Origin of the sequence: Streptococcus infantis, from assembly GCF_047465525.1 — a bacterium.
In the GTDB taxonomy this organism is placed as follows: Bacteria; Bacillota; Bacilli; order Lactobacillales; family Streptococcaceae; genus Streptococcus; species Streptococcus infantis_R.
Map to the genome: position 1 here is coordinate 57,672 of NZ_JASGZS010000002.1, position 56,944 is coordinate 114,615.

Consider the following 56,944-nt stretch of genomic DNA (forward strand, 5'->3'; position numbering starts at 1 on the left):
AGTGCCAAGATGGGGATTCTTCTCAAAAATGGTACAGTTTTACAGGAAATCCAAAAAGTCCAAACGGTTGTTTTTGATAAGACAGGAACCTTGACCGAAGGGAAGCCAGTAGTGACTGATGTTATTGGTGATGAAAGAGAAGTGCTAAGTTTGGCTGCTTCACTGGAAGATGTATCTCAACACCCGCTAGCTCAAGCTATTGTTAATCGTGCATCTGAACTAGGAATTAGCCTTTACCCAGTGGAAAACTTCCAGGCCTTGCATGGAAAAGGTGTGACTGGGATTATTAATAGTAAACAAGTCTTGCTTGGGAATGCCAAACTCTTAGATGATCTTGCTATTCCACATGATTATCAAGAACGATTTGATTTGCTTGAGAAAGAAGCGAAAACAGTTGTCTTCCTATCCGTAGATGGTGAACTAAAAGGCTTAATTGCCTTGCAGGATGTCCCTAAGGAAAATGCCAAAGAAGCTATTGCTAAATTGAAAAAACGTGGCCTTAGAACGGTCATGCTTACTGGAGATAATGCTGGAGTAGCCCATGCGATTGCAGAGCAAATTGGAATCGAAGAAGTGATCGCAAATGTCTTGCCAGAGGAAAAGGCTCATGAAATTCACAAGCTTCAAAAGAATGGCAAATTGGCCTTTGTTGGAGATGGTATCAATGATGCGCCGGCCCTCAGTGTAGCCGATGTCGGAATTGCCATGGGCTCTGGGACAGATATTGCCATTGAATCAGCTGATCTTGTCCTTACAACCAACAATTTACTAGGATTGGCACGTGCTTTTGATATGAGTAAGAAGACCTTTAATCGTATTCTACTCAATCTTTTCTGGGCTTCTATCTATAACCTCATTGGTATTCCGATTGCAGCAGGAGTGTTTTCTGGTTTTGGTTTGGTACTCAATCCAGAACTTGCAGGATTAGCCATGGCCTTTAGTTCAGTCTCTGTTCTAATCAGTTCTCTTATGCTTAATTTTACTAAAGTCGATTAATACTCTTCGAAAATCTCTTCAAACCACGTCAGCTTCACCTCGCCGTACTCAAGTACAGCCTGCGGCTAGCTTCCTAGTTTGCTCTTTGATTTTCATTGAGTATAAAAAGGCGGTCTTAACCGCTTTTTTGCTATTCTAAAACAGATTTTCAAAACGTTTTCAATCTGTACTGTAATAGAGAATGAAGTTTTCTGAGCACATTCTTATGAAACTATAAGTAAATGTGATAAATTAGGAGTGTAAATTTACTGAATCGTTTTCAAAAAACATATAAAAGCGCTTTTATTATTCATCAAATTAACTTTTAAGGAGAGTTATCATTATGACTCAAGGGAAAATTACTGCATCTGCAGCAATGCTTAACGTATTGAAAACATGGGGCGTAGATACAATCTACGGTATCCCATCAGGAACACTCAGCTCACTAATGGACGCTTTGGCTGAAGACAAAGATATCCGTTTCTTGCAAGTTCGCCACGAAGAAACAGGTGCTCTTGCAGCGGTTATGCAGGCTAAATTTGGCGGTTCTATCGGTGTTGCAGTTGGTTCAGGTGGTCCAGGTGCGACTCACTTGATCAACGGTGTTTACGATGCAGCTATGGATAACACTCCATTTCTCGCTATCCTTGGATCACGTCCAGTTAACGAATTAAACATGGATGCCTTCCAAGAATTAAACCAAAACCCAATGTACAACGGTATCGCTGTTTACAACAAACGTGTAGCTTACGCAGAGCAATTACCAAAAGTTATCGACGAAGCTTGCCGTGCTGCCGTTTCTAAAAAAGGTCCAGCCGTTGTTGAAATTCCAGTAAACTTTGGTTTCCAAGAAATCGACGAAAACTCATACTACGGTTCAGGTTCTTACGAGCGTTCATTTATCGCTCCTGCTTTGAACGAAGTTGAAATCGACAAAGCTGTTGAAATTTTGAACAACGCTGAACGTCCAGTTATCTACGCTGGTTACGGTGGTGTTAAAGCTGGTGAAGTAATCACTGAATTGTCACGTAAAATCAAAGCACCAATCATCACAACTGGTAAAAACTTCGAAGCTTTCGAATGGAACTACGAAGGTTTGACAGGTTCTGCTTACCGTGTTGGTTGGAAGCCAGCCAACGAAGTGGTCTTTGAAGCAGACACAGTTCTTTTCCTTGGATCAAACTTCCCATTTGCTGAAGTTTACGAAGCCTTCAAGAACACTGAAAAATTCATCCAAGTAGATATCGACCCTTACAAACTTGGTAAACGCCATGCCCTTGACGCTTCAATCCTTGGTGATGCAGGTCAAGCAGCTAAAGCAATCCTTGACAAAGTAAACCCAGTAGAATCTACTCCATGGTGGCGTGCAAACGTTAAGAATAACCAAAACTGGCGTGATTACATGAACAAACTCGAAGGTAAAACTGAAGGTGAATTGCAATTGTATCAAGTTTACAATGCAATCAACAAACATGCTGATCAAGACGCTATCTATTCAATCGACGTAGGTGACACTACTCAAACATCTACTCGTCACCTTCACATGACACCTAAGAACATGTGGCGTACATCTCCACTCTTCGCGACAATGGGTATTGCCCTTCCTGGTGGTATCGCTGCTAAGAAAGACAATCCAGATCGCCAAGTATGGAACATCATGGGTGACGGTGCATTCAACATGTGCTACCCAGACGTTATCACAAACGTTCAATACGACCTTCCAGTTATCAACGTTGTCTTCTCAAATGGTAAATATGCCTTCATCAAGGACAAATACGAAGACACAAACAAACACTTGTTTGGTTGTGACTTCCCTAATGCTGACTATGCGAAAATCGCTGAAGCTCAAGGAGCTATTGGATTTACAGTTGACCGTATCGAAGACATCGACGCAGTCGTTGCTGAAGCTGTTAAATTGAACAAAGAAGGTAAAACTGTTGTTATCGATGCTCACATCACTCCACATCGTCCACTTCCAGTAGAAGTACTTGAATTGGATCCAAAACTTCACTCAGAAGAAGCTATTAAAGCCTTCAAAGAAAAATACGAAGCTGAAGAGCTTGTACCATTCCGTCTCTTCTTGGAAGAAGAAGGGTTACAATCACGCGCAATCAAATAATTCTGCTCGTCGAAAATCAAAAGTAAATATTGTAGATTTTATGCTTTGATTTTCTTAGAGAGTAACTTAAAAGATCGGAGAAATCCGGTCTTTTTATGGAGGATAGTAAATGAATTTAAATCAATTAGATATTATCGTTTCAAATGTTCCCCAGATCTGTTCTGACTTGGAGCGTATCTTGGATAAGAAGGCAGACTATGTTGATGATGGTTTTGCTCAGTTCACGATTGGCAGTCACTGCCTCATGTTATCACAAAATCATTTGATACCTTTGGAAAATTTTCAGTCAGGAATCATTCTACACATTGAAGTTGAAGATTTGGAACAGAATCAAAAGCGTTTGAAAGAATTAGGGATTGAGATTTTACATGGGCCAGTTGTAACTGATTGGGGAACCGAATCCCTGCTAGTAAGTGGCCCTGCAGGTCTAGTGATTGATTTTTATCGTATGAAATAGGACGCTTAGTCATTTGAAGTTAACCATAATGATTCTTAAAAAAGAATGTGCGCTATGAACTATTGAAAGATCGGATTAATCCGGTCTTTTTCTTGTCTTTTCTGTTAAATTTGTTAAAATAGCTTCATAACAATGTTCTAAGGAGAAAAATATGCCAACAACTTTCTTTCTATTAATTGGCTTAATGATGTTAGGCTTTGCTGCCTTCACCTATTTTATGTTTTCCTATTTTATATTTAGTAATTATAGTAATGCCAAGAGATGTACCGAAAGAACGGAAGGAGTTATTATCCGATATTCCTATGCTCTTTATAATGGGATTAGTCTCCCGGTTGTTGAATACACTGTTGACGGGAACCTATACAAGGTCGTAGGGCCTAAATTTCTATCTGCTATTTCAAATACAATCAGTACTCCCTTAGGTTCAATCGTATCTGATGTAAAAACGGATAATTTTGAAAATGGTGAAATTCCACAAGTTTTAAGATACAAAGTTAAGGGGAATAGTTTTTTGTCTTTTACAAAATCTCCTCTTAAGGAACGCTTTCCAATTGGTGGAAAAGTTGCTGTTTATTATGATCCTAAAAAACCAAAACATTCCTATGTAGAAAGACCACTAAGACCTGGGCGATATGCATGGTTGGCAAAATGTTTTATCTATCTTAATGTTTTTATTATGGTTGCTCTAGCTTTCTTTATCATGTTCATTCTTCCAAATCTTCTGAAATAAAGCAGTTTTGTATACAAATTTCAACTACCCTATTTGGCTTCTATGTTCATCGTAGAAGCTTTTTTGTAAAGAAAATGCTTTTCTTAAAACATTTTTGGGGGCTATTTCAGAATTTTTTAAATGTTTGATAGTATAATAGAACTATCAAATCAAGTGAGGTAAAGTGATGACAGATAAATTGCAATTTCCAGAAGGGTTCCTATGGGGTGGTGCAACCGCAGCTAATCAGTGTGAGGGGGCTTATAATTTAGATGGCCGTGGGCTTGCAAACGTTGATGTGGTACCGATTGGCCCAGACCGTGAAGCCATTATCACAGGCCAGAAAAAGATGTTCTCTTTCGAGGAGGGCTATTTTTACCCAGCAAAAGAAGCCATTGACATGTACCATCATTACAAGGAAGATATTGCGCTTTTTGCAGAAATGGGCTTTAAAACTTATCGGCTTTCCATTGCTTGGACTCGGATTTTTCCTAAGGGAGATGAAGCAGAGCCAAATGAAGCTGGCCTAGCTTTTTATGAGGATTTGTTTAAGGAATGCCACAAGTATGGGATCGAACCGCTGGTGACCATCACGCATTTTGATTGTCCGATGCACTTAATTACGGAGTATGGTGGTTGGCGCAACCGTCGTATGTTGGACTTTTACGCAAATCTCTGTCGCACCCTTTTTACCCGTTACAAGGGCTTGGTTAAGTACTGGCTAACGTTCAACGAAATCAATATGATTTTGCATGCCCCCTTTTTAGGAGCAGGAATTTGTTTTGAAGAAGGAGAAAATCAAGAACAAATCAAATACCAAGCAGCTCACCATGAGTTGGTAGCCTCAGCCCTTGCGACTAAAATTGCCCACGAAATTGATCCAGAAAACAAGGTGGGATGCATGTTGGCGGCGGGGCAATACTATCCCAATACAGCTCATCCGAGAGACTACTGGGCAGCCATGGAGGAAGACCGTAAGAGTTACTTCTTCATTGATGTCCAAGCGCGTGGGGAATACCCGAATTACGCCAAGAAGCAGTGGGAACGTGAGGGAATTGAGATTGAAATGACAGCAGAGGATTTGGTCTTGTTGAAGAATCACACTGTTGACTTTGTTTCCTTCTCTTACTATGCGAGCCGAGTGGCCTCAGGGGATCCAGAAGTGACGAATTTGACAGCAGGAAATGTCTTTGCCTCCATCAAAAATCCTTATCTAGAATCCTCAGAATGGGGGTGGCAGATTGACCCATTGGGGCTTCGTATTACCCTCAATGCTATCTGGGATCGTTACCAAAAGCCTATGTTCATCGTAGAAAATGGGCTAGGCGCTATGGATACGCCAGATGAAAATGGCTATGTAGAAGATGACTATAGGATTGATTATCTAGAAGCCCACATCAAGGCTATGCGAGATGCTATTTTCCAAGACGGGGTTGACTTGCTTGGTTATACGACTTGGGGCTGTATTGATTTGGTGTCAGCTGGAACAGGCGAAATGAACAAACGCTATGGATTTATCTATGTGGATCGTGATAATGCTGGTCATGGAAGTCTCAAACGTAGCAGGAAGAAATCCTTCTACTGGTACAAGGATGTCATTGCTAGTAATGGTGCAAGCATTGAGTAGAACTCATTTGTTCACTATTTTTATAAAATCTTCTCCCTACTTTATAAGATAAGAAAAAGAGTTCAATTAGGACTCTTTTTTTGCTATAATGAGGGTGAAAAATTAGACAGGAGATGTAACATGTCAGAACCGTTATTTTTAAATTCCGTAATGCAAGAAAAAATCTGGGGTGGTACTAAACTTCGTGATGAGTTTGGCTACGACATTCCAAGCGAAAAGATTGGTGAGTATTGGGCAATATCAGCTCACCCAAATGGTGTTTCTAAGATAGCTAATGGCCGTTTTGAGGGAACAGACCTAGCTACTTTGTATGCAGAACACCGTGAGTTATTTGGCAACCGTCCAGAGCCAGTATTTCCACTCTTAACTAAAATCCTCGATGCCAATGACTGGCTCAGTGTTCAAGTCCACCCAGACGATGCTTATGGACTAGAGCATGAAGGCGAACTTGGAAAGACAGAGTGCTGGTATATTATCGCAGCAGATGAAGGTTCAGAGATTATTTATGGTCACAATGCCAAGTCAAAAGAAGAACTCCGTCAGCAAATCGAAGATAAAAACTGGGATGCCCTGTTAACAAAAGTTCCTGTAAAAGCTGGAGATTTCTTCTATGTACCAAGTGGAACTATGCACGCTATCGGTGCAGGTATCTTGATCCTTGAAACGCAACAGTCTAGTGATACAACCTACCGTGTCTATGACTTTGACCGTAAGGATGACAATGGCAACTTGCGCGAGCTTCACCTTGAAAAATCCATTGATGTTTTAAATATTGGTGGGCCTGCTAACAGCCGTCCTGTAACTGTTAAAGCAGATGATTTGCGTTCAACTCTCCTTGTATCCAATGAATTCTTCGCAGTTTACAAGTGGGAAATCACTGGAAAAGTTAACTTTGAAAAGACAGCTGACTATAGCTTGTTGAGTGTCTTAGCTGGTCAAGGGAAACTAACTGTGGACGGTAAGGAATATCCAATTCAAAAAGGTAGCCACTTTATCTTACCAAGTGATGTTGAAACTTGGACACTTGAAGGACAAGATTTGGAATTGATTGTTAGCCATCCATAAAAAGAAAGGGCCTGAGTTCATTACTCAAGTCCTTTTTTATATTTACATAAACTGGGCGATAAAGACCACGATGATAATAATTGGGATGATAAAACGAAGAAGGAAGAGCCAGACTTGGAAAAGTCCTTGTTTCCATGGTTTTTCATCAAGATGGAGTTCCTCCATAGCGAGTGCTTTTTTGAAGACATAGCCTGTAAAGAGAGACAAGCAGAGGGCACCAAAGGGCATGAGGAGATTAGAAACCAAGAAGTCCATGGCATCAAAGAAGGTCTTCCCAAAGATTTGAACGTCTGCCATGACACCGTATGATAGGGCTGAAGGGATACCAAATACAAAAGTCAAAACCCCTAAAATCATACTCCACTTAGCACGTTTACGATTGTCTTGGTTGGTGATGTTGCCTACATTGATTTCCAGCATCACGACAGAAGAAGTGACTGTCGCAAAGAGGAAGAGCAAGAGAAAGAGAATATAGAAAATACTTCCAAAAGGCATCTTGTCAAAGAGTTGGGGTAGAACGATAAAGAGGAGACTAGGACCACCTTCAGACTGAATATTGAAGGCTGACATAGCTGGGAAAATAGCTAGTCCTGCCATGATGGATACAGAGATGTTCATGGCAACGATGGACATACCTGATTGGACCAGGTTGGTTTTCTTATCCAAGTAAGAAGCATAGGTCAACATGGCTGTAACCCCGAGGGATAAAGCAAAGAAAGATTGTCCCAGAGCATAGAGGAGTCCGGCGCTTGTCAGTTTTGAAAAGTCAGGTTTGAGGAAATAAACTACACCTTCCATGGCATTTGGCAAGCTGAGAGAGCGCCCGATGATAATGACAAAGATGATAAAGAGCAGGGGCATCATAACTTTCGAAGCTCTTTCAATCCCTTTTTGAACTCCCTTAGATACGATAAAGATGTTGAGGAAGATGAAGAGGGCTTGGGAACCAAGAGCAATCCATGGATTTGAAATAATATCTGTGAAGAGCTGGGCATAATCACTGCTAATCCCAACTTGGAAGGCTTTAGCAATAGCGATACCTAGATAGACTAAAACCCATCCTCCAATAACACTGTAAAAGGATAAGAGAATGAAAAGGGCAAAGGCACCGATCCAACCAATAAAATTGTAGTTCTTGTTATCACCCAATTTTCCAAAGGTTTTGATTGCTGACACGCCAGCGCTCCGCCCAAGGGCAAACTCCGCCAAGAGGAGAGGAAAGCCAATCAATAGTGTCGAGATGAGAAAGACAAGTAAAAATCCACCTCCACCATTGGCTGCAGTCATGTATGGAAACTTCCAAACGGCTCCAAGACCAATAGCGGAACCAGCAGACGCAAGGATGAAGCCCAGTTTCGAGCCCCATTGCGATTTTTCAGACATAGTAAAACTCCGATCTATTTTTTAAAATAAGAAAAGGCTACTTGAGTTGTCAAATAGCCTTCTCTCAATGGCTCTTTATGAGCTTTTTATTTGATTGATAGACTTGATTATCCTATCATGATTTTTGAAGTCTGTCAAGAAAATCAATTTTACGTCTTCATAATTCTTAAAAAAATACTTGACTCTCCCCAAAGGGGAGGGTATATACTAATTATGTGAGGTGGAAATCATGTACCATATCAAAGAAGCTGCGCAGCTTTCAGGTGTCTCTATCAAGACCCTTTACCATTATGATAAGATAGGACTCTTGGTCCCATTAAAGTCAGAAAATGGCTATCGAACCTACAGTCAAGAAGATTTAGAACGACTACAGATTATCCTCTATTACAAGTATCTAGGTTTTTCTTTAGAAAAAATAGCAGAGCTATTGAAGGAAGAAAAGACGGACTTGTTACCACATTTGACGAGACAGTTGGATTACCTGACTCGAGAAAGACAACATCTGGATACCTTAATTTCAACCTTACAAAAAACCATACAAGAACAAAAAGGAGAAATAAAAATGACCATTCAAGAAAAATTCACTGGATTTAGCTATCAAGACAATCAAAAATACCACCAAGAGGCGGTAGAAAAATATGGCCAGGAAGTCATGGACCAGGCTCTCGAGCGTCAAAAAGGACGAGAGGATGAAGCTACAACAGCCTTTAATCAAATCTTTCAAGCCTTGGCACAAAATCTACAATCTGGTCTGCCGATAACAGCATCTGAAAACCAAGAGGAAGCAGCCAAACTCTTGCAAGCTATTCGTATATATGGATTTGACTGCTCTATGGAAGTCTTCGGTCATATCGGAAAAGGCTATGTCTATAATCCAGAGTTTAAGGAAAACATTGATAAGTTTGGACAGGGAACAGCCCAGTACACATCAGATGTTATTGCCCACTATGTTCGAACTCAGACAAAATAAAGATCGGCGGAGAGACCTCTGCCGATTTACTGTTATTTGAGTTGGTAAGACCAGTCTTCACCATCCTTGTAGTAAAAGAACTCACTGAGATCTTCTTCAAGAAAAACACGAAGCATATCAGACATATCCTCAGTAGCTAGTTTAAGATGAGATAGATTTTCAAAATCCTCCCACCAGACTTTTCCTTCGTCTGAAGATTGGAGCTCACCAGCAAAGTGTTCAGTTTTGTAAAAGAGGACAACATAACGATAATCTGCATCATCATACCAATCTTTGATACCGCAGAGTTGGGGTTTAGAAATGGTCAGACCAGTTTCTTCTTTCACTTCACGAATGACAGCATCGACAAAGGATTCGCCACGTTCAACATGGCCACCAGGAAAAGTAATGCCAGGCCAGTTAGGACTAACTCGATCTTGAACCAAAACCTTGTCCCCATTTTTAATCAAGCACATGTTGACAAATTCGACTGATTCTCTTCTATCCATCTTATTTGTCCTATTTTGTTAGTAATTTTTCTACCACGTTTAACTTTCGCATGGTCAGATCAACGCCGAACAGCTTTTCGAGATAGTTGGTATTAAGCTTTTTTCGTTTTGCAGTTCTAGGGAGATAGAGGTAAAGACAATGGTTGCCGATACAAATTTCTTCTTCACCATAGTCAATATTCAATTTTTCTAATGGTAGACTTTGGATAGCATTCTGGAAAAGAATTATATGTATACGGTCATAAAGATAGTGTTCTCCAAACGGATTTTCTTGGACAATTTTTGTAAAATCACTCTTATTTTTAATGACCATTTTCAAGTCGGCTCCGATTTTTTCTTTTATTAGAGTATGGACTTGTTCTCGTATTTCTTCTATGGCTAAGTCGCTTTCAAGAATAATATTTCCACTTTGAATATAAGTTCGAACGTGTTGGAAACCAGCCTCTGTTAAGATATCTACCAGATAAGACATTTTAGGGATAGCATTTTGTCCATTCGGTGTAACACCTCTCAGTAAAATAATATGTTCCAAAATAGCTCCTTTCTTATCCAATATCTTTAGATACTATATCATTTATAGTTCTAGTTTGAGCCTGCCACCCAGCCGGTGCAGAGGGCGGAAGTGATGTTAAATCCCCCCGTATGGGCATTGATATCTAGTACTTCGCCAGCAAAGTGGAGTCCAGGCACTAGCTTACTTTCCAGCGTTTTAGGATTGATTTCCTTGAGACTAACGCCACCTTTAGTTACAAAGGATTTAGCTAATGACATTTTGTCAGTTACAGGGATTTTAAGAGCCTTGATGGACTGGACAAGTTGGTCGCGTTCCTTTTCTGTTAGTTGTTTGACTTTTTCAGGATATCCTTGGACAAAAAATTCTGCCAATCGTTCAGGGAGCAAGGTTTTTAAGGCATTTTTCAAGGATTTTTCACGGTTCTCTTCTAAAAAGTCAACTAATTCTCTCTCAGAAAGTTGTGGCAAGACATCTAGTGAAAGGACTTCCCCACCCTTGACAAAGCTAGACATGCGTAGTGCAGCAGGTCCTGACAAACCAAAGTGGGTAAAGAGCAGGTCATGGGTGATGACGTGCTTGCCATAGCTTAGGGTTACATCGTCTAGGGAAATTCCCTGCAAGGCCTTATGCGGGAAATCAGTCAACAATGGACTTTCAGCAGCTTCGAGTTCGGTAATAGTATGTTTGAAATGGCGGGCGATTTCATGACCAAAACCAGTAGAGCCAGTAGAAGGATAGGATTTTCCACCTGTTGTGACAATGAGTTTATCACAAGTAAAGATTTGATCTGCAGACTTCAGGACAAACTGGTCGTCAATCTTTTTAACAGAAACAATCTCTGTTTGAGTGGCAACTTGCCCACCTAGCTCCATGATTTTCTTTTCCAGTGCTTCGATAATGGTCCGAGATTTGTCGCTGGCTGGAAAGACACGCCCGTGGTCTTCGACCTTGAGTTTTACGCCATTTTCAGTAAAAAAGTTGATGATATCATGGTTATCAAACTGGGAAAAGACACTGTATAGAAAGCGGCCATTTCCAGGGATGCCAGCTAATAGGTCATCTAGAGTTCCATTGTTGGTCACATTGCAGCGACCACCACCAGTACCCGCTAATTTTTTTCCAAGTTTTCGATTTTTTTCAATGAGGAGGGTTTTCTGCCCATAAAAGCTACTGGAAATGGTAGCCATCATACCAGCCGGGCCTCCCCCAATTACAATAGTGTCAAAATGTTTCATAAAAGTATTGTACCATAAAAAAGACGGAGGGACAGAAATCGGTAGATCAAGTTTTGCATGATAGTACCTAGTCCCGTGAATCTTTATCAAACCCGTGGCTTCTTCAAACTTATGTATTGACAAGATGAAATTGTCAGTACAAAAGTCTACTCTGCTACAGTAGAAAAGATAATTGCTGATAAAAATTGAGGTCGGGACATTGAATCCCGACCTCTGTCTTATATAAATTAGTCAATTTCATATCCCATGAGGAGTCCACCTTCTTCTGCATAAAAACTGCAGAGTCCAGAGGTTGGGATAATCTTGATTTCAGCTTGTGGGAATGTTTCACGCACACGTTCAGAGAGCTGTTGGCAGAATTTATCATTACTGCGGTGAGCCATGACGATACGTCCACCAGCATAGCCAGCTTTAATTAATTCTTCATAGGCAGCTTGAAGAGATTTTTTAGCACCACGAGCCTTTTGGAGGAGTTCCAAGGTTCCAGTTTCACTTGCTTCCCCGACCATACGAATATTAAGGAGCCCAACAACTGTACCGATCAGCTTACTCAAGCGACCATTCTTAACGAGGTTATCAACCTTAGCGAGGACGAATAGTAACTTAGTTTTTTCTTGGTAGGCAGTAATAGCTTTAACCACTTCTTCAAAAGAAAGTCCTTGGTCAATCAAATCATTGATTTTTTCTACGATAAGGTCAACTTCTCCACCAGCAGACAAACTATCAATGACATGAATCTGAGTATCAGGATGTTCTTCGAGATAGAGATTCTTAGCTAATTGAGCGCTGTTTTGACTACCAGAAAGAGTTCCGGTAATGGTCACTACAAAAATATGTTTTGCACCCTCGAATGCTCGCAAGTAATCATCAGGGCTAGGACAAGCTGATTTTGAAGCTTCAGAAGTTGCATACATGGTTTCCATCATTTTGTCAATATCAAGACTAGCATCGTCAATAAAGACTTGATCAGCCACTTGAATGGTTAAGGGAACACTGATGAATTCAGTATCAATTGCTGGATTTGCCAGTTGACGATAATCACAACCAGAGTCAGCTACAATCTTCCAAGTCATAGAAATTCTCCATCTTTATCACTTATACATTGACAAAGGTTCTGTCTTTTTTTACAATTATATCATGAAAAATCTTAAAACAAAAGTCTCGTCACTCTGTTGTCACAAGTAGAAAGGAAGTGTTATGGCCGAACGAAGAATTTCTGAAAATTCGCTTGAAAATCTCAGAAAATCAAACAAAGAATCCAATTTACTGACCAGAGAAGCTATCGAAACAGCTCTTTTGCAACTTTTGGAGAAAAAGGAGTTGACAAAGATTAGCATTTCCGAATTGGTAAAAAGAGCTGGGGTCTCCCGTGCAGCCTTTTATCGAAACTATGACTCCAAAGAAGAGATTTTAGAAAGCGTCTTTAAACGCAGTGTCCATAATATCATGGAGCAGCTGAGTCATTATGATGTCAAAACGGATCTCTATCTGGTTTGGGTTCATCTCTTTCGTGAAGCCAGAAAAGAAGCCAAGGTTATTCAGCTTGCCCTGGACTATCACTTGGAAAAAATATTTGTGCAAGCTATGCAGGAATTTTTGGAAAAATATTATGGAAAATCAAAGGGTGTTAGCAGTTATCTGCATTCTTTTTGGAGTTCTGCCATCGTATCAGTTTTGCTTAAATGGATCAAGGATGGAATGAAGGTTCCTGCTGAAAAAATTGCAGATTTACGCCTACCATTTTTCAAAAAATAGATCAGGAGGAGAGAAGTTATGACAGAAAAAAGACTGGCTTGGGATGAGTATTTTGCTGCTCAAGCCCTATTGATTGCCAATCGTTCAACCTGTAAACGCGCCAAGGTAGGAGCTGTTTTAGTCAAGGATAATAAGGTTATTTCAACAGGTTATAATGGCTCTGTATCAGGAACGGAGCATTGTATTGACCATGACTGTTTGGTGATTGAGGGCCACTGTGTCCGCACTCTTCATGCTGAGGTTAATGCTATTTTACAAGGAGCCGAACGTGGCGTTCCAAAAGGATTTACAGCTTATGTGACCCATTTTCCTTGTCTTAATTGTACCAAGCAATTACTTCAGGTAGGTTGTGAACGTGTCGTTTATATTAACCAGTATCGTATGGACGACTACGCCCAGTATCTCTATCGTGAAAAAGGGACTGAGTTGACACATTTACAACTTGAGACAGTACAAGCAGCTCTTCAAGAAGCTAACTTGATTTAAAAATTAAAAAAAAAGATGGTTTAGAAGGATTTTTAAACCATTTTTTGATATAATAAGAAGAATAAATTGAAAGAAGGAATTCAGAAAATGGGAAAACTTGAAGTCATTAATCATCCACTCATTCAACACAAATTGTCAATCTTGCGTCGTACAGACACTTCTACAAAAGCTTTTCGTGAATTAGTAGATGAAATTGCTATGTTGATGGGATATGAAGTACTTCGTGATCTTCCGCTTGAAGACGTTGAAATCGAAACACCTATCACAAAAACAGTTCAAAAACAATTGGCTGGTAAAAAATTGGCAATTGTTCCAATCTTGCGTGCAGGTATCGGGATGGTCGATGGGCTATTGAGCTTGGTTCCAGCAGCCAAAGTTGGACATATTGGTATGTACCGTGACGAAGAAACTCTTCAACCAGTAGAATACTTGGTAAAATTACCTGAAGATATCGACCAACGTCAAATTTTTGTGGTTGACCCTATGCTTGCAACAGGTGGTTCTGCAATCTTGGCTGTTGATTCCCTCAAAAAACGTGGAGCATCAAACATCAAATTTGTCTGCCTTGTATCCGCTCCAGAAGGTGTAAAAGCTCTTCAAGAAGCTCACCCAGATGTAGAAATCTTTACAGCAGCTTTGGATGAACGTTTGAACGAACATGGCTATATCGTTCCAGGTCTTGGTGACGCAGGAGACCGCTTGTTCGGTACTAAATAAGATTCTAAGCATAAACTAAAACTGTTCATTGGTTTTAGTCTCGAAAGGAGGTTGAATTTTTGTGTCTGTTTTTAGGATAGAGCAAAGATTTGACCTTTTTTGACCAAAAAGATATAATAGACCTGTATTGAGTCGTTTGACTAAGAAAAATTGAAATCAGAAGGAGAAATGAATGATTCCTGTAGTTATTGAACAAACAAGTCGTGGAGAACGTTCATATGACATTTACTCACGTCTTTTAAAAGATCGTATCATCATGTTGACTGGTCCAGTTGAAGACAATATGGCCAATTCAGTTATCGCCCAATTGCTTTTCTTGGATGCTCAAGACAGCACTAAAGATATCTACCTCTATGTTAATACACCAGGTGGATCAGTTTCAGCTGGTTTAGCAATTGTAGATACTATGAATTTCATTAAAGCAGACGTACAAACGATTGTTATGGGTATGGCTGCCTCAATGGGAACTATTATCGCATCAAGTGGTGCTAAGGGCAAACGCTTCATGCTTCCAAATGCAGAGTACATGATTCACCAACCAATGGGTGGTACAGGTGGTGGTACACAGCAAACAGATATGGCTATTGCTGCTGAGCACTTGCTTAAAACTCGTAAGACTTTGGAGCAAATTCTTGCAGATAATTCTGGTAAATCAGTTGAGCAAATCCATGCAGATGCTGAACGTGATTACTGGATGAGCGCTCAAGAAACACTTGAATATGGTTTCATTGATGAAATCATGGCTAATAATTCTTTGAATTAATCTTTTGAAGCAAACTCGACTGAGTTTGCTTTTTTTGATATAATGGTAAGAAGATTGTTAGAAGGAAGTTGTAATATGTTTCAAAAAGAGAATCGGTCTGGTCTGATTATCTACCTATACTATAATCGTGATGCAAAAAAACTCGATAATTATGGTGATATTTGTTACCACTCTAAAAAACACCGTTATCTGCAACTTTATGTCCCAACAGAAGAAGTGGAAGAACTGGTTAGCCGTTTAGGAAAAGAGAGATTTATCAAAAAAGTGCGACGATGCCATATCCAAGAATTGGAAACTCCCTTTGTTGGTAGTCTCTACAGAAATAACGAAAACGTTATCATGTAAAAATTAAGATAAATGTGTTGACAATTTTCAGATAATTCGGTATATTCTTAACATGCTATTTATTTAAGAAATAAGGAGACAAAAAAGATGAAGAAAAAATTTGCCTTATCACTTGTAGCTCTTGCAAGTGTAGCTGTTTTAGCAGCTTGTGGAGAAGTGAAGACAGGAGCTTCAAATTCAACTGGTAACCCAGTGGATGAGAAAGTCGTAAAAATCGGTTTCAACTTTGAAGAAACTGGTGCTGTAGCATCTTACGGTACATCTGAGCAAAAGGGTGCTCAACTTGCAGTTGATGAAATCAACGCAGCAGGTGGTATCGATGGAAAACAGATCGAAGTAGTCGACAAAGATAACAAATCAGAAACTGCTGAAGCTGCTTCTGTTTCAACAAACCTTGTGACTCAATCTAAAGTAGCAGCTATCGTAGGACCTGCAACTTCAGGTGCAACCGCAGCAGCAGTAGCAAATGCTACACAAGCTGGGGTTCCATTGATTTCTCCAAGTGCTACTCAAGATGGTTTGACAAAAGGTCAAGATTTCCTTTTCATCGGAACATTCCAAGATAGCTTCCAAGGAAAAATTATTTCTAACTATGTTACAAACAAGTTGAACGCTAAGAAAGTTGTCTTGTATACTGATAACTCAAGCGACTATGCTAAAGGAATTGCAAAATCATTCCGTGATTCATTCTCAGGCGAAATCGTAGCAGATGAAACGTTTGTATCAGGTGATACTGACTTCCAAGCAGCTTTGACAAAAATCAAAGATAAAGACTTTGATGCAATCGTATTGCCAGGTTACTACACAGAAGCTGGTAAGATTGTAAACCAAGCTCGTGGTATGGGAATTGATAAACCAATCATTGGTGGTGATGGATTCAACGGTGCAGAGTTTGTTCAACAAGCAACAGCTGAACGCGCATCAAATATCTACTTCATCTCAGGTTTCTCAACTACTGTAGAGGTTTCAGCAAAAGCAAAAGCCTTCCTTGAAGCTTACCGTGCAAAATACAACGAAGATCCTTCAACATTTGCAGCTCTTGCTTATGACTCTGTTTACCTTGTAGCTAATGCAGCAAAAGGTGCAAAAACTTCAGTTGATATCAAGAACAATCTTGCTAAAACACAAAACTTCGAAGGTGTTACAGGTCAAACAAGCTTTGATGCAGATCACAACACTGTGAAAACAGCCTTCATGATGACCATGAATAATGGTAAAGTAGAAGCGGCAGAAGTCGTAAAACCATAATTATAGATACAGGAAATGGGGAATGAGCTTTTACTCACTCCCTGTTTCGGTGTTTATGAAAGGATTATTTTTTTATAAAAATCCTAAAAAATAAAACTTAGAAAGAGTGAACCATATGCTTCAACAACTTGTCAATGGTCTAATCTTGGGGAGTGTCTATGCGCTGCTAGCCCTAGGTTATACTATGGTTTATGGAATTATCAAGCTCATTAACTTTGCCCACGGTGATATTTATATGATGGGTGCTTTCATGGGTTATTTCTTGATTAATTCCTTGCAATTAAATTTCTTTGTAGCCTTGATCTTATCGATGATCGGAACGGCAATTCTCGGTGTTATCATTGAGTTTCTTGCTTATCGTCCATTACGTCATTCAACTCGTATTTCTGTATTGATTACAGCCATCGGGGTTTCCTTCTTACTGGAGTATGGGATGGTCTATCTGGTAGGCGCCAATACACGTGCCTTCCCTCAAGCAATCCAAACAGTTCGTTATGACTTGGGACCAATTAGTCTAACAAATATTCAATTGTTGATTTTGACTGTCTCACTTGTTTTGATGGTTCTTCTACAACTCATCGTGCAAAAAACCAAAATGGGGAAAGCCATGCGTGCCGTTTCTGTAGATAGTGATGCTGCTCAGCTGATGGGGATTAACGTGAACCGTACAATCAGTTTCACCTTTGCATTGGGCTCAGCTCTAGCTGGTGCAGCGGGTGTCTTGATTGCACTTTACTATAACTCTCTTGAGCCATTGATGGGAATGACTCCAGGTATTAAATCATTTGTGGCTGCCGTTCTTGGTGGTATCGGAATCATCCCTGGTGCAGCTCTGGGTGGCTTTGTTATTGGTCTTTTGGAGACATTTGCTACTGCCTTCGGAATGTCAGATTTCCGTGATGCCATCGTGTATGGAATCTTGCTCTTAATCTTGATTGTTCGTCCAGCTGGTATCCTCGGTAAGAATGTGAAAGAGAAGGTGTAAACAATGAAAGAAAATTTAAAAGTTAATATTCTATGGTTATTCCTTTTGTTGCTTGGATATGGTTTGATTAGCCTATTGGTTTCAGTAGGAGTCTTGAACCTTTTCCATATTCAGATTATTGAACAAATCGGTATCAATATTATTCTAGCAGTAGGTCTTAACCTAATCGTTGGGTTCTCTGGTCAGTTTTCACTTGGACATGCTGGATTTATGGCTATTGGTGCCTATGCAGCAGCTATTATTGGTTCTAAATCTCCAACCTATGGTGCATTCTTTGGAGCTATGTTGCTCGGTGCCATTATTGCTGGTTTGGTTGCCTTGGTAGTTGGAATTCCTACCCTACGTTTGAAAGGGGATTATCTCGCGGTTGCGACACTTGGTGTTGCTGAAATTATTCGTATCTTCATTATTAATGGTGGAAGCCTTACAAACGGTGCTGCTGGTATTTTGGGGATTCCTAACTTTACAACTTGGCAAATGGTATACTTCTTTGCCGTGATTACAACGATTGCCACTCTCAATTTCCTTCGCAGTCCTATCGGACGTTTAACCTTATCAGTTCGTGAAGATGAGATTGCTGCTGAGTCAGTAGGGGTAAATACAACAAAAATTAAAATCATTGCTTTTGTTTTTGGTGCTGTTACTGCAAGTATCGCAGGTACTCTTCAGTCAGGATTTATTGGATCAGTCGTACCAAAAGATTATACGTTTATCAACTCTATCAATGTCTTGATTATCGTTGTGTTCGGTGGTTTAGGTTCCATTACAGGGGCAATTGTTGCGGCAATCGTGCTTGGAATCTTGAACATGCTCCTTCAAGACGTGGCTAGCGTTCGTATGATTATCTATGCTTTGGCCTTAGTACTCGTTATGATCTTCAGACCAGGTGGTCTTCTTGGGACATGGGAATTGAGCCTATCACGTCTCTTTAAAAAAGGTAAGAAGGAGGGACAAAACTAATGGCATTACTTGAAGTAAAAAATTTAACCAAACATTTTGGTGGTCTGACAGCCGTTGGGGACGTCACTCTCGAATTGAACGAAGGTGAACTTGTTGGTTTGATTGGACCGAATGGTGCTGGGAAAACAACCCTCTTCAACTTGTTGACAGGTGTTTATGAACCAAGCGAAGGGACAGTAACCTTGGATGGTCACTTGTTAAATGGCAAGCAACCTTATAAAATCGCATCTCTTGGTTTAGGGCGTACCTTCCAAAATATCCGCCTTTTTAAGGACTTGACAGTTTTGGATAACGTTCTAATTGCATTTAGTAATCATCATAAACAACATGTTTTTGCAAGTTTCTTGCGCTTACCAGCTTTTTATAAGAATGAAAAAGAATTGAAGGCTAAAGCCTTAGAATTACTAAAAATCTTTGATTTGGATGGAGATGCTGAAACTCTAGCTAAAAATTTAGCCTATGGTCAACAACGTCGTTTGGAAATTGTTCGTGCTCTTGCTACAGAACCTAAAATCCTTTTCTTGGATGAGCCTGCAGCGGGTATGAATCCACAAGAAACTGCAGAATTGACTGAGTTGATTCGTCGCATCAAGGATGAATTCAACATTACTATTATGCTGATTGAACATGATATGAACTTGGTTATGGAAGTTACTGAGCGTATCTACGTTCTTGAGTACGGTCGTTTGATTGCTCATGGAACACCAGATGAAATCAAGAGTAATAAACGTGTTATCGAAGCTTATCTAGGAGGTGAAGCCTAATGTCTATGTTAAAAGTTGAAAACCTCTCAGTACACTATGGTATGATTCAAGCTGTACGTGATGTGAGCTTTGAAGTAAATGAAGGAGAAGTTGTTTCCCTTATCGGTGCAAACGGTGCTGGTAAAACAACCATCCTTCGTACCTTATCAGGCCTTGTTCGTCCAAGTTCTGGTAAAATTGAATTTTTGGGACAAGAAATCCAAAAGATGCCTGCACAAAAAATTGTGGCATCAGGACTTTCTCAAGTACCAGAAGGACGTCACGTCTTCCCTGGTTTGACAGTTATGGAAAACTTGGAGATGGGAGCCTTTCTTAAGAAAAATCGTGAAGAGAATCAAGCAAATTTGAAGAAAGTCTTTTCACGTTTCCCTCGTCTAGAAGAACGTAAAAACCAAGATGCAGCTACCCTTTCTGGTGGTGAGCAACAGATGCTTGCTATGGGACGCGCGCTTATGTCAACGCCTAAGCTTCTTTTGTTAGATGAACCTTCAATGGGGCTTGCACCAATTTTCATCCAAGAAATTTTTGATATCATCCAAGATATTCAAAAACAAGGTACAACCGTTCTTTTGATTGAGCAAAATGCCAATAAAGCACTAGCCATCGCAGATCGAGGCTATGTTCTTGAAACAGGTAAAATCGTTCTTTCAGGAACAGGTAAAGAACTCGCAGCATCAGACGAAGTTAGAAAAGCATATCTAGGTGGCTAAAAAGGTCCGGGGGACCTTTTTAGTCGGCGGATAAGGATTACGTAGTAATCTTCGCATAGTCTGGGAGACTAGTTTAGGTTGCGAATAAGGATTGCGCAAGCAATCCACATTAGTCCCTAGGACCTTTTTAGTCGGCAGATAGAGATTGCTTGGCAATCATCAGATCCACTGGATTGTTTTAGTCACTGGATAAGGATTACGTACTAATCTTCGTATAGTCTGGGAGACTAGTTTAGGTTGCGAATAAAGACTGCCAAACAAATTACATAATCATAAGATTGAGGGTCCTAATATAGGGCTCTTTTTATAGTATTTCAGAGTTTTCAGAATCTTGAAAAAGAGATGAAAGCGTTTGATTGATTTTCGTAAAAAGTGTATAATAAAGCTATAAACATAAAGGAGAGTTCCTATGGCAGTTAAAGATTTTATGACACGAAAGGTCGTATATATTAGCCCAGATACGACTGTAGCACATGCAGCAGACTTGATGCGCGAACAAGGTTTGCATCGTCTTCCTGTTATTGAAAATGATAAATTAGTTGGTCTAGTAACAGAAGGAACAATTGCTGAAGCCAGTCCATCAAAAGCAACGAGTCTTTCAATCTTTGAGATGAATTACTTGCTCAATAAAACAAAAGTAAAGGACGTCATGATTCGTGATGTTGTAACTGTCTCAGGTTATGCAAGTTTGGAAGATGCAACCTACCTTATGCTGAAAAATAAGATTGGAATCTTGCCAGTTATTGATAATGGACAAGTCTATGGTGTCATTACTGACCGTGATGTATTCAGAGCATTTCTTGAAATTTCTGGTTATGGCGAAGAGGGAATCCGTGTTCGTTTTATCACAGAAAATGAAGTTGGGGTACTTGGTAAGATTGTTTCTTTAATCGTTGAGGAAAATCTAAATATTTCTCATACTGTTAATATTCCACGTAAAGATGGTAAGATTGTTATCGAAGTTCAAATTGAGGGAACGGTTGATCTAGCTACCTTTAAACAGAAATTTGAATCTGAGAATATTCAAGTTGAAGAAATTACACAAACTTTAGCAAAAAAACTGTAAAAAATAAAATAGAAGCAGTTTTTACTTGCTAAAAAAATTTTTTTCTAGTATAATAATTTATTGTGAGCAAACCTCACTTACCCCTTGCAATGTCTTGGGGTCATTAGACCAAAAGGAGGAACATATCAATGGCTAAATACGAAATTCTTTATATCATTCGTCCAAACATTGAAGAAGAAGCGAAAAACGCTTTGGTAGCACGTTTTGACTCTATCTTGACTGACAACGGTGCAACTGTTGTTGAATCAAAAACATGGGAAAAACGTCGTCTTGCATACGAAATCCAAGATTTCCGCGAAGGACTTTACCACATCGTTAACGTTGAAGCAAATGATGATGCAGCTCTTAAAGAGTTTGACCGTCTTTCAAAAATCAACGCTGACATTCTTCGTCACATGATCGTCAAAACTGACGCGTAAGAAGGTAGATTATGATTAACAATGTTGTACTTGTAGGGCGTATGACTCGTGACGCTGAGTTGCGTTATACCCCATCAAATGTAGCAGTTGCGACTTTTACTCTTGCAGTAAACCGTACATTTAAGAGTCAAAATGGCGAACGTGAGGCTGATTTTATCAATGTCGTTATGTGGCGCCAACAGGCTGAGAATCTTGCTAATTGGGCTAAAAAAGGCTCACTTATCGGGGTGACAGGTCGTATTCAGACTCGTAGTTACGATAACCAGCAAGGACAACGTGTCTACGTGACGGAAGTCGTGGCTGAGAATTTCCAAATGTTGGAAAGCCGTAGTGTGCGTGAAGGACATACTGGTGGAGCTTATTCTGCACCAAGTTCAAACTATTCAGTACCTACTCAATCAGTACCTGACTTTTCACGTGATGAAAATCCATTCGGAACAACGAATCCTTTGGATATTTCAGATGATGATTTACCATTCTAATGGACAATTAATACTATAAAGGAGAAAAAAACATGGCTCAACAACGTCGTGGCGGATTCAAACGCCGTAAAAAAGTTGATTACATCGCAGCAAACAAAATTGAATATGTTGATTACAAAGATACTGAGCTTCTTAGCCGTTTCGTTTCAGAACGTGGGAAAATCCTTCCTCGTCGTGTAACAGGAACTTCAGCTAAAAACCAACGTAAAGTAACAACAGCTATCAAACGCGCTCGCGTAATGGCTTTGATGCCTTTCGTAAACGAAGATTAAAGAAAAGACCCCGACGGGTCTTTTTTTCACGAGCATAGAAATGTGAAAGCGAGTTGAGGTCCGAGGGACCTCTTTTTCAGACCCGGGTGGGTCTTTTTTTCAGGTCCAGTGGACCTCTTTTTCAGGCTCTTTGTCAACTGTAGTGGGTTGAAGAAAATCTAAGATCGAGAAAGGACGGATTTCGTCCTTTCTTTTTTGATGTTGAGAGCGATAAAAATCCGTTTTTTGAAGTTTTCAAAGTTCCGAAAACCAAATGCATTTCGTTTGATAAGTTTGATGAGATTATTGGTCGCTTCCAGTTTGGCGTTGGAATAGAGTAGTTGAAGGGCGTTGACAATTTTCTCTTTGTCCTTGAGAAATGTCTTAAAGACAGTCTGAAAAAGAGGATGAACCTGTTTAAGATTGTCTTCAATGAGTCCGAAAAATTTGTCTGGCTCCTTGTTCTGAAAGTGAAAAAGCAAGAGCTGATAGATATTATAGTGGTGTCTCAAGTCTTCTGAATAGCTCAAAAGCTTGTCTAGAATCTCCTTATTTGTTAAGTGCATGCGAAAAGTAGGGCGATAAAAACGTTTATCACTTAGTTTACGACTATCCTGTTGAATGAGCTTCCAGTAGCGCTTGATAGCTTTGTATTCATGGGATTTTCTATCAAATTGATTCATGATTTGAACACGGACACGACTCATAGCACGGCTAAGATGTTGCACAATGTGAAAACGATCTAGAACGATTTTAGCATAAGGAAAAAGCTGTTTAGCCAAGTTATAGTAAGGACTAAACATATCCATAGTAATGATTTTCACCTGACAGCGAACTGCGCTATCGTAGCGCAGAAAGTGATTTCGGATGATAGTTTGGGTTCTACCTTCAAGCACGGTGATAATGTTGAGATTGTCAAAATCTTGTGCAATGAAACTCATCTTTCCCTTGGTAAAGGCATACTCGTCCCAAGACATAATATCAGGAAGTCGGCTAAAGTCATGTTTAAAACGGAAGTCATTGAGCTTGCGAACGACAGTTGAAGTTGAAATGGAAAGCTGATGGGCAATATCAGTCATAGAAGTCTTTTCAATCAATTTTTGCACAATTTTTTGATTGATAATACGAGGAATTTGGTGATTTTTCTTGACGAGAGAGGTTTCGGTTACCATCATTTTCGAGCACTGATAGCACTTGAAACGGCGTTTTCTAAGGAGGATTCTAGTAGGCATACCAGTCGTTTCGAGGTAAGGAATTTTCGACGGTTTTTGGAAGTCATATTTCTTCATTTGACTTCCGCAATCAGGACAAGATGGAGCCTCATAATCCAGTTTAGCGATGATTTCTTTGTGAGTATCCATATTGATGATATCTACAATCTTGATGTTTGGGTCTTTGATATCGAGTAGTTTTGTGATAAAATGTAATTGTTCCATATGAATCTTTCTAATGAGTTGTTTAGTCGCTTTTCATTATAGGTCATATGGGACTTTTTTTCTACAACAAAATAGGCTCCATAAGATCCATAGGGGATTTACCCACTACAAATATTATAGAGCCTGAAAATCAAAGAACAAACTAGGAAGCTAGCTGCAGGTTGCTCAAAGCACAGCTTTGAGGTTGCAGATAAAGATGATGTGGTTTGAAGAGATTTTCGAAGAGTATAAAAACCAGCGACATTAATCACTGGTTGCTAATTTGATTGTTCACTTGAAAGGGATGAAGGATTATCTAGACCTTCTATTTCTACGATAGCCATTTAGTTTTTTATTTTCCCAATAACTGTTAAAGATTTTTTCTTTACTTTCACGATCAATTTCTAGGAAATAAGCATAGAGTAGATCAATTAAGATCAACATAGGAAGTTGGGCAGAAATGCGTTGGATATAGGAAGCCTGACTCTGGCTTGCTACCAGTACAGTTTCTGTAAACTCCTGAGTTTCCTTGCTAGGCGTACTAGTAAAAAGAACAGTTTTAGCCCCCATATCTTGAGCGTCTAGTAAACTGTCAATGATGGATGGAGTTGTTCCTGAAAGGGAAAAGCCAAAAACCAAACATTTTTCATCGATGATACTGGTTGTCCAGGCGAAACCATCTGGATCTGTCAAAGCCTCACAAACGACTCCAAGTCTCATGAAACGCAATTTCATCTCACGCGCAACGAGGCCAGAACTGCCAGTCCCAAAAAAATAGACGCGTTCTGATTGATCAATCATTTGGGCAATGCGCTCCAGTTGGTCATCATCAATCAATTCTTGTGTCATTTCTCGGATGTTTGTATAGCTCCTCAAGACTCTTTGGGTCAAAGGATTCATATCCTGTTGTGGGACGGAAAGGGTATCTTTTTGTTGTTGGTATTTGAAAATAAATTCCCGATAGCCCGTAAAGCCACATTTTTTGGCAAAACGAGTGAGAGCCGCCTGAGAAATATGAAGCTTTTGTGTGACCTGCTGAGAAGACAAGTCATCGTGAATGGTATCTGCCTGCAAAAAATAGCGGGCAATCTCTTGCTCTAAATCGGTCATTTCTTCAAAGTGAAGATCAATAATCGTAGAGATATCTTGCTTGTTCATGGGCCTCCCTTGTAGTTATTGGTTAAAATTTTTATCAATGAAATCTATAAAATAGCGCTTACTTTAATTATACCACAGTTGCTTTGTTTTTTGGATAAAAAGGAAAAGTCTTTTCTTTTTCCATAATTTTCTCTTTAAATTATGGTACAATGAAGAGTAAGATTTTGATTAGAAATGAGACTGCTTTGTATGAGAAAATTTAATAGCCATTCGATACCGACTCGGCTTAATTTATTGTTTGCAATCGTTATTTTGCTCTTCATGACCATCATTGGTCGCTTGCTCTATATGCAATTCGTAAATAAGGATTTCTATGAAGCCAAGTTAGCGTCTGCTAGCCAAACTAGGATAACAACGGGTTCTGCTCGTGGAGAAATCTATGATGCGGCTGGAAAACCCTTGGTAGAAAATACCGTCAAACAAGTCGTGGCTTTCACACGAAGTAATAAGATGACGGCTACAGATTTAAAGGATATTTCTACTAAACTTTTAACGTATGTAACAGTTTCCTCTCCAAATTTGACAGAACGTCAGATGGCTGATTATTATCTAGCGGACCCAGCTGTCTATAAAAAAACGGTAGAGGCTCTTCCAAAAGATAAGCGTTTTGACTCAGATGGTAATCAACTTTCTGAATCGGATCTTTATAACAATGCTGTTGAGAGTGTTGCCTCTAGCCAAACTAATTATACAGAGGATGAAAAAAAGGTAATCTACATCTTTAGTCAGCTCAATGCAGTTGGGAATTTTGCAACAGGCAATATCCAAACGGATCCCTTAAGCGATACTCAGGTCGCTCAAATTGCCTCTGCATCGAAAGAGTTACCTGGGATTAGCATCTCGACTTCGTGGGATCGCAAGGTTCTTGAAACCTCTCTGGCCTCTATCGTAGGAAGTGTTTCAAGTGAAAAATCAGGCCTTCCAGCTGAGGAAGTAGATGCCTATCTTAAAAAAGGTTATTCCCTCAATGACCGTGTTGGAACCTCTTACCTTGAGAAACAATATGAGGAAGTCCTACAAGGTAAACGTACTGTTAAAGAAATCCATCTCGACAAACATGGAGATATGGAGAGTGTAGAAAATATTGAGGAAGGTAGCAAGGGTAAAAACATCAAACTGACCATTGATTTGGCCTTTCAGGATGGTGTGGATAATCTCCTGAAAAGCTATTTTAATTCTGAACTTGCTAACGGTGGAGCAAAATACTCTGAAGGTGTCTATGCGGTTGCCCTCAATCCTAAGACAGGAGCTGTTCTAGCCATGTCAGGGATCAAGCACAATCTGGAATCTGGTGAATTGACTCCAGACTCACTAGGTACAGTGACCAATGTATTTGTTCCAGGTTCTGTTGTTAAGGCTGCAACTATCAGTTCAGGTTGGGAAACTGGTGTTTTATCAGGCAATCAAACTTTAACAGATCAACCAATCGTCTTTCAAGGTTCTGCACCAATCAATTCATGGTACTTGTCTGGTTCTTTCCCAATCACAGCCGTTGAAGCATTAGAGTACTCGTCAAATACCTATATGGTACAAACGGCGCTTGGAATGATGGGTCAAACCTATCAGCCGAATATGACAGTCAAAACTAACCAACTAGAGTCTGCTATGGGCAAATTGCGTTCTACTTTTGGTGAGTACGGTCTGGGTGTTGCTACTGGAATTGATTTGCCAGAGGAATCGCTTGGATTTGTTCCTAAACAATTTGATTTGGCCAACTATCTAAATAATGCCTTTGGACAGTTCGATAACTACACACCGATGCAGTTGGCTCAGTATGTTGCGACCATTGCCAATAATGGTGTTCGCTTAGCTCCTCGTCTCGTAGAAGGAATCTATGATAATAATGAGCAGGGAGGTCTAGGAAATTTGATTCAGCAAACAACTAGCACCGAAATGAATAAAATTAATATTTCCGAATCTGATATGTCCATCCTACAACAAGGATTTTACCAGGTGTCGCACGGGACTAGTGCCCTTACGACAGGACGTGCCTTTTCAAATGGAGCAACAGTCTCTATCAGCGGAAAAACTGGTACAGCCGAAAGTTATGTAGCGGGGGGGCAAAAGGCAACGAATACTAATGCGGTCGCTTATGCACCATCTAATAATCCTCAGATTGCAGTTGCAGTTGTCTTCCCACATAATACCAACCTAACCAACGGTGTCGGACCTTCGATTGCCCGAGATATTATCAATCTATACAACCAACACCATCCAATGAACTAGAAAGGAAGCCATGCTTTACCCAACACCTATTGCTAAGTTGATTGACAGCTATTCTAAACTTCCGGGTATCGGGATTAAGACAGCAACCCGACTGGCCTTTTATACCATTGGGATGTCGGATGATGACGTCAATGAATTTGCCAAAAATCTCCTTGCAGCTAAGCGAGAATTGACCTATTGTTCGATCTGCGGACGTTTAACGGATGATGATCCTTGTTCCATCTGTACCGATCCTAGTCGAGATCAGTCAACGATTCTGGTTCTGGAGGATAGTCGCGATGTCGCTGCTATGGAAAATATCCAAGAATACCACGGACTATACCATGTCTTGCACGGCCTCATTTCACCAATGAATGGGATTAGCCCTGACGATATCAATCTCAAAAGTCTCATGACACGTCTCATGGATAGCGAGGTTTCAGAGGTCATTGTAGCCACCAATGCAACTGCTGATGGTGAGGCGACTTCTATGTATATCTCTCGATTGCTCAAACCTGCAGGGATCAAGGTTACTCGTCTAGCACGAGGTCTAGCAGTCGGAGCTGATATCGAATACGCAGATGAAGTAACGCTCCTAAGAGCTATTGAAAATCGTACCGAACTCTAGTCTGTAAGGTTAAGGATAGATGCAATGAACTAGCAGATAATCATTTAAAAGTATAAAGAGACTGAATCTCATTTTGATTTGGTCTCTTTTCTTGTTTTTTGCTGTACAAGTTTAAAAAAAAGGACAAATGTGATATACTAAAGGACGAGTATTCTATTAGAATTGGAACAAATCATATGAAACAAACAATTATTCTATTATATGGTGGACGCAGTGCAGAACGTGAAGTGTCTGTCTTGTCAGCTGAGAGTGTCATGCGTGCGGTCAACTATGATCGTTTTGCAGTCAAAACCTTCTTTATCAGCCAGTCCGGTGATTTCATCAAAACCCAAGAATTTGCCCAGACTCCTGGACAAGATGAACGTCTCATGACCAATGAAACGATTGATTGGGACAAGAAAATTGCTCCAAGTGCTATCTACGAAGAAGGAGCGGTTGTTTTTCCAGTTCTTCATGGACCTATGGGGGAAGATGGTTCCGTTCAAGGTTTCTTAGAAGTTTTGAAAATGCCTTATATCGGTTGTAACATCCTATCTTCAAGTCTTGCCATGGATAAAATCACAACTAAGCGCGTTTTGGAGTCTGCTGGGATTGCCCAAGTTCCTTACGTAGCGATTGTTGAAGGGGATGACTTGGCTTCTAAGATTGCTGAAGTTGAAGAAAAATTAACCTATCCAGTCTTTACTAAACCATCCAATATGGGTTCTAGTGTAGGGATTTCTAAGTCTGAAACTAAAGAAGAACTCCATCAAGCTTTAGAGCTTGCCTTCAAGTACGATAGTCGTGTCTTGGTAGAACAAGGAGTCAATGCACGTGAAATCGAAGTTGGTCTCTTAGGGAACTATGATGTTAAGAGCACGCTACCTGGTGAAGTTGTCAAAGACGTAGCCTTCTATGACTATGAAGCCAAATATATCGATAACAAGATTACTATGGATATCTCAGCTAAGATTAGCGATGATGTGGTAGCAGTCATGCGTAAAAATGCAGAAACTGCCTTCCGTGCTATTGGTGGACTTGGCTTATCACGTTGCGATTTCTTCTATACAGATAAGGGAGAAGTTTTCCTAAATGAGCTCAACACCATGCCAGGGTTTACCCAATGGTCTATGTATCCCTTGCTTTGGGACAATATGGGGATTAGCTATCCAGAACTAATCGAGCATTTGGTTGACCTTGCTAAAGAAAGCTTTAATAAGCGTGAAGCACACCTATTGTAAAGACAGCTATAAGGGCGGGGCAAAACTCCCTGCCCCTTTTTAAAGGAGTAAATATGAAACTTACGATTCACGAAGTTGCGCGTGTCGTCGGTGCAAAAAATGATGTGACTAGCTATGTGGATAGCCCACTAGTCAAAGCTGAGTTTGATAGTCGTTTGATTGGAGTTGGGGATTTATTTCTGCCACTTAAGGGGGCGCGTGATGGTCATGACTTTATCGAGACAGCTTTTGAAAATGGCGCAGCTCTAACCTTATCAGAAAAGGAAGTAGCAAACCATCCTTATCTTTTGGTAGAGGATGTCTTAACAGCCTTTCAAGCTCTTGCGGCCTATTACCTTCAAAAGACTGGTGTCGATGTCTTTGCTGTCACAGGTTCAAATGGGAAGACTACGACCAAGGATATGTTAGCCCATTTGCTTTCAACAAGCTACAAAACCTACAAAACACAAGGGAACTACAATAATGAGATTGGCCTTCCCTACACGGTTCTCCATATGCCAGATGATACCGAAAAGCTGGTTTTGGAAATGGGGCAGGATCACCTAGGAGATATCCATCTTTTGTCTGAATTGGCTCATCCAAAAGCAGCAATTGTGACCTTGGTTGGAGAAGCTCATTTGGCTTTCTTTAAGGACCGTTCTGAAATTGCAAAAGGGAAATTACAAATCGCTGATGGAATGGAAAAGGGTTCCTTACTTTTGGCACCGGCTGATCCCATTGTAGAGGATTATCTACCTGCTGATCAAAAAGTAGTTCGTTTTGGTCCAGGTGCAGAACTAGAAATTACAGACTTAATAGAGCGTAAGGATAGCTTAACCTTCAAGGCCAATTTCTTAGAGCAGGCTCTTGACTTGCCAGTAACAGGTAAGTACAATGCGACTAATGCTATGATTGCATCTTATGTTGCCCTGCAAGAAGGAGTATCTGAAGAGCAGATTGGTCAAGCCTTCCAAAATCTAGAATTGACCCGCAATCGTACCGAGTGGAAAAAAGCAGCCAACGGTGCGGATATCCTATCAGATGTCTACAATGCAAATCCAACAGCTATGAAGTTGATTTTGGAGACTTTCTCAGCCATCCCAGCCAATGAAGGTGGCAAGAAACTCGCAGTTCTGGCGGACATGAAAGAACTTGGAGACCAGTCTGTTCAACTTCATAATCAGATGATTTTGAGCATTACACCCGATGTCCTTGATACCGTTATTTTCTACGGTGAAGATATCGCTGAATTGGCTCAATTAGCCAGTCAAATGTTCCCAATCGGTCATGTTTACTACTTCAAGAAAACAGTTGAAGAAGACCAGTTTGAAGCCATGGTCAAGCAGGTTAAGGAGAGTCTTGGAGCACATGACCAGATTTTGCTTAAAGGTTCGAATTCTATGAATCTAGCCAAGCTAGTAGAAAGTCTAGAAAATGAGCACAACTGATTTCGCCAAAGCTATTCAGAGAATGTTGGCCATCACTGATACTGGTTTGACCTATACAAAGGATCCTTATGACCGTGAACGTTATGAGGATTTACGTCAGATTTTATGGAGTGTCTTGCAGGATCAAACAGAGCTTGATCAAGAGGAATTGACTGCAATTTTAAAACCAACAGGTAGCTATGCAACTCCCTTGATGGATGTAAGGGCATGGATTGTTCAAAATCAGAAGGTTTGCCTGGTTAGAGGGCAAGGAGAGGATACTTGGGCATTACCTGGTGGTTTTGGCGAGGTAGGATATTCTCCCAAGGAAAATATCCGAAAAGAAGTTCAGGAAGAAACAGGCTTTTCGGCAGAAGTAGGCTCTTTATTAGCGGTTTTTGATACCAATCGCTTTCAACTTCAGAACAAACAGTATGCCAAGTTCGTCTTTGACTGTCAGTTATTGGATGGACAATTTCAAGAAAATCAAGAAATTGCAGAACTTGAATTTTTTGATATCAAGAATCTCCCACCCCTATCTGAAAAACGAATAACCCAAGAACAAATGGAAATTCTATGGCAGGTCTATCAGGGTGAGCGGGAACAATATGTCGATTAGAAGCTTTGTTTTATATTAAGATCGACAGTTTCTTTTACACAAAATTATAAGAAATAAATGTAAGCTAGGCTCTATAAAAATCAGTAAGAGATTGGCTTATATGAAAATGAGGAAAGTTACATGAATTTTTGGGAAGCTTTATTTAGTACGCAGCCGACGGAGCCACCCCAGTTTGACCTTCTTTGGTATGGAAGTCTATTTACCTTATTAGCATTGACTGTGTTTCTTGCCTATCGTTATGGTGAGAAAAAGGCCTGTCAGCGATTTTTCCAGATTTTACAGGCGGTACAGCTAATCCTGCTCTACGGATGGTATTTAGTAAATCAGATGCCTCTAACTGAAAGTCTACCCCTTTATCATTGCCGTTTGGCTATGTTTGTAGTGCTTTTGACCCCGGGTGTCTCTAGAGTCAAACAGTACTTTGCTGTGCTTGGAACCTTTGGGACATTGGCAGCCTTTGTTTATCCAGTGCCAGATCCCTATCCCTTCCCCCACATCGCTATTCTGTCCTTTATTTTCGGACATTTAGCCCTCTTTGGAAATTCCTTGATTTATCTCTTGAAGGATTACGATGCTAGCTTATTGGACTTCAAACGAACCCTAATCATCACATCTTCGCTCAATGCCTTGATTTTCGTGGTTAATTTAGTAACAGGTGGAGATTATGGATTTTTGACAAGACCACCATTGGTTGGAGACCACGGTCGTCTGATCAATTATCTAGTGGTAACGCTATTCTTGACTTGCGCCATTTACTTAGTCTCTAAAATTTTTCAGACAATCCTTCAGGAACAGGGAGAAAAAAGGTTGAGAATCTGGCAGAAATAAAAAAATATTTTCCCAATCTCTTGACTTTTATCTGAGAATTTTGATACAATAGTAGACGGTATTGTTTACCCCATTTGTAAGGCCCCGGAACCTTTCAAATACCCCGCGGACCGGAACATCCGCCCTGTAAACAAAAACGATATTCATATAGGAGAAATCATGAACAAAACTACATTCATGGCTAAACCAGGCCAAGTAGAACGCAAATGGTACGTTGTTGACGCAACTGATGTACCTCTTGGACGCCTTTCAGCAGTTGTTGCTAGCGTACTTCGCGGAAAAAATAAACCAACATTCACACCACACACTGATACAGGTGACTTCGTAATCGTTATCAATGCTGAAAAAGTTAAATTGACTGGTAAAAAAGCATCTGATAAGATCTACTACACTCACTCAAACCACCCAGGTGGATTGAAATCAATCTCTGCTGGTGAACTTCGTTCTAAAAATGCAGTTCGTTTGATCGAGAAATCAGTTAAAGGTATGCTTCCACACAATACTCTTGGCCGCGCTCAAGGTATGAAATTGAAAGTATTCGTTGGAGCTGAGCACACTCACGCTGCACAACAACCAGAAGTTCTTGATATTTCAGGACTTATCTAAGGAAAGGAACAATAAAGTATGTCACAAGCACAATATGCAGGTACTGGACGTCGTAAAAACGCTGTTGCACGCGTTCGCCTTGTTCCAGGAACTGGTAAAATCACTGTTAACAAAAAAGATGTTGAAGAGTACATCCCACACGCTGACCTTCGTCTTGTAATCAACCAACCATTCGCAGTCACTTCAACTGTAGGTTCATACGACGTTTTCGTTAACGTTGTAGGTGGTGGATACGCTGGTCAATCAGGAGCTATCCGTCACGGTATCGCTCGTGCCCTTCTTCAAGTAGACCCAGACTTCCGCGATTCATTGAAACGCGCAGGACTTCTTACACGTGACTCACGTAAAGTTGAACGTAAGAAACCAGGTCTTAAGAAAGCTCGTAAAGCATCACAATTTAGTAAACGTTAATCAATACGATTATATCAACGTTTCAAAGCACTTTGCAAAGATTTTGCAAAGTGCTTTTTTGTCGAATTTTGAGCTAGAATAGCTTTGTGATAACCTTCTGATAACCTCTTCAAAATTTTAAAAATCATAATTCTATTTTGCTTTATTGAGATAATCTGCAAATTTGTCAATAGAGTTTTTCTCCACAGTTTTTGTGGTGTGAGTATAGACATCTAATGTCACCTGACTGCTTGCATGACCGAGACGTTTTGATGTATTAGAAGGATCGATTCCAATTTCAGACATAAGTGTTGCATGTGTATGTCTAAACCCATGTGGGCTAATTGGTTTTAATTTATGCTTTTTAATAATTCGATTCAGTACGTTATTAATGTAATCAGCATGCAAAGGTTCAATTTTGTCATTACTTGATATGTAAGAGAACATATATTCGTTACTAATATTCAGCTTTGTTAGAGGAAACTGAGATTGTTCTTTCAGATAGAAATTTCTCCATTGCTTAATAATATCGATTGTCTCATCATCAAGATAGATTGTTCGAACTGAAGATTCATTCTTTGTGCTCTTTTCAATCGCTTTACCGTCAATTCTTCCTAGACTTTTATCTATGTTCAATAGATTGCTGTTAAAGTTAATATCAGCCCATTTTAAAGCGTATAACTCCCCTTTTCGTAGTCCACTAAATGCAAGCAGTCTAAATAAAGCAAAATGTTTAAATGGCTCAGTTTCTTTCACTATATCAAGGAAATGATGTAATTCCTCCAGAGACCAAAAATTATCTGATCTAGTTTTTTTGATTTTAGGCATGATAACATTCTTCATTGGATTTCGATCAATGTAGTTTATGTTGATTGCAAAATCAAAAATTTTTGAGGTATAGGATTTTATCTGCTTGATATTTTTGAAAGTCTGAGATTTTTGTGTAATAAAATTTTGACAGTCTAAAGAACTGATTTGGTCAACAAATTTATCTCCAAATACTGGTAGAATATGTATTCGATAGATATTCTTTGTTTGGGAAGAAGTTGTTTCTTCAACGGTACCAACATAAGCCTTAAACCATTCTTGATAAAGTTCTTTATAAGTGAATTTTGGGTTAGCTTTGTCGGTATTTACTGTGGGGGCGACGACACCAGCTTCTAAACGAGCTTCGTACAATTTTGCCTCTTTTTTGGTTTTGAACCCTCTCTTTAAGTGCCTTTTTTTCTTTCCATAAGCATCTAAGCCAATGTAAAAGCTGACATAGTATAGGATTCCTTTTTTTGTTTTGTATTTGTGTATAGACATTTTTTCTCCGTATCTAAGTTTTCGGAGCTTATGTAATTGAGAAATGAGTGTCTATCTATTTTTTCTATCTTCTTGGCGGATAGCGTATTCGTCTGTTTTAATCCAGCTCTGCCAAACTTTAGAATCTTTATTTTGGTGATTCATATAATCTATAAACTCAGACATAAAACGTTTGTTTTTCTCAGCTAGGTATTCTGAGAATATATGACGAAATTCATCTGAAAAACTATCATCAAGTGGTAGTGTTAATGCCCTTTCGCCAAATTCGATACTCTTCTTTAACTTCTCCATATCGCTTTTAAAAGGTGTCACAGAACCAATTTTAGATGTTTTGAAACTATCTGTAACAATTTTAAGATTTGATGGAGCGTGTGGGTTGCTATCAAGTCCCATAATGTAAGCGACGGAAACATTAAAGTATTTTGCCAATTTTTCAGCATTATCTTTTTTAGGTTTGCGGATTCCTTGATTGTATCCAGAAAGTGTAGGATAGGCTATATTTGTAGCTTCGCTAATTTCTGTCAATTTTTTTCCGCTATTTTCTATCAGTTTAGTAATATGATTCGTCATAAGAACCTCCTTTTTATCATTATAACACATTTTATTCTTTTTGAATAAAAAAGCTTGACAAAAATTCAAAAAGGATATATAATTCAAAATGAATAACAAATTAAATGGTTTCGGAGCTTATTTAATTTAGAAATGAGGTGTGAATTTATGTCGGAAACTACTTTAGTTGTCCAGCTTCCTAAAGAATTAGAGAAGCAATTACGTGCTCACTATGATGAGATGATTTCAAATGCTGTAGCAAGAGTATTTGAAGATAAAGAACTTTATAAACCTATGGTTCGTATGTCAGGTTTGTCTAGGTGGTTAGATGTATCTACGACAACAATCCAAAAATGGACGAAAGAAGGAATGCCAACCATGGTGATTGATGGAGTGACTTTATACGATAAAAGAGCAGTAACACGATGGTTGAAGCAATATGAAAGATAGGTACTCGTATGAATGGTGTTCAGTGGATCAAGATAACAACAGATATATTTGATGATGAAAAAATTCAGCTAATAGAATCAATGCCAGAAGGAGATACTCTTATTGTAATATGGTTTAAAATTCTGGTACTTGCAGGAAAGCAAAATAATAGTGGCATATTAAGTCTAGGGAACAAGGTTTATTACACAGAAGAGATGCTTTCAACAGTGTTTAGACGAAAGGCTACATCTGTAAAATTAGCTCTCAGTATGTTTGAAGAATTTGGCATGATAGAAATAATAGATGGCGCTATTACCATTCCAAAATGGGAGAAACATCAGAATATAGATGGACTAGAAAAGATTAGGAAACAAACTAGGGAACGTGTTGCTCGTCATAGACAAAAACAAAAAGCACTAATTACAGGCGAGCCACAACTCGTTTTAGACTGTAACGTTACAGTAACGGATGAAAATGATAATGTAACGCAAGAGATTAAGAACAAGAGTAAGAATAAGAAAGAGATTGAGAATATACTGGATAATAGTTCTAGAAAGCCTGAAACTTATATTCCACCCAAATATTATTCTTTGTTAGAATCCATTTCTTATAAGTACAATGATAGATTTTTGTATCCTAACAATTACACTTTAACACATGCTCAGAAGATGAAGATAGGCGAGTATTTGGCTAGTGGGTATGTAACTAGTGATGAAGTCATTAGCATGATTGAACGGATTCCTGAGGATGCGACGTCTCCTTTGGCGTATTTATTTAAGTCTATGGAGAATTTAAAGCAGGAACGTATGCTGGAGTGCAAAGCTATTGCCCATGAAAATGCCCGAAAGAAGTATATGATAAATGAGTAGATATAGGACTGTTCTAAAGAAATGTTACATCACTGAGGAGCAAAATGAAATAGTGAATAACTTGATTGAAATGACAAATCATCTAAGTTTTTCCTCTTATGCCAGAAAAATGTTATTTAAGAGCTCGCCTATTTATCTTCAATTTGATTTTGAATCTTATCATGACTTTATATTTCAAGTTAGAAGAATTATCAATAACTTACGTCAGTTAGAAAGAATAGCAGAACAAAGTGAGGATTTGGATAATGTAAGGATATTTCACTACTGCGTTGAGCTGATGATAGAATATGAAAAGAAGACAAGTAAACAAGTGAAAGAACTTGTAAAACGACTAAATAAGAAAACGAGGTGATAAGATTATGAGGATAAAATCGGTGTTGAAACAGGTGTTTTTGACGGAAGAAGAAAATAAAAAATTAAATGATTGTATGAGGAAAGAAAATATTCATAATTTTTCTGAGTTTGCTAGAAAAAAATTAATACGAACAGATTTGAATATCCAAAAAGTTTCTTTTGAAGGTTTAGTTCCTCTAACAGAAGAGTTGGAACAGGTAGGAAAGAATATTAATTCTATAGCCCGTCTTGCAACTGTAGTGGGCAGAATAAGCTATGAAAACAAAATGGATATGTCTATTTTCATGCAAAAAATAGTTGATGTGATGGAGGAAAAAGATGTTTATTTTCAAAAGTAATATGGATAAGGATTTTGATCAGATATGCGAATACATATTGAAATTAAAGCGAGCAGAATTATTTCTTCATGGAATTAAACAACAAGATAAAACGAAGGCTCGTTTATATCATGCGATGCTGGAATACTATGATGCTAACCATAAAAAAGAAAGATATATGAGGATTTTAAAATAAGGAAACGCTGTTAATTTTGAACTGCCCCCAAGAAGTTAGACAGAAAAAATCTAACTTTTTTGGGGGCAGTACATTTTTGCAGCGTTTTTATATATCTTCTTAAAATATTTGTACACACAAATGACAGCTAAAGTGATTTTTTGGATTATTTTATCGAAGGGGAGAAATTTCTCATATTATGACTTTGCGAGCTCAGAGTCTGTATACACACACTCCCAAAATCACCTCCAAAGTTTGTATACACATAGTGTATGTACTTTTGAGGTGATTTGAATTTTGGGGAATCCCCAAACCCCTATGCATCTTATAGGCTGATTTTTGCAACTTATAGGCAAAAAGCTCACAAAACTTATTAATGAGCTATACTAAATGATGTCAAGTGTGACAAATTTTAAACAAGGAGGAAACTTAAATGAAACCTAGTAAACAAACATTTGCACTTTATGGATTGCTATCTGGTTTAATGTATGGGCTTGTTTTCTTGTTTTGGAAAGGATAAAAAGTTATGGAACAACTAGAAATTTCAGAATTTCAAACACAAGGTTTTGAAGTCAAAAAACTAGATACAGATGATTTCTTATCTAGTGACCAAATGAACTGGAGTATAACATTATGCTGCTGTCCATGTTGCTGTTGTTGTTAGTTTATTAACCTGTCAATAAAGCACTATAGTGATTCATTGCTTTTCAATTGGATTCTATAGTGCTTTTTATCCATAAATTAGGGAGTTGTGAGTATGAGAACAAATATCACTTATTATATGTCGTCAGAGGGAAAAATTTATATCAAGGATGGAACAAATATTTATGAATTGAAAGATTTTCCACAGAAAGAATTTGAATTGTGTTGGAAAAGTTTACAAAACAGAATTCCAGGAGATATTGATAATAGTTTAATTCCTTTAAGGGGAAGTTTAATAAAATTTTTGAATTCTATAGGTGCCTTTAATGTAGTTTGTAGTATTGAAGAACAACTAAATAATGTTGGGTTAAATGGGTCTGGTAAATTTAGTAATTTTACTGTTGGTGTATGTGGTGATCAGGATCTTGTTAAATATTATTGTGAACAGTATAATACGACTTATAATACCATTGAGATAAAAACATTTACAGAAAACTTTGATTTTGGTTTGATTTTATCTAGGGATAGTAATGTAAAACAGTATTTACAATACAATAAAAAATTATATTTTACAGGAAAGGTATTTGATAGCTTATTGTTTTCACAATTCAGTTTTATTATTGGTCCACATACTATTCCGAAATATACTTCTTGTATTGAGTGTATGCGTCTCCATGAAGTTGATAATAATTTTTATGGAAATATTTTAACCGAATTTGATAAGAATGACATTGATAGCCAAGAGTTTGTTCCTGAACTAATGTTGAATTTAGGGATTTCTTTTTATGAAATACAAGTATTGAAACAAATCTTAAGTGATAGAAAAGATGCTGTAGAGGTTGAAAATTCTCAGAAAGTTTTATCTTATCAATTGTTAGAAGGAATTTGGGAAGAGCATAATTTGTTAAAACATCCAAATTGTAGTTGTTGTTTTCCAAGAGAAATGGTAAATAAACAGATTTTTGAGGTGAATGTAAATGGTAATTAGAAAAGCTCACAAATCGATATTTGTAGATGAGAGATATGGTCTAATAAAAAATATTTATAATTTACCAACTTTTGCAGGTTTACCTAGAGTACATGTGAAGATGGCTTTTGGAGGAAATTATTTCACAGCGGGTTTTAATGCCAGTGGAGCTGGTATTACTGAGCGGTCAGCGGAAAATTCTGCAATTGGAGAATATATTGAGAGATATTCTTGTCTACACCCTAGAGCAGAAATAGTCACTTGCGAATCAGATAGAAAAATATTACCATCAGTATTTAATGCAGGAGCTGATGATGTATTAGAAAATTATGATTGGATAAAGGCTATCAATGTTATTGATTCAACTCAAGTTCAAATACCAATTGATTGTGTGTATTTGGCGTATAGAAGCAAAGGAAATTCGTGGATTACGACTTCTACTGGTGCAGCCTGTGGAGAAAGTTTAGAACAGTGTATGTGGAAAGGGATTGCAGAGATTTTTGAAAGGGATGCTTTTCAATACATATGGCGTAGGCAACTTTCTTGTCCTAAAATAGATATTGATGAAAATTATGAATTAAAAGTATTTTTTGATAAATATATAAAATCTCCAAATGTTGAGTTTTCTATTTATAAAATGGAGTTAGACTGGAATGTACCAGCAGTTTTTGGTGTAGCAAAATTTTCTAATGGTGGATGTGTAGTTGGAGCTAGTGTAAGGCGGACGTGGATTGAAGCTTGTAAGAAAACATTAGTAGAACTTTCTCAGAGTGTCATCGGATATGCAGCATTGATTTTTGATCACAAACGTGAAAATATTGTGGATTATTCATTGATTAACGAATATCAAGATCATTCATTATTGTATCTATCAGATGGGATGTCCACACATTTGACTTTTTTAGATAATGGGGAACGATTCTCTTTACCGGATGAATTAATTGTTGAAAATGATAAAGAGATTGCAGAATATTTTATGGATGCGGTAAGACGGATTGGCAAAGAAGCTTATTTTGTAGATGTGACTTCTAAAGAGCTTAGTTCATTCAATTGGTTGGTTGGTAAAACGGTCATACCAGGTATGTTAGATATTGAACCGAATTTTATTAAATATTTAGAAGCTAATCGCTTGGCTGAGATTGATAAGAATCTGATTGATTTAGGATTACGAACAGAAAAAGAACTGGGCAATCCTCAACCAACTGTTCCTCATCCATTTCCGTGATTGGAGGTTAAGATGGACGATTTTAAATTTACGATGATTAGTAACTATCATGCTTGTAAATTATCTGATGATGACTATTTACTGCAATTATTTCATCAGAATACAAAACATGGGAATCAGTACTTGATGAGGAATATGTTCCAATCTAGAACTTTGCTGAATAATAAAAATTTTTTAATGGCTAGCTCTATTAAAGAGAAGCAATACCCCCTCAGTGAAAAAGTTCAACTACAGAATCGAACAAAAGATCTATTGATGGATTGTATGTATAATAGACGCTCACAAGTAAAAGAACCTGTTACAAATTATATTCTGACAGAAGAAATTATTTCGGATATTTTTTGGTCGGGTTATGGATTGAATTATAAACACACAAGGGTAGTTCCTTCTGGAGGAGCGTTATTTCCACTTGAATTATATGGGGTTATTATGCAAGACGTTGGAAAGATAAAAAAAGGATTATATCACTATAGTCCATCTTTTAATGCGTTGGAACTAATTTCCGAAGAGGAAGATGTTTTTGATATCACTTCCTACATTATGATGTTACAAAATCTTGAGAATACTTCTTTAGTTCTATTTACTACTGCTATTTTTAGTAGGATGACTTTTAAATACGATGCAAGAGCATATAGGTATTTGCTATTAGAAGCAGGGGCGATGTTACAAAATATTTCCCTAGTGGCTACTAAATACAAACTAGTTAGCACATGCATTGGTGGAACTGATGATAATAAAGTTGAAGAATTACTAGGAATTGATGGGATTAAGGAGAGTTTAGTTAATTGTTTACTCCTTACTAGAGACGGGAGTTGGCAATAAAATGAATTACTATACTATAAAAAGAGGTGACAAAAGTTCTCACAGTACGATATATATTGTATGTTCTAATTTTGAAAAGGATAGATTTCATATCATGGAACATATGATTATGAGTTTTATCTCAAAAAAAGATATCCAAGATGTAGATGCAGTGACAACAGAAGACTTCATAAAGTTTAAAATTTTTAATCCGTTTATAGACTTACAAGAACTTATTAAAATTATTGATTCTAAATTGTGGTTTTCAGAAGAGTCATATTATTTTGCTTTGTCAGAAATAGAACAAGAGAAGGCTTTAATCAGCTCTAACATCAGTAATTTGTTGAGCAAAATTATTTGTACAAACCATAAACGAGGAGAGAATGTTACGTTTGAAAATTATAAGGAGTGGTTTTTTAAAGTATTATCTTCAATGAGTTGTATGACAATCTCTAATCAAAATAAAAAAAGTAATGATTTGCCTAGAGATTTTGTCGATTTTTCTAAGTTAAAAAGCAGTTCAAATAGTGGTGTCCTTAATTATAATGATGTTGATTTTTTCTACTCATATCTACAATTAGCACTTTTAGATATTCCCAATTTTTCTAGTTTTTATTTCTTACAAAATTTTTCGAATCATATTAATAAAAGTTTGAAGAAGTTGAGGGATTCAGGTATTTATTATGCATTTTGCTTTTGTAAATATCATAGAGAATATGTAGAGTTTTTTATAGTTATTTCAATAAACAAAACAGTTCCAAATTGCTGTGACTATATTATTGACGAACTAGGTTCTATCTATGGAGCTTATGATTATCATGAAAATCAGAATACTGGAGTACAGGACTTTAAGGAAGACCTGTGCGCAATATATTTGACAGATACATTTATTGAGAGTAATGTTCCTGAATGTACTTCTGTTCAAAGAGGTTTTATTAATAAAATAATTTTGATGCTGGGTGGTGGCTAAAGTGAATAATGTTTTTGAAATATCAAATATTACTAAATCATTCAAGAATAAACAAATTTTAAAAGGTGTTGACTTGATTGTGAATAGAGGTGATATCATTGGACTTTTAGGTTTGAATGGTGAAGGAAAGTCCACTTTAATAAAAATAATTTTAGGTATACTTTCTCAAGATTCTGGGGAGGTTAAGAGGAATTTCGAGATTAAATCTGATGTTGGTGTTATGTTACAGGAAATTTCTATGCCTGAGAAGATGAAGGTATACGAATGGCTAGATATGGTGAAATGCTTTTCAACAAACTCTAAATCAGTCGAAAGTGTTTTAGATAGTGTTAACTTAAGAACAGTTAGTAATAAATATTGTGATTCTTTATCAGGTGGACAACAAAGACGAGTTCAATTTGCTACTGCGATTATTAATAATCCTAAAGTATTGATATTGGATGAACCAACAGTAGGTATGGATGTAGTATCAAAAAAAGCATTTTGGGAGACGTTAAACACATTTTCGTTCAGTAAAGATTTGACAATAATCTTAATTAGTCATGATATGGAGGAAGTTGCTGAATTCTGTAACAGATTACTAATTTTGTCAAAGGGGCTGCTAGTTTCAGATAGTAAAATGACTGATGTTCAGGATAGAATCGAAAAAAACTCATCATATTCAATAGATAAGAGTCAAATAACTCAAGAACAATTAGAAGTAGTAACAAAGTTTAGTTTTGAAGAGACTGATTCTGAAATAAAATTTAAGTATCAAATGATAGATGAAGTGGTATCTGTAGGAAAAATTCCTATTTCGATTATAAAAAAGAATCAAAGTAATCTACGTCAATATTTTATGGAGGTATTAGAAAATGAACCAAGTGAGTAGTCTTTTCTTTTTAATATGGCTAGATATAAAAAGGGTTTTCAGGGACACCAAATATGTATTATTTATTATTGCTTTGCCAGTTATTTTTTATATTATATATACAGCGATTTTTCCTGAGAATGCTAATGTTAACGGCGTTCCGTGGTCAGAGTATTGTTTGATTTCTATGATTGCTTTTGGTATTATGGGGAATGCAATCAATCTACTTGGTACTAAAATTGCAGATGAACGAAAAAAAAAATGGTATACTTATTTGAAGGTATCTCCAGTTAATTCTACTTATTATGTAATAAGTCATGTGTTTTCATATTTGTTGATTTCAGTTGCTTTTACGTTTCTTATGTTTGTAGTTGCATACCTCTATAAGGGAATCAATTTAGGAGTACTTGAAATGATTAATATAGGAATTACACTAAATATCGGAAGCATTGTATTTTTAATTATGGCCTTGTTAATCGGTAGATTAGATAGTTTGTCTCAACCAATCGGAACCATAACGTATTTAGTACTTTCTTTCTTGGGTGGTTTATGGATGCCAGTGGCTGCTATGCCTAAATTTCTTTCTCAGCTTGCAACTTTCTTGCCATCATATAACTATGCTCGCCTGGGGTGGCGATTGTTGGAAAATAAAGATATTGATGTTAGATCTTTAGCTATTCTCTTTATTTATATTATATGCTTCTTGGGAATCTATATCCTATTCCAGAGGAAGGAGCAGGCTCATTAGGAGGTTTTTGTGAAAATAAACGAGTACTTTGGAAATATATCTCAATTAGAGAAAATGTTGTCTGATTGGATTGATTTACCAGTCTCTTTACACGTGCGCTTAGCAGGGGTGAAAAATGTAACATTTCTTTTTGAAAATTTTAGTGAGGAAGAGATTGTTAGCTTTTTCAAAGATAATATTCAACATCCTGAACATGCCGTTGTGGGTTATAGACAAGATGATATTTATGGAGATATTTTAGGAAAATGCAACTATCAGGATGTGTTGTATTTTGAAGGTATTGGCGATAAGGTATATGCTTATGCTGATAATCTCACTTTGAGTCTAAAAAATAAGTTATATGAGATTGAAGAGTTCAGTAAATTCTATGTGAGAATTAGTAAATCTTTTATTGTTAATATATTAGTTGTAGAAAAAATTTATCCTTCTCTGAATGGAAAATTTATCATTGAATTAACAGATGGTCAAAACTTAACGGTTTCTCGAAAATATAAAAAACAATTTTTAGAGTACTTGGAGGATTAGTGGTGAAATACTTAAAAAAACTTCTACTCGTGCTTTGCATTGGCGCAATCTATAATCTATATTTTACTCTTATAAATTCAAGTTTAACATCTTGGGTCAATATTATTCTATTCATAATATTCGGATATGCTGAAGTATTTACTTTAGAGTTATTATTTAAATACTCCATTAAATTTCAGAAAAACGTCTATATTCAATTACTTACCATATTTTTAGTATCTAGTATGGTTGAAATAGCATATATGCTAGTCACTGGCTTGAGTTTTACTATAGCAATCCATTTTGTTTTGTTAGGAATACCTATTACAATTATTGGTTTATTGTATTGGAAATATTATGTTGATAAAATTAAAAAATTGTTAAGAGACAAAAAATCTAGTCTATCAAATTGATTTTTATAAGGGCACCTCTAAAACTAAGAATGTTGATTTAGTAAGGTTTCTAGAGTTAAAACTTATCGCATTTTAGAGTTTTTAGAGGTTCCCATAATTAGTATTGTTATTCTGATTTCTCAATTACATAAGCTCCGAAAACTAAAAAGTGATAACCCTTTGATAACCTCTCGATTTTTAAAAGGGTGATATATGTAAAAATTGAGGATTTATCTCTTAAAATTACTTGATTTTAGTGATGATTTACCATAAATATCATGATGTAGAAAAAACCAGGTCTTAAGAAAGCTCGTAAAGCTAGCCAGTTCTCAAAACGTTAAGAATCAGCTACAATACAGCATTTACAACACTTCATGGTTCACACCATGGGGTGTTTTTTTGACGATTTTTAGCAAAATTCACACCATTTTTCACACCAAATTCACACCATTACTTTTTAAGATTGCGATAAGCAATCTCTCCAACAGCCATTGGAATGATATTCGAAGTATTGACATAAGTCTTTGTTGTAATCGTGTCACTATGAGTTAGAGCCTCAGATATAGCTTCAATAGATGTTCCAGCCTGTTTTGCTAATGTTGCCCCTGTATGTCGTAATTTATGAGGTGTAGCATGCTTAAGTTCAGGATGACGACGTTTGACAGATTTCATTTTATTATTAAGATAGTCAGAGTGTAGAGGGCTATTAACATTACCCTTCATATCGATATAAGTAAAGACATACTGTTCATTGGATTGGATAATTCCAAATTTTGCTAGTTCATCTTTTTGCTGTTTTTTCCATTCTTTAAGTAAGTTAGTCAATTCAATGGGAATTCGGAAAGTTGTCTTTTTATTCCCTTTGGTAGACTTTGGATTTTTATATTTATCTAAAGCTTGTACTAACTGAATTTCCTGATCACTTGTATTGATATGCTTCCACTGCAAAGCGTAGCTCTCTGATTTTCTATCTCCTAGGAAGAAGGTAGTATAGAACAAAACATAATCCTTGAAAAGAATCTTTTCAGCCTCTAGATCTTTTTCAAAAGCTGTAAACCATGCTTGAAGTTCTTCTTGAGATAGGTATAAATCTTCATCTTTTTTAGATTCTTGCAACTTGATTTTCTTAGTGGCTTTGATACGACTTATTGTTTTTGATAGTCGGTTCGTCTCGATATATTCCAATTCTTCAGCCCAATCAAAGATAGAATTGACATAGCTTCTAATGACCTTAAAGTTTGCATATTCTTCAGCTTTTTGGGTCAATAGGTTTAAGACGACTTGTTTGTTTTGGTTGAGAAAGTCTATGGAATAATTTCCCAATATAGGTAGGATATGTTTTCTGAAGACAATCTCAGTACCGTCAATAGTAGCTTGTGAAGGTGGTTTAGTAGCAGAAGTAGTCTGACCTGCTTTGTAGAATTCCCACCAAACGTTTTTATAGAAGTCAGAAAAGAGTATAGAACAATTATTTTCTAGTAAGGCTGATTCTCCACTAAGAATTTTGTCAATTTTGTTTTGAAGTTCTAGTTCGTATTTTTTTGCTTCACTCCTTGTTTTGAACCGTTTTTCAATCACTTTCTTATCAACACCTAGTGAAGACTTAACTTCCTCAGGAATGTAGATTCGTAAGCGATAAGTTCCATTTTTAGTTTTTGAAATTGACATAGTATTCTCCTTTTTGAATTGAGCTAGAAAAATACCGTGATTTTATTATAACAAACCACGGTTAGAATGCTACTGATTTTGTAACCAGCGATTGATTTCGGTTTTATCGAATCGAACTGTTTTACCAATACGAATGACAGGGAAACCTTTCTGAATCCAACTATCAAGTGTATTGTTGGAAATTCCTAGATAGTCGCAGGTTTGTTGTTTGTTCAAAAATGGACTTTCAATATTTCTATTATCTTGTAGATTTTCAACTTCTCGTTTGATTAAGTCAGCTATCAAAAGCTGAATTTGATGAATCTGTTCATCTGGCAGAATAACTTGCACTTTGCTTACCTCGCTTGATTATTTAGTAATAGTGTGAGATAATAGCAATAATAGAAGTAGCTATTGCTATTTTTGTTGTTAAAGGAGAGGGTTATCATTGTTAGTTTGGTCGCTGGCATTGATAACCTTTTTTGGTTTTTCCCATTGCATATTTTTGATGACTTTCTTAACCAAAATATCTATCGTTTTATTTTTAGTATATGATTTAGGTTTGGCAAATTCAAAAGAATGGAATTTTCTCTTTTGCCACGTATCTATAAAGTCATCAATCTGGTATGTCGAATGTTGGGGTTGTGATAGGTCATAAGACTTATCTATTGTTACAAGATAATCTATTCTACGAACGAATTGTCCAGAGTCCTCGTTATCATTTTCTTTAGCAGTGTCAAAAAAAGGAATAGGTTTTTTTGTACTCGTGATGATGATAACTTTAGCAGAGCCTATCTTGTTGCGATACCGAGCAGATATGGGGCTTATCATATACGGGTCGAGGAGTTTTAACCAGTCTGATGCAGTCATGCTACTACCTCGCATATCGTCTAGGAATAGAATCTCTTGCCCGTTGTAGTCATCAAAGGCATTAGTAGAAGCAGTTAAACTACAATCCCATCGCTGATTAAATTTCAAAGCCACCTTCTGAAGTATATCTATCAACTCTTTTGCAAATCTAGTTTTTCCAGCACCACTTGGAGCAGAAATGAAGAAGATAGTCTTTTTAAATTTCCCCTCTTTTATCTCGGATACAGCCTGATAGCTTTTTTGCTCTCCAGCGGTTTCAATGGCTTCATTTATTTTTTGCTTATGTCTACCGTAGATAGCATAATATTCACTTGTCAGCATAATGTTTTCTTTCGTGATGCCTCCAGCTAGTATTTTTTCAACCAACCAGTCAACGCTGAGATTAGTTTCTTTAGCTTTCTTAGTGGCTCGTCCTTTGACCCACGTTGCCATACTACGATGATAAATGCTTTTGTAATCCTCTCCTAAGACTGTTGCAACCTCCTCTGGCTGATATTGATACTTGGTCTCGTCTTTGGCATGGACTAGATAGGCAAGACAATTATCATAGCCATAGCGACCCGATTTTAGCTTTTCAAGATATTGGGGTTCAACTCCGACAGCTAGAGCTATTCTGTTTAGTGAAGCTCCTTTTTCAAACTTAAAGAGAAAATGGATATGTTCAGCTTTCTTTTCGATTACATTTTTCATCAATTCTTGATTCCAAATGTTTATCTCGTCTTTATCATGTTTGATTCCGTAAGCCTCTTTAACAGTAATATCAGCTTTATTTAGCTTATCAGTGATTGTCTCAAGTAGTGGGCGGATATTACTTTCATCTCTAGCCTGCTTTAAAGTTGTTTTATCTTGCCAAGTTTTCCAGTGTTCATCTTCCAGTTGTTGGACTAGCATGATAGCAGTTAGGTTTGCTTCTTTTTTATTTTTGTTCATTATTAAGAATTCCTTGTTTTAATTATTCATCTAACTATTCCTTTGATAAATCAAGGATTTGAAATTTGGTATATTGCTTCAAACCCGTGTTCTATCTAGTGTTTTGTGTTATGCACGGCAGTTGACAAGCCCACTGCCGTGCATGCGTTAGAAATAGTTAGAATTAGTTTTGTTTCATCTTTTTCAAAGATGACCGACCTTGTGACTCGTCGGCTTCGTCATGAATCCATTTGTTGTTCCAATAGAATTCTCTAGTTGGAACACAAATGGATTGTTTACCACTATTCATCAAACCACGGTGTTTCATAAAAGTGTGGAACTTCCCACTTTTTACCAGAACTAATAATACGAGCGATTCCCTGACCTTTTCCATAACTACGCTTCGGCATGTCAGCGAAACCAGACATGAGATATTTTCGTTCTTCGGCAGAATCGGCAGCACCACCTAACATGATTACAGCATCGGAGCAATTTACACGGGCTAGGGAGGGTAAAAACCCTTCTTTTGTTGCAAACTGGCTAATAGCAATGATATGAATACCAGCAGAGCCACCAGTCGCAGATAAACGGTTAATCGCAGTAGTCCAGCGAGAAGTGATTTTTAAGCTTTTGTCAACTTTATCAAGAGATTCAAGAGAAGCGTTTAGATTCCCTAGCTCATCAAAGAACAGTCCGATGTTCGGCATATGTTCCATTTCAAGGTACTTCTCTTTATCAGCCTCATTTATTTTGGCTAGTCGTTCATCCATCACGGTACACCAGTATTCAGCACGTTCTACTATTTTTATAGGGTCTGATTGACCATGAAACTCTTTAACGTATCTATCATACTTAGCAGAATTATATTCGACATCCCAACCTTGTAACAACATTAAACGTGCCATATAACGACCAGCAAGCACGGATTTCCCCGCTCGAGTGCGAGCAATGACACTCAAATGTGGTACAATATCGGAATGCCAAACAAGGTCGTTAGATAAACGAATAGTATGTTTATTGTCATTGATAAACTCTTTTAATGAATCGGATTCATCTTTGACATGCAATCTTTGAGAAGTTAATGTATCTTCTAAACGGAAGATAATATAACTATCTCCAGCGGTTAATTCAGAATTAACGACTGTAAACCTTTGATATTTACCTGATAATATCCCTGACACTCGTTGCTCAAATTTTTCACGGTCAGCACGTTCCCAGTTTGCAATATTCTCAATAGCAATATATCCCTCATTCAAATCATCGTTAATCCAAACATGTAGTTCTGGCATTTCATCGCCATAGCGTGTTGAGTTTGAAAGTTTTAGGACATCTGTGATTTGTTTGTCATTGAATAATCGCTTCAATTTTTGAGATAACCTATTGGCTTGATTAGACATGACTGGTATCGAAATAGTTGATACCTCTTCACGTAGCGACCAAGTATACACTAAACATAAGAAGCTAATTAAGTCTATAATAGCAAAGAATAGCAACGGCTTAGTCAGATATGATTTCAATAGTTCTATTGAATAGCTTATGTAGAGTAGCAATCCAGTCATACTAATTGTAACCGTAAAGGCTATCAGAGAGAGTTGATAGCCTTGAGGTTTACAATTAGTAGTAGGTTTGATTCTACGATATCTACGGTTACGCATTCCGTTGAACCACTGCTACTGAGTCAGCAGCATACCACCCAACACCGTTAGTTGTTGCACCGCCACGTACGTTCTTGAATTGAAGAATTGTACCAAACTTAACATCAACCTTATTTGATGTTTTGATACTATATTCAAGGTCGTTGTTTGTATCTACAATTGAATATTTGAACTTACCATCAATTTCTTCAATGGAACCGATGGATACAACGTTGAGAATTGGGATAACATCGGTTGTGTATTCGTTTTTGGTCTTTTCGCTAACCATAATTTTAGGTTGAGTTTTGTGTTTGAGAACTTCATCAAGAGTTCGATTCCAATTAGTTTTTGCCATATATATTTTCTACTTTCTGCTTTTGAGATCTGAAAAGATTTTTTCAAGACTGATGATGAGACGATATTCATCGTCTATTCGCTGTACTAATTCTTGACGTGACATTTGATCGATGTCTGAAAGATAATGAATTGATTGAGCTTGGAATGAAAGTAAATTTGGATTATTCCAGAGTTCATTCAATTCAGAAGGAACGTTTTCAAGTTGCCAATCATCACTTGTTATTTGATATCCAAATATTCCGAAATTTTCCAATCGATGTGTGCGCAAAGTTAGTAAAGTTTGTTTGAGTTGTTTCATTGTACTCCCTTTTCTATTTTTAAATCTGTAATCAATAGTGACTTCTTGCTTACAGTTACATTAAAACACATAAACGCGGATAAAGCAACAAGAAAAAGATTGACAAAAAAACAAAACGTGTTACAATTATTAGTGTAATAGTTACATTTTGTAAAAGTTAAAAAAGGAAGGTATTTTAAAATATGACAATACGAGAGTTTATTGAATTACAGCAGCAAATTTATAATTTGCCACCGGATACGTTTGCAAAGATAAAAGTTAAAGTATCAAGAGAATTGCAAAAAATGGATTCGTGGTTTGAACTTGATAAAAAAACAAAAGTTGCGAAAACTTCAGCATTTGTTCTAACAGAAGATATGGAAAATGCCCTAACGATTGCTATGAAGCCATATTTTTTAAAAATATCAGGAATTGATCAAAATGATTTTGAACGAGAAAAAAAGGAAAATTCTATTAGAGTCAAGAATCTAGATAGTTACTATCATTTTAGTAATAAAGATGACAAATCAGCGTATATTTTTGATATTCCTAGGGATGAAAAAATGTATGTGATGATCGAGGCTTTGTTTTCAAGATATTTTGAGTTAGATGAAAAGAGATGGAAGGATGATTACACTAATTACAATCTTTTTTTAGATGATGAAAAGGCGTTATTGTCAGATAGTTTAGCATTATCAAATATGAGATTAAAAAAACCACTATGTTTTTATGTGAAACAAAAGAATAAAGAAAAAGAACAGTAACGAATTGTACTGTTCCTTAGCGAGAAAGGTTACCAGGTGAATTTAAATCACGTAAATCATCATCTGTAAGAATACGAATGTTTAGTTCCTGTTGTAATCTCTTTAGTTTCTTTTGTAATTTGTCGTATTCATATTCTGAGATTTTCCCACTTTTAAAGGCTTGTTTTAATTCTTGGAGAATTTCAGAGTACGCATTTACGATAATGGTATCACTAATGTTAGTTAAACTGCTGATTTTATTGATAAAATAACTATAATCATGCATGAGATATTCCTCCTTCTAAGTTAACGTTACCATATAAACCGATATATGTCAATGGTGTGAACTTTCTGATAAAATCTAGCTCAATTCGTGTATTTTTAGGGTAAAATTCACACCATTCAAATGAAATTTATTCAAATTAGATGAAAATCTATTTTCTGAAAACGTGGGAAAACACTGATTTTAAAAGGAAATTGAAACTTATTCAAAGAATAGTTTTTCCAACCAGGTCTTAAGAAAGCTCGTAAAGCATCACAATTCTCAAAACGTTAATCAATACGATTATATCAACGTTTCAAAGCACTCAAAAGTTTACCTTATGGGTGCTTTTTTCGTGTTTTTTTGAGGCTCTTTGTCAACTGTAGTGGGTTGAATAAAAGCTAACATCTGGAGAGGACAATCGTTGTCCTCTCCATTTTTATATTCAGAGCGATGAAAATTCGTTTCTTAAAGTTGTCAAAGTTCCTAAAACCAAAAGCATTTCGTTTGATGAGTTTAATGAGATTATTAGTCGCTTCCAATTTAGCGTTGGAATAGGGCAATTGAAGGGCGTTGACAATTTTCTCTTTGTCCTTGAGAAATGTCTTAAAGACAGTCTGAAAAAGAGGATGAACCTGCTTCAGATTGTCCTCAATAAGTCCGAAAAATTTGTCAGCTTCTTTATTCTGGAAGTGAAAAAGCAAGAGTTGATAGAGATTATAGTGGTGTTTCAAGTCTTCTGAATAGCTCAAAAGCTTGTCTAGAATCTCTTTATTCGTTAAGTGCATGCGAAAAGTAGGGCGATAAAAACGTTTATCACTCAGTTTACGGCTATCTTGTTGGATGAGTTTCCAATAGCGCTTGATAGCCTTGTATTCATGAGATTTTCGCTCAAATTGATTCATGATTTGAACACGGACACGACTCATAGCACGGCTAAGATGTTGAACAATGTGAAAACGATCTAGAACGATTTTAGCACATGGAAAAAGCTGTTTAGCCAAGTTATAGTAAGGACTAAACATATCCATAGTAATTATTTTCACCTGACAGCGAACGGCTCTATCGTAGCGCAGAAAGTGATTTCGGATGATAGTCTGGGTTCTACCTTCAAGCACGGTGATAATGTTGAGATTGTCAAAATCTTGTGCAATGAAACTCATCTTTCCCTTGGTAAAAGAATACTCGTCCCAAGACATAATCTCAGGAAGTCGGCTAAAGTCATGTTTAAAACGGAAGTCATTGAGCTTGCGAACGACAGTTGAAGTTGAAATGGAAAGCTGATGGGCAATATCAGTCATAGAAGTCTTTTCAATCAATTTTTGCGCAATTTTTTGATTGATAATACGAGGAATTTGGTGATTTTTCTTGACGAGAGAGGTCACGGCGACCATCATTTTCGAGCACTGATAGCACTTGAAACGGCGTTTTCTAAGGAGGATTCTAGTAGGCATACCAGTCGTTTCGAGGTAAGGAATTTTCGACGGTTTTTGGAAGTCATATTTCTTCATTTGACTTCCGCAATCAGGACAAGATGGAGCCTCATAATCCAGTTTAGCGATGATTTCTTTGTGAGTATCCATATTGATAATATCTAGAATTTTGATGTTTGGGTCTTTGATATCGAGTAGTTTTGTGATAAAATGTAATTGTTCCATATGAATCTTTCTAATGAGTTGTTTAGTCGCTTTTCATTATAGGTCATATGGGACTTTTTTTCTACACAAAAATAGGCTCCATAATATCCATAGGGGATTTACCCACTACAAATATTATAGAGCCTTTTTTGAAAAGTTCACCTCAAAGTTTACCTTATTTTCACCTTATTGTTTTAGAGACTTTAAAGCAAATTCACCAACTGCCATAGGAACTACATTAGAAGTATTTACATAAATCTGAGTTGTTCCTGTGTCACTGTGTGTTAGAGCCTCAGAAATAGCTTCTAAGCTCATTCCTGCTTGTTTAGCAAGTGTTGCTCCTGTATGTCGCAGTTTATGAGGTGTAGCATGTGCCAACTCTTTATGTCGCTTTCTGATGCTTTTCATTTTATTGTTTAGATAGTCAGCATGTAAAGGCTTGTTGATGTTTCCTCTTGTGTCGATATATGTAAAAACAAATTGTTCTGGGTTAATGATGATGCCAAACTTTGCTAGTTCATGTTTTTGTTGCTCTTTCCAAGAGGTAAGAAGCTGAAGTAAGTCATTAGAAATAGAGAAAATAGTTTTCTTATTTCCCTTAGTAGATTTTACTTGTCCATATCTATCTAAAGCTTGAATTAGCTGAATCTGTTTTTTTGAAAGATCGATATGTTTCCATTGAAGAGCATAGGTTTCAGATTTTCTATCGCCTAAAAAAAAAGTGAGATAAAATAGGACATAATCTTTAAGGGTTATTTTATCATTCTCTAAATCTTCTTGAAATGCTGAGAACCATTCTTGGAGTTGTTCATGAGTTAGATATAAATCTTCCTCTCTCTTTGACTCTGCAAGTTGAATCTTTTTAGTGGCCTTTATTCTTCTTAATATTTTTGCAACTTTATTAGCTTCGATATACTCAAGTTCTTCTGCCCAATCAAAAATGGAAATCACATAGCTACGTAAGGATTTGAAGTTCGCATATTCATTAGCCTTAGATGTCATTAGATTTAGGATAACTTGCTTATTTTGATTTAGAAACTGTATCGTATAGTTTCCAAGAAGTGGTAGTATATGTTTTTCAAAACATGTTTTGGTATTAGCAACTGTTGACCTGCTTGGTGGCTTAGAAGTGGATGTAGTTTGTCCTGCTTTATAAGAGTCCCACCAGATATTGTTATAGAAGTCTGAGAAAAGAATATCTCCTTTTGCTAGTTCTGTAAACTCATTATCTTCTATTTGATTTAACTTGGTAAGCAAGTCTATCTCAGCTTGCCTTGCCTCCTTTCTCGTTTTGAATCTCTTATCGTAATAATTGCTATTAACAATACCAAGTGGCATTCGTGCATCTATTGGAATGTAGATTTTTAAACGATAAGTACCATTTTGTGTCTTAGTGATACTCATGATATTCTCCTTGTGTATCGAACCAGAAAATATCATGACTATTATAAAACAAAAATCTTGATATTTCTAGTTTTGTGAGTAAAGCCATGAATTAATGGCCTCTTTATTAAATCGTATAGTCTTGCCTATTTTTATTGTAGGCAGTCCTCGTTTGATCCAACTGTCTAGAGTATTGTTTGAGATACCCAAGTAGTGGCAAGCCTGCTGTTTGTTTAAAAATGGGCTTCCAAGGTTACTATGGTGCAGCTTCTTTTCAATTTCTTTTTCGATTAGTTCAGCGAGTAGGTGCTGAATTTGTTGAACTTGTTCGTCTGGTAGAATTACTTGCATAAGTTATTTCTCCCTATTGTGCTATAATTGAAGTATCAGTTGATTTTTAATCATCTGTATTTGCCTCATCAGTATTGCTCGCCAAAGTATCTTCTGATGAGGTTTTTTTGTTGTTTTGGGGATTATAACGTCTAGAATCTAAAAATTTTGTAAAAAAGTAGGTTCGTTCAATTATTAATCCCAGTAGTGAAATATCTTTATTTCTAGCGTAGTGAACTAAGTCTTCGAACTCGGTAAAATCGTTATCGGTGATTACATCGATAACAGTTTCTAGAAATAAATTTGAATTTTGCTCTATCAAGAACTTATCAAGTTCGAATCCGCAACCTGATTCAATATCTTCTATATTGTATAAAGTTTTTTCAGGGTTTTCTGCATGTATGAAATAATCGTACATACCTTTTGGTGACATGACAACTTCAACGTGGGAAGGTGTATTGAGTTTCTCAGTAAGAAGCTCTGATACTTGGGAATAACTTTTTAGCGATTCAAAAAATAAGACTCCGTGCTTGTGCGATTTTTTAAATTCCCCAGTTTCCCTGTTAATGTCCTTATCATGCCAAGGGCTAAGAACAAATGGAATGTGTAACTCTTCGAGAATTTCTAAATAATTTTCTGGGGCACTTTCCTTATAGAATAGGAATGCCCATTTTGAACTGCACCCCAAAAGTTAGACAGAAAAAATCTAACTTTTGGGGTATTTTTATTATGAAATTAACTTATGATGATAAAGTTCAGATCTATGAACTTAGAAAACAAGGCTATAGCTTAGAGAAGCTTTCAAATAAATTTGGGATAAACAATTCTAATATTAGGTACATGATTAAATTGATTGATCGTTACGGAATAGAGTTCGTCAAAAAAGGAAAAAATCGTTACTATTCTCCTGATTTAAAACAAGAAATGATTAATAAAGTCTTACATGAAGGCTGGACTAAAGATAGAGTTTCACTTGAATACGGCCTCCCAAGTCGTACGATACTTCTTAATTGGCTAGCACAATACAAGAAAAACGGGTATACTATTGTTGAGAAAACAAGAGGGAGAATACCTAAAATGGGACGTAAGCCAAAAAAGAGACCTGAAGAGAGGACAGAATTAGAACGTCTTCAAGCAGAAAATGAGTATCTGAGAGCGGAGAATGCCATCCTAAAAAAGTTGAGAGAACTCCGATTGAAGGAGGAAAAAGAGAAAGAAGAAAGACAGAAATTGTTCAAGAATTAATTACTGAGTTTTCGTTAGATATTCTTCTAAAAGCCATTAAACTAGCTCGTTCGACCTACTACTATCACTTGAAACAGCTAGACAAACCAGATAAGGACCAAGAGCTTAAAGCTGAAATTCAATCCATTTTTATCGAACATAAGGGAAATTATGGTTATCGTCGGATTCATTTAGAATTAAGAAATCGTGGTTTTTTGATCAATCATAAAAGAGTTCAACGCTTGATGAAAGTGCTCAATTTACAGGCTAAAATGCGACAGAAACGCAAGTATTCTTCTCATAAAGGAGACGTTGGCAAGAAAGCAGATAACCTCATTCAACGTCAATTTGAAGGTTCTAAACCAATGGAAAAGTGCTACACAGATGTGACAGAGTTTGCCATTCCATCAAGCAGTCAAAAGCTCTATTTGTCGCCAGTTTTAGATGGCTTTAATAGCGAAATTATCGCCTATAATCTTTCTAGGTCTCCGAACTTAGCACAAGTAAAGACGATGTTAGAACAAGCTTTCTCAGAGGAATACTACGAGAATACTATTCTCCATAGTGATCAAGGATGGCAATATCAACACAATTCTTATCATCAATTCTTAGAGAGTAGGGGGATTCAGCCGTCCATGTCACGTAAGGGTAATAGCACAGACAATGGCATGATGGAATCTTTCTTTGGCATTTTGAAATCCGAAATGTTTTATGGCTATGAGAAGACCTTCCAATCACTTAACCAATTGGAACAAGCTATTGTAGACTATATTGATTATTACAACAACAAGAGAATTAAGGTAAAACTAAAAGGACTCAGTCCTGTGCAATACAGAACTAAATCCTTTGGATAAATTAATTGTCTAACTTTTTGGGGTCAGTACAATTCGCAGCGTTTTTTATATATCTTCTTAAAATATTTGTACACACAAATGACAGTCAAATTGATTTTTTGGATTATTTTATCGAAGGGGATAGATTTCTCATAATATGACTTTGCGAGCTCAGAGTCTGTATACACATACTCCCAAAATCACACCCAAAATTTGTATACACATAGTGTATGTACTTTTGAGGTGATTTGAATTTTGGGGAATCCCCATCCCCCTTTAGGCTAAGAGATGAAATTTTTTTAGTCTTGTTTCATTTTATTTCACAATAGATGGAATTTAATCTGGTAGTTAACAGTCAGTTCAACTCAAGCCTTATTTTCTATTTTTCTTTATCAAGTTATACAGCTGTAAATCAGTCCATTGCTTTAGCAGCTGTTTTTATGATTGCAGCAGCTAGTATCGGAGGTAAACTCTTTGGCATACTTGGAATGATATTCTTTAAAGCGATATTTGCTGTTATCTATCAATTGATTAAAGAATTTGTCGTTGCAAAGGAAAATCAGATAGATAAAGAATTAATTTAATGAGTCTTGTTAAATAAAGCCTTATTGTTTCTAACTGATATATCTGTTATATTTTTTCAAGAGGGCTTTTATCTGTTTCATCATGGAAAACATCTCCTTAACTATAATTTATCAAATAAAAAAGAAATCCAAATACAGAATTGTATTTGAATTTCTTAACCTTATGACATTGTACGAGATACGTTC

Annotated in this window: 62 protein-coding genes and 1 pseudogene (1 of these 63 running past the window's edge); 43 read left to right on the plus strand and 20 right to left on the minus strand. The window is 37.1% G+C overall.

Annotation, left to right across the window (positions count from 1 at the left end):
• The 6 genes from QM374_RS01025 to manA all read left to right on the plus strand — a co-directional run.
• A protein-coding gene (locus QM374_RS01025; protein WP_414310627.1) for a heavy metal translocating P-type ATPase crosses the window boundary here: on the plus strand, positions 1 to 996 show its end. It extends 1,227 nt beyond the left edge of the window; only the last 996 of its 2,223 coding nucleotides appear in the window; the start codon falls outside the window, past its left edge; its stop codon occupies positions 994 to 996.
• 322 nt (positions 997 to 1,318) lie between these two features.
• Positions 1,319 to 3,094, plus strand: a complete 1,776-nt coding sequence (spxB, locus tag QM374_RS01030; RefSeq protein WP_084975676.1) for a pyruvate oxidase — start codon at positions 1,319 to 1,321, stop codon at positions 3,092 to 3,094.
• A gap of 109 nt (positions 3,095 to 3,203) precedes the next feature.
• Positions 3,204 to 3,551: a VOC family protein gene (locus QM374_RS01035; RefSeq protein WP_045763233.1), complete on the plus strand. Its 348-nt coding sequence runs from the start codon at positions 3,204 to 3,206 to the stop codon at positions 3,549 to 3,551.
• Between the two features lie 151 nt (positions 3,552 to 3,702).
• A complete protein-coding gene (locus QM374_RS01040; RefSeq protein WP_414310628.1) occupies positions 3,703 to 4,281 on the plus strand; it encodes a DUF3592 domain-containing protein in 579 nt (192 codons plus the stop codon).
• Positions 4,282 to 4,447: 166 nt separating this feature from the next.
• The gene (locus tag QM374_RS01045; protein WP_414310629.1) at positions 4,448 to 5,887 is read left to right on the plus strand and encodes a 6-phospho-beta-glucosidase; all 1,440 of its coding nucleotides are present in this window, start codon (positions 4,448 to 4,450) and stop codon (positions 5,885 to 5,887) included.
• A gap of 120 nt (positions 5,888 to 6,007) precedes the next feature.
• Entirely contained in the window at positions 6,008 to 6,952 is a 945-nt protein-coding gene (gene manA, locus QM374_RS01050; RefSeq protein WP_414310630.1) for a mannose-6-phosphate isomerase, class I, read from the plus strand.
• Positions 6,953 to 6,994: 42 nt separating this feature from the next.
• Here manA and QM374_RS01055 read toward each other — a convergent pair whose 3' ends face one another.
• Complete coding sequence (locus QM374_RS01055) at positions 6,995 to 8,335, minus strand: sodium-dependent transporter (protein WP_414310631.1); 1,341 nt, start codon at positions 8,333 to 8,335, stop codon at positions 6,995 to 6,997.
• 229 nt (positions 8,336 to 8,564) lie between these two features.
• Between QM374_RS01055 and QM374_RS01060 the strand changes: the two genes are divergently transcribed.
• A complete protein-coding gene (locus QM374_RS01060; RefSeq protein ID WP_414310632.1) occupies positions 8,565 to 9,305 on the plus strand; it encodes a MerR family transcriptional regulator in 741 nt (246 codons plus the stop codon).
• Positions 9,306 to 9,337: 32 nt separating this feature from the next.
• Here QM374_RS01060 and QM374_RS01065 read toward each other — a convergent pair whose 3' ends face one another.
• The 4 genes from QM374_RS01065 to QM374_RS01080 all read right to left on the minus strand — a co-directional run bounded on the left by QM374_RS01065 (position 9,338) and on the right by QM374_RS01080 (position 12,615).
• On the minus strand, positions 9,338 to 9,793 hold the full coding sequence (locus QM374_RS01065) for an 8-oxo-dGTP diphosphatase (protein ID WP_414310633.1): 456 nt from the start codon (positions 9,791 to 9,793) through the stop codon (positions 9,338 to 9,340).
• 10 nt (positions 9,794 to 9,803) lie between these two features.
• Complete coding sequence (locus tag QM374_RS01070; protein ID WP_000400057.1) at positions 9,804 to 10,325, minus strand: DUF1697 domain-containing protein; 522 nt, start codon at positions 10,323 to 10,325, stop codon at positions 9,804 to 9,806.
• Positions 10,326 to 10,375: 50 nt separating this feature from the next.
• The gene (locus QM374_RS01075; RefSeq protein ID WP_414310634.1) at positions 10,376 to 11,542 is read right to left on the minus strand and encodes an NAD(P)/FAD-dependent oxidoreductase; all 1,167 of its coding nucleotides are present in this window, start codon (positions 11,540 to 11,542) and stop codon (positions 10,376 to 10,378) included.
• Between the two features lie 227 nt (positions 11,543 to 11,769).
• Positions 11,770 to 12,615, minus strand: coding sequence for a DegV family protein (locus QM374_RS01080; RefSeq protein ID WP_414310635.1), 846 nt, complete (start codon positions 12,613 to 12,615; stop codon positions 11,770 to 11,772).
• A 124-nt stretch (positions 12,616 to 12,739) separates the two neighbouring features.
• Here QM374_RS01080 and QM374_RS01085 point away from each other — a divergent pair, with 124 nt between their 5' ends.
• The 14 genes from QM374_RS01085 (at position 12,740) to rpsR (ending at position 22,514) form a co-directional block, all read left to right on the plus strand.
• On the plus strand, positions 12,740 to 13,297 hold the full coding sequence (locus QM374_RS01085) for a TetR/AcrR family transcriptional regulator (protein WP_000840874.1): 558 nt from the start codon (positions 12,740 to 12,742) through the stop codon (positions 13,295 to 13,297).
• Positions 13,298 to 13,315: 18 nt separating this feature from the next.
• Complete coding sequence (locus QM374_RS01090; protein WP_414310636.1) at positions 13,316 to 13,783, plus strand: deoxycytidylate deaminase; 468 nt, start codon at positions 13,316 to 13,318, stop codon at positions 13,781 to 13,783.
• Between the two features lie 87 nt (positions 13,784 to 13,870).
• On the plus strand, positions 13,871 to 14,500 hold the full coding sequence (gene upp / locus QM374_RS01095; protein WP_000517029.1) for a uracil phosphoribosyltransferase: 630 nt from the start codon (positions 13,871 to 13,873) through the stop codon (positions 14,498 to 14,500).
• A gap of 172 nt (positions 14,501 to 14,672) precedes the next feature.
• Complete coding sequence (gene clpP, locus QM374_RS01100; protein ID WP_000613459.1) at positions 14,673 to 15,263, plus strand: ATP-dependent Clp protease proteolytic subunit ClpP; 591 nt, start codon at positions 14,673 to 14,675, stop codon at positions 15,261 to 15,263.
• Between the two features lie 75 nt (positions 15,264 to 15,338).
• A complete protein-coding gene (locus tag QM374_RS01105; protein WP_414310637.1) occupies positions 15,339 to 15,608 on the plus strand; it encodes a YlbG family protein in 270 nt (89 codons plus the stop codon).
• Between the two features lie 87 nt (positions 15,609 to 15,695).
• Positions 15,696 to 16,856: an ABC transporter substrate-binding protein gene (locus QM374_RS01110; RefSeq protein ID WP_281334786.1), complete on the plus strand. Its 1,161-nt coding sequence runs from the start codon at positions 15,696 to 15,698 to the stop codon at positions 16,854 to 16,856.
• A 115-nt stretch (positions 16,857 to 16,971) separates the two neighbouring features.
• The gene (locus QM374_RS01115) at positions 16,972 to 17,841 is read left to right on the plus strand and encodes a branched-chain amino acid ABC transporter permease (protein ID WP_000941435.1); all 870 of its coding nucleotides are present in this window, start codon (positions 16,972 to 16,974) and stop codon (positions 17,839 to 17,841) included.
• A 3-nt stretch (positions 17,842 to 17,844) separates the two neighbouring features.
• Complete coding sequence (locus tag QM374_RS01120) at positions 17,845 to 18,801, plus strand: branched-chain amino acid ABC transporter permease (protein ID WP_000662278.1); 957 nt, start codon at positions 17,845 to 17,847, stop codon at positions 18,799 to 18,801.
• Positions 18,801 to 19,565: an ABC transporter ATP-binding protein gene (locus tag QM374_RS01125; RefSeq protein ID WP_049503117.1), complete on the plus strand. Its 765-nt coding sequence runs from the start codon at positions 18,801 to 18,803 to the stop codon at positions 19,563 to 19,565. The genes QM374_RS01120 and QM374_RS01125 overlap by 1 nt, the downstream gene beginning before the upstream one ends.
• The gene (locus QM374_RS01130; RefSeq protein ID WP_045763246.1) at positions 19,565 to 20,275 is read left to right on the plus strand and encodes an ABC transporter ATP-binding protein; all 711 of its coding nucleotides are present in this window, start codon (positions 19,565 to 19,567) and stop codon (positions 20,273 to 20,275) included. The genes QM374_RS01125 and QM374_RS01130 overlap by 1 nt, the downstream gene beginning before the upstream one ends.
• Positions 20,276 to 20,684: 409 nt before the next feature.
• On the plus strand, positions 20,685 to 21,341 hold the full coding sequence (locus QM374_RS01135) for a CBS domain-containing protein (RefSeq protein WP_000268637.1): 657 nt from the start codon (positions 20,685 to 20,687) through the stop codon (positions 21,339 to 21,341).
• Positions 21,342 to 21,469: 128 nt separating this feature from the next.
• Positions 21,470 to 21,760 carry a 30S ribosomal protein S6 gene (gene rpsF / locus QM374_RS01140; protein WP_001151786.1) on the plus strand — a complete coding sequence of 97 codons (291 nt, stop codon included), beginning with the start codon at positions 21,470 to 21,472 and terminating at the stop codon, positions 21,758 to 21,760.
• Between the two features lie 11 nt (positions 21,761 to 21,771).
• Positions 21,772 to 22,242, plus strand: coding sequence for a single-stranded DNA-binding protein SsbA (gene ssbA, locus QM374_RS01145; RefSeq protein ID WP_414310638.1), 471 nt, complete (start codon positions 21,772 to 21,774; stop codon positions 22,240 to 22,242).
• 32 nt (positions 22,243 to 22,274) lie between these two features.
• Complete coding sequence (gene rpsR / locus QM374_RS01150; protein WP_000068664.1) at positions 22,275 to 22,514, plus strand: 30S ribosomal protein S18; 240 nt, start codon at positions 22,275 to 22,277, stop codon at positions 22,512 to 22,514.
• Positions 22,515 to 22,672: 158 nt separating this feature from the next.
• Here the strand turns inward: rpsR and QM374_RS01155 are convergent, their stop codons facing one another.
• The gene (locus QM374_RS01155) at positions 22,673 to 23,929 is read right to left on the minus strand and encodes an ISL3 family transposase (protein WP_414310639.1); all 1,257 of its coding nucleotides are present in this window, start codon (positions 23,927 to 23,929) and stop codon (positions 22,673 to 22,675) included.
• Between the two features lie 291 nt (positions 23,930 to 24,220).
• Entirely contained in the window at positions 24,221 to 25,066 is an 846-nt protein-coding gene (locus tag QM374_RS01160) for a MurR/RpiR family transcriptional regulator (protein ID WP_281335234.1), read from the minus strand.
• A 174-nt stretch (positions 25,067 to 25,240) separates the two neighbouring features.
• On the opposite strand from QM374_RS01160, the gene pbp2b reads away from it, so the two are divergent.
• The 8 genes from pbp2b to rpsI all read left to right on the plus strand — a co-directional run bounded on the left by pbp2b (position 25,241) and on the right by rpsI (position 32,989).
• On the plus strand, positions 25,241 to 27,292 hold the full coding sequence (gene pbp2b, locus QM374_RS01165; RefSeq protein ID WP_414310640.1) for a penicillin-binding protein PBP2B: 2,052 nt from the start codon (positions 25,241 to 25,243) through the stop codon (positions 27,290 to 27,292).
• A 10-nt stretch (positions 27,293 to 27,302) separates the two neighbouring features.
• Complete coding sequence (recR, locus tag QM374_RS01170; protein WP_000966747.1) at positions 27,303 to 27,899, plus strand: recombination mediator RecR; 597 nt, start codon at positions 27,303 to 27,305, stop codon at positions 27,897 to 27,899.
• 176 nt (positions 27,900 to 28,075) lie between these two features.
• Complete coding sequence (locus QM374_RS01175; protein ID WP_414310641.1) at positions 28,076 to 29,119, plus strand: D-alanine--D-alanine ligase; 1,044 nt, start codon at positions 28,076 to 28,078, stop codon at positions 29,117 to 29,119.
• A 53-nt stretch (positions 29,120 to 29,172) separates the two neighbouring features.
• Positions 29,173 to 30,546: a UDP-N-acetylmuramoyl-tripeptide--D-alanyl-D-alanine ligase gene (locus tag QM374_RS01180; RefSeq protein WP_414310642.1), complete on the plus strand. Its 1,374-nt coding sequence runs from the start codon at positions 29,173 to 29,175 to the stop codon at positions 30,544 to 30,546.
• Positions 30,533 to 31,144, plus strand: coding sequence for an NUDIX hydrolase (locus QM374_RS01185; RefSeq protein ID WP_371561461.1), 612 nt, complete (start codon positions 30,533 to 30,535; stop codon positions 31,142 to 31,144). Before QM374_RS01180 ends, QM374_RS01185 begins: the two co-directional genes overlap by 14 nt.
• Before the next feature lie 120 nt (positions 31,145 to 31,264).
• Positions 31,265 to 31,972, plus strand: coding sequence for a TIGR02206 family membrane protein (locus QM374_RS01190; RefSeq protein WP_371561464.1), 708 nt, complete (start codon positions 31,265 to 31,267; stop codon positions 31,970 to 31,972).
• 159 nt (positions 31,973 to 32,131) lie between these two features.
• A complete protein-coding gene (gene rplM, locus QM374_RS01195) occupies positions 32,132 to 32,578 on the plus strand; it encodes a 50S ribosomal protein L13 (protein ID WP_001044622.1) in 447 nt (148 codons plus the stop codon).
• An 18-nt stretch (positions 32,579 to 32,596) separates the two neighbouring features.
• Entirely contained in the window at positions 32,597 to 32,989 is a 393-nt protein-coding gene (rpsI, locus tag QM374_RS01200; RefSeq protein WP_000075973.1) for a 30S ribosomal protein S9, read from the plus strand.
• A 132-nt stretch (positions 32,990 to 33,121) separates the two neighbouring features.
• Here rpsI and QM374_RS01205 read toward each other — a convergent pair whose 3' ends face one another.
• Complete coding sequence (locus tag QM374_RS01205) at positions 33,122 to 34,276, minus strand: site-specific integrase (protein ID WP_084928801.1); 1,155 nt, start codon at positions 34,274 to 34,276, stop codon at positions 33,122 to 33,124.
• Between the two features lie 51 nt (positions 34,277 to 34,327).
• A complete protein-coding gene (locus tag QM374_RS01210) occupies positions 34,328 to 34,846 on the minus strand; it encodes a helix-turn-helix domain-containing protein (RefSeq protein ID WP_000181350.1) in 519 nt (172 codons plus the stop codon).
• Positions 34,847 to 34,993: 147 nt separating this feature from the next.
• Here QM374_RS01210 and QM374_RS01215 point away from each other — a divergent pair, with 147 nt between their 5' ends.
• The 11 genes from QM374_RS01215 (at position 34,994) to QM374_RS01265 (ending at position 43,697) form a co-directional block, all read left to right on the plus strand.
• Positions 34,994 to 35,275, plus strand: a complete 282-nt coding sequence (locus QM374_RS01215; protein ID WP_000005472.1) for a hypothetical protein — start codon at positions 34,994 to 34,996, stop codon at positions 35,273 to 35,275.
• Positions 35,276 to 35,283: 8 nt separating this feature from the next.
• Positions 35,284 to 36,123: a phage replisome organizer N-terminal domain-containing protein gene (locus QM374_RS01220; protein ID WP_001014727.1), complete on the plus strand. Its 840-nt coding sequence runs from the start codon at positions 35,284 to 35,286 to the stop codon at positions 36,121 to 36,123.
• Between the two features lie 359 nt (positions 36,124 to 36,482).
• Positions 36,483 to 36,815 (plus strand): hypothetical protein, encoded by a 333-nt coding sequence (locus QM374_RS01225; protein WP_214614827.1) that lies wholly within the window; start codon positions 36,483 to 36,485, stop codon positions 36,813 to 36,815.
• Positions 36,796 to 36,990 carry a hypothetical protein gene (locus QM374_RS01230; RefSeq protein WP_214614828.1) on the plus strand — a complete coding sequence of 65 codons (195 nt, stop codon included), beginning with the start codon at positions 36,796 to 36,798 and terminating at the stop codon, positions 36,988 to 36,990. The genes QM374_RS01225 and QM374_RS01230 overlap by 20 nt, the downstream gene beginning before the upstream one ends.
• A 736-nt stretch (positions 36,991 to 37,726) precedes the next feature.
• Entirely contained in the window at positions 37,727 to 38,599 is an 873-nt protein-coding gene (locus tag QM374_RS01235; RefSeq protein WP_084947914.1) for a hypothetical protein, read from the plus strand.
• On the plus strand, positions 38,589 to 39,803 hold the full coding sequence (locus tag QM374_RS01240; RefSeq protein ID WP_084947917.1) for a YcaO-like family protein: 1,215 nt from the start codon (positions 38,589 to 38,591) through the stop codon (positions 39,801 to 39,803). Before QM374_RS01235 ends, QM374_RS01240 begins: the two co-directional genes overlap by 11 nt.
• Before the next feature lie 12 nt (positions 39,804 to 39,815).
• The gene (locus tag QM374_RS01245) at positions 39,816 to 40,625 is read left to right on the plus strand and encodes a SagB/ThcOx family dehydrogenase (RefSeq protein WP_084947920.1); all 810 of its coding nucleotides are present in this window, start codon (positions 39,816 to 39,818) and stop codon (positions 40,623 to 40,625) included.
• Positions 40,626 to 40,728: 103 nt separating this feature from the next.
• Positions 40,729 to 41,574 (plus strand): hypothetical protein, encoded by an 846-nt coding sequence (locus QM374_RS01250; RefSeq protein ID WP_084948112.1) that lies wholly within the window; start codon positions 40,729 to 40,731, stop codon positions 41,572 to 41,574.
• A gap of 1 nt (position 41,575) precedes the next feature.
• A complete protein-coding gene (locus QM374_RS01255) occupies positions 41,576 to 42,445 on the plus strand; it encodes an ABC transporter ATP-binding protein (protein ID WP_084948114.1) in 870 nt (289 codons plus the stop codon).
• A complete protein-coding gene (locus QM374_RS01260; RefSeq protein ID WP_084947923.1) occupies positions 42,429 to 43,172 on the plus strand; it encodes an ABC transporter permease in 744 nt (247 codons plus the stop codon). The genes QM374_RS01255 and QM374_RS01260 overlap by 17 nt, the downstream gene beginning before the upstream one ends.
• A 9-nt stretch (positions 43,173 to 43,181) precedes the next feature.
• Positions 43,182 to 43,697: a LytTR family DNA-binding domain-containing protein gene (locus QM374_RS01265; protein ID WP_084947925.1), complete on the plus strand. Its 516-nt coding sequence runs from the start codon at positions 43,182 to 43,184 to the stop codon at positions 43,695 to 43,697.
• A gap of 821 nt (positions 43,698 to 44,518) precedes the next feature.
• Here the strand turns inward: QM374_RS01265 and QM374_RS01270 are convergent.
• The 6 genes from QM374_RS01270 to QM374_RS01295 all read right to left on the minus strand — a co-directional run bounded on the left by QM374_RS01270 (position 44,519) and on the right by QM374_RS01295 (position 49,783).
• Positions 44,519 to 45,736: a tyrosine-type recombinase/integrase gene (locus QM374_RS01270; RefSeq protein WP_414310643.1), complete on the minus strand. Its 1,218-nt coding sequence runs from the start codon at positions 45,734 to 45,736 to the stop codon at positions 44,519 to 44,521.
• A 69-nt stretch (positions 45,737 to 45,805) separates the two neighbouring features.
• On the minus strand, positions 45,806 to 46,066 hold the full coding sequence (locus QM374_RS01275) for a helix-turn-helix transcriptional regulator (RefSeq protein WP_414310644.1): 261 nt from the start codon (positions 46,064 to 46,066) through the stop codon (positions 45,806 to 45,808).
• Positions 46,067 to 46,144: 78 nt separating this feature from the next.
• On the minus strand, positions 46,145 to 47,515 hold the full coding sequence (locus QM374_RS01280) for a Rep family protein (RefSeq protein ID WP_414310645.1): 1,371 nt from the start codon (positions 47,513 to 47,515) through the stop codon (positions 46,145 to 46,147).
• Positions 47,516 to 47,796: 281 nt separating this feature from the next.
• The gene (locus QM374_RS01285; RefSeq protein WP_414310653.1) at positions 47,797 to 48,891 is read right to left on the minus strand and encodes a cell division protein FtsK; all 1,095 of its coding nucleotides are present in this window, start codon (positions 48,889 to 48,891) and stop codon (positions 47,797 to 47,799) included.
• A 250-nt stretch (positions 48,892 to 49,141) separates the two neighbouring features.
• Positions 49,142 to 49,483, minus strand: a complete 342-nt coding sequence (locus QM374_RS01290; RefSeq protein WP_414310646.1) for a hypothetical protein — start codon at positions 49,481 to 49,483, stop codon at positions 49,142 to 49,144.
• 9 nt (positions 49,484 to 49,492) lie between these two features.
• Positions 49,493 to 49,783: a hypothetical protein gene (locus QM374_RS01295; RefSeq protein WP_414310647.1), complete on the minus strand. Its 291-nt coding sequence runs from the start codon at positions 49,781 to 49,783 to the stop codon at positions 49,493 to 49,495.
• Between the two features lie 182 nt (positions 49,784 to 49,965).
• On the opposite strand from QM374_RS01295, the gene QM374_RS01300 reads away from it, so the two are divergent.
• Positions 49,966 to 50,526: a hypothetical protein gene (locus QM374_RS01300; protein ID WP_414310648.1), complete on the plus strand. Its 561-nt coding sequence runs from the start codon at positions 49,966 to 49,968 to the stop codon at positions 50,524 to 50,526.
• A gap of 16 nt (positions 50,527 to 50,542) precedes the next feature.
• Here the strand turns inward: QM374_RS01300 and QM374_RS01305 are convergent, their stop codons facing one another.
• The 5 genes from QM374_RS01305 to QM374_RS01325 all read right to left on the minus strand — a co-directional run bounded on the left by QM374_RS01305 (position 50,543) and on the right by QM374_RS01325 (position 54,805).
• The gene (locus QM374_RS01305; protein ID WP_414310649.1) at positions 50,543 to 50,791 is read right to left on the minus strand and encodes a hypothetical protein; all 249 of its coding nucleotides are present in this window, start codon (positions 50,789 to 50,791) and stop codon (positions 50,543 to 50,545) included.
• Positions 50,792 to 51,168: 377 nt separating this feature from the next.
• The gene (locus QM374_RS01310) at positions 51,169 to 52,425 is read right to left on the minus strand and encodes an ISL3 family transposase (RefSeq protein WP_414310650.1); all 1,257 of its coding nucleotides are present in this window, start codon (positions 52,423 to 52,425) and stop codon (positions 51,169 to 51,171) included.
• Positions 52,426 to 52,590: 165 nt separating this feature from the next.
• Positions 52,591 to 53,808: a site-specific integrase gene (xerC, locus tag QM374_RS01315; RefSeq protein WP_414310651.1), complete on the minus strand. Its 1,218-nt coding sequence runs from the start codon at positions 53,806 to 53,808 to the stop codon at positions 52,591 to 52,593.
• A 66-nt stretch (positions 53,809 to 53,874) separates the two neighbouring features.
• The gene (locus tag QM374_RS01320) at positions 53,875 to 54,138 is read right to left on the minus strand and encodes a helix-turn-helix domain-containing protein (RefSeq protein ID WP_248035116.1); all 264 of its coding nucleotides are present in this window, start codon (positions 54,136 to 54,138) and stop codon (positions 53,875 to 53,877) included.
• Between the two features lie 46 nt (positions 54,139 to 54,184).
• On the minus strand, positions 54,185 to 54,805 hold the full coding sequence (locus tag QM374_RS01325) for a replication protein (RefSeq protein ID WP_248035115.1): 621 nt from the start codon (positions 54,803 to 54,805) through the stop codon (positions 54,185 to 54,187).
• A 41-nt stretch (positions 54,806 to 54,846) separates the two neighbouring features.
• Here QM374_RS01325 and QM374_RS01330 point away from each other — a divergent pair.
• A protein-coding gene (locus QM374_RS01330; protein WP_414310652.1) for an IS3 family transposase occupies positions 54,847 to 56,195 on the plus strand; the annotation gives its coding sequence in 2 pieces (ribosomal slippage) (positions 54,847 to 55,288 and positions 55,288 to 56,195; 1,350 coding nt in all).
• Positions 56,196 to 56,525: 330 nt separating this feature from the next.
• Positions 56,526 to 56,758 (plus strand): annotated as a pseudogene (locus QM374_RS01335) (AI-2E family transporter); the annotation flags it as partial.
• Positions 56,759 to 56,944 lie beyond the last annotated feature (186 nt).

What these genes read in the sequence shown, in the direction of transcription:
- spxB (WP_084975676.1), top strand. Translation starts at nt 1,319, where the DNA reads ATGACTCAAGGGAAAATTACTGCATCTGCAGCAATGCTTAACGTATTG.
- QM374_RS01035 (WP_045763233.1), top strand. Translation starts at nt 3,204, where the DNA reads ATGAATTTAAATCAATTAGATATTATCGTTTCAAATGTTCCCCAGATC.
- QM374_RS01040 (WP_414310628.1), top strand. Translation starts at nt 3,703, where the DNA reads ATGCCAACAACTTTCTTTCTATTAATTGGCTTAATGATGTTAGGCTTT.
- QM374_RS01045 (WP_414310629.1), top strand. Translation starts at nt 4,448, where the DNA reads ATGACAGATAAATTGCAATTTCCAGAAGGGTTCCTATGGGGTGGTGCA.
- manA (WP_414310630.1), top strand. Translation starts at nt 6,008, where the DNA reads ATGTCAGAACCGTTATTTTTAAATTCCGTAATGCAAGAAAAAATCTGG.
- QM374_RS01055 (WP_414310631.1), bottom strand. Translation starts at nt 8,335, where the DNA reads ATGTCTGAAAAATCGCAATGGGGCTCGAAACTGGGCTTCATCCTTGCG.
- QM374_RS01060 (WP_414310632.1), top strand. Translation starts at nt 8,565, where the DNA reads ATGTACCATATCAAAGAAGCTGCGCAGCTTTCAGGTGTCTCTATCAAG.
- QM374_RS01065 (WP_414310633.1), bottom strand. Translation starts at nt 9,793, where the DNA reads ATGGATAGAAGAGAATCAGTCGAATTTGTCAACATGTGCTTGATTAAA.
- QM374_RS01075 (WP_414310634.1), bottom strand. Translation starts at nt 11,542, where the DNA reads ATGAAACATTTTGACACTATTGTAATTGGGGGAGGCCCGGCTGGTATG.
- QM374_RS01080 (WP_414310635.1), bottom strand. Translation starts at nt 12,615, where the DNA reads ATGACTTGGAAGATTGTAGCTGACTCTGGTTGTGATTATCGTCAACTG.
- QM374_RS01085 (WP_000840874.1), top strand. Translation starts at nt 12,740, where the DNA reads ATGGCCGAACGAAGAATTTCTGAAAATTCGCTTGAAAATCTCAGAAAA.
- QM374_RS01090 (WP_414310636.1), top strand. Translation starts at nt 13,316, where the DNA reads ATGACAGAAAAAAGACTGGCTTGGGATGAGTATTTTGCTGCTCAAGCC.
- upp (WP_000517029.1), top strand. Translation starts at nt 13,871, where the DNA reads ATGGGAAAACTTGAAGTCATTAATCATCCACTCATTCAACACAAATTG.
- clpP (WP_000613459.1), top strand. Translation starts at nt 14,673, where the DNA reads ATGATTCCTGTAGTTATTGAACAAACAAGTCGTGGAGAACGTTCATAT.
- QM374_RS01105 (WP_414310637.1), top strand. Translation starts at nt 15,339, where the DNA reads ATGTTTCAAAAAGAGAATCGGTCTGGTCTGATTATCTACCTATACTAT.
- QM374_RS01110 (WP_281334786.1), top strand. Translation starts at nt 15,696, where the DNA reads ATGAAGAAAAAATTTGCCTTATCACTTGTAGCTCTTGCAAGTGTAGCT.
- QM374_RS01115 (WP_000941435.1), top strand. Translation starts at nt 16,972, where the DNA reads ATGCTTCAACAACTTGTCAATGGTCTAATCTTGGGGAGTGTCTATGCG.
- QM374_RS01120 (WP_000662278.1), top strand. Translation starts at nt 17,845, where the DNA reads ATGAAAGAAAATTTAAAAGTTAATATTCTATGGTTATTCCTTTTGTTG.
- QM374_RS01125 (WP_049503117.1), top strand. Translation starts at nt 18,801, where the DNA reads ATGGCATTACTTGAAGTAAAAAATTTAACCAAACATTTTGGTGGTCTG.
- QM374_RS01130 (WP_045763246.1), top strand. Translation starts at nt 19,565, where the DNA reads ATGTCTATGTTAAAAGTTGAAAACCTCTCAGTACACTATGGTATGATT.
- QM374_RS01135 (WP_000268637.1), top strand. Translation starts at nt 20,685, where the DNA reads ATGGCAGTTAAAGATTTTATGACACGAAAGGTCGTATATATTAGCCCA.
- rpsF (WP_001151786.1), top strand. Translation starts at nt 21,470, where the DNA reads ATGGCTAAATACGAAATTCTTTATATCATTCGTCCAAACATTGAAGAA.
- ssbA (WP_414310638.1), top strand. Translation starts at nt 21,772, where the DNA reads ATGATTAACAATGTTGTACTTGTAGGGCGTATGACTCGTGACGCTGAG.
- rpsR (WP_000068664.1), top strand. Translation starts at nt 22,275, where the DNA reads ATGGCTCAACAACGTCGTGGCGGATTCAAACGCCGTAAAAAAGTTGAT.
- QM374_RS01155 (WP_414310639.1), bottom strand. Translation starts at nt 23,929, where the DNA reads ATGGAACAATTACATTTTATCACAAAACTACTCGATATCAAAGACCCA.
- QM374_RS01160 (WP_281335234.1), bottom strand. Translation starts at nt 25,066, where the DNA reads ATGAACAAGCAAGATATCTCTACGATTATTGATCTTCACTTTGAAGAA.
- pbp2b (WP_414310640.1), top strand. Translation starts at nt 25,241, where the DNA reads ATGAGACTGCTTTGTATGAGAAAATTTAATAGCCATTCGATACCGACT.
- recR (WP_000966747.1), top strand. Translation starts at nt 27,303, where the DNA reads ATGCTTTACCCAACACCTATTGCTAAGTTGATTGACAGCTATTCTAAA.
- QM374_RS01175 (WP_414310641.1), top strand. Translation starts at nt 28,076, where the DNA reads ATGAAACAAACAATTATTCTATTATATGGTGGACGCAGTGCAGAACGT.
- QM374_RS01180 (WP_414310642.1), top strand. Translation starts at nt 29,173, where the DNA reads ATGAAACTTACGATTCACGAAGTTGCGCGTGTCGTCGGTGCAAAAAAT.
- QM374_RS01185 (WP_371561461.1), top strand. Translation starts at nt 30,533, where the DNA reads ATGAGCACAACTGATTTCGCCAAAGCTATTCAGAGAATGTTGGCCATC.
- QM374_RS01190 (WP_371561464.1), top strand. Translation starts at nt 31,265, where the DNA reads ATGAATTTTTGGGAAGCTTTATTTAGTACGCAGCCGACGGAGCCACCC.
- rplM (WP_001044622.1), top strand. Translation starts at nt 32,132, where the DNA reads ATGAACAAAACTACATTCATGGCTAAACCAGGCCAAGTAGAACGCAAA.
- rpsI (WP_000075973.1), top strand. Translation starts at nt 32,597, where the DNA reads ATGTCACAAGCACAATATGCAGGTACTGGACGTCGTAAAAACGCTGTT.
- QM374_RS01205 (WP_084928801.1), bottom strand. Translation starts at nt 34,276, where the DNA reads ATGTCTATACACAAATACAAAACAAAAAAAGGAATCCTATACTATGTC.
- QM374_RS01210 (WP_000181350.1), bottom strand. Translation starts at nt 34,846, where the DNA reads ATGACGAATCATATTACTAAACTGATAGAAAATAGCGGAAAAAAATTG.
- QM374_RS01215 (WP_000005472.1), top strand. Translation starts at nt 34,994, where the DNA reads ATGTCGGAAACTACTTTAGTTGTCCAGCTTCCTAAAGAATTAGAGAAG.
- QM374_RS01220 (WP_001014727.1), top strand. Translation starts at nt 35,284, where the DNA reads ATGAATGGTGTTCAGTGGATCAAGATAACAACAGATATATTTGATGAT.
- QM374_RS01225 (WP_214614827.1), top strand. Translation starts at nt 36,483, where the DNA reads ATGAGGATAAAATCGGTGTTGAAACAGGTGTTTTTGACGGAAGAAGAA.
- QM374_RS01230 (WP_214614828.1), top strand. Translation starts at nt 36,796, where the DNA reads ATGTTTATTTTCAAAAGTAATATGGATAAGGATTTTGATCAGATATGC.
- QM374_RS01235 (WP_084947914.1), top strand. Translation starts at nt 37,727, where the DNA reads ATGAGAACAAATATCACTTATTATATGTCGTCAGAGGGAAAAATTTAT.
- QM374_RS01240 (WP_084947917.1), top strand. Translation starts at nt 38,589, where the DNA reads ATGGTAATTAGAAAAGCTCACAAATCGATATTTGTAGATGAGAGATAT.
- QM374_RS01245 (WP_084947920.1), top strand. Translation starts at nt 39,816, where the DNA reads ATGGACGATTTTAAATTTACGATGATTAGTAACTATCATGCTTGTAAA.
- QM374_RS01250 (WP_084948112.1), top strand. Translation starts at nt 40,729, where the DNA reads ATGATTATGAGTTTTATCTCAAAAAAAGATATCCAAGATGTAGATGCA.
- QM374_RS01260 (WP_084947923.1), top strand. Translation starts at nt 42,429, where the DNA reads ATGAACCAAGTGAGTAGTCTTTTCTTTTTAATATGGCTAGATATAAAA.
- QM374_RS01270 (WP_414310643.1), bottom strand. Translation starts at nt 45,736, where the DNA reads ATGTCAATTTCAAAAACTAAAAATGGAACTTATCGCTTACGAATCTAC.
- QM374_RS01280 (WP_414310645.1), bottom strand. Translation starts at nt 47,515, where the DNA reads ATGAACAAAAATAAAAAAGAAGCAAACCTAACTGCTATCATGCTAGTC.
- QM374_RS01285 (WP_414310653.1), bottom strand. Translation starts at nt 48,891, where the DNA reads ATGTCTAATCAAGCCAATAGGTTATCTCAAAAATTGAAGCGATTATTC.
- QM374_RS01290 (WP_414310646.1), bottom strand. Translation starts at nt 49,483, where the DNA reads ATGGCAAAAACTAATTGGAATCGAACTCTTGATGAAGTTCTCAAACAC.
- QM374_RS01295 (WP_414310647.1), bottom strand. Translation starts at nt 49,783, where the DNA reads ATGAAACAACTCAAACAAACTTTACTAACTTTGCGCACACATCGATTG.
- QM374_RS01300 (WP_414310648.1), top strand. Translation starts at nt 49,966, where the DNA reads ATGACAATACGAGAGTTTATTGAATTACAGCAGCAAATTTATAATTTG.
- QM374_RS01305 (WP_414310649.1), bottom strand. Translation starts at nt 50,791, where the DNA reads ATGCATGATTATAGTTATTTTATCAATAAAATCAGCAGTTTAACTAAC.
- QM374_RS01310 (WP_414310650.1), bottom strand. Translation starts at nt 52,425, where the DNA reads ATGGAACAATTACATTTTATCACAAAACTACTCGATATCAAAGACCCA.
- xerC (WP_414310651.1), bottom strand. Translation starts at nt 53,808, where the DNA reads ATGAGTATCACTAAGACACAAAATGGTACTTATCGTTTAAAAATCTAC.
- QM374_RS01320 (WP_248035116.1), bottom strand. Translation starts at nt 54,138, where the DNA reads ATGCAAGTAATTCTACCAGACGAACAAGTTCAACAAATTCAGCACCTA.